The sequence below is a fragment of the Paenibacillus sp. DMB20 genome, assembly GCF_000987955.1.
Lineage (GTDB): Bacteria > Bacillota > Bacilli > Paenibacillales > Paenibacillaceae > Paenibacillus_AQ.
Genome location: NZ_LAZU01000039.1, coordinates 1 through 57,671, shown reverse-complemented (window position 1 = coordinate 57,671; position 57,671 = coordinate 1). Strand labels below are relative to the sequence as shown.

General features: G+C 52.1%; 50 protein-coding genes, 2 tRNA genes, 3 pseudogenes and 1 other annotated feature (1 of these 56 running past the window's edge). Of the genes and pseudogenes, 3 read left to right on the top strand and 52 right to left on the bottom strand.

Going from position 1 to position 57,671, the window contains the following annotated elements; translation table 11 throughout:
* The 48 genes and pseudogenes from pheA to XI25_RS23195 all read right to left on the bottom strand — a co-directional run.
* On the bottom strand, positions 1 to 237 hold the 5' portion of the coding sequence (pheA, locus tag XI25_RS23435) for a prephenate dehydratase (protein ID WP_046680513.1). Its footprint begins 648 nt before the window's first position; the window shows 237 of its 885 coding nt (coding positions 1–237); it begins with the start codon at positions 235 to 237; its stop codon lies off the left edge, out of view.
* Positions 234 to 1,202 (bottom strand): homoserine kinase, encoded by a 969-nt coding sequence (gene thrB / locus XI25_RS23430; RefSeq protein WP_046680512.1) that lies wholly within the window; start codon positions 1,200 to 1,202, stop codon positions 234 to 236. Before thrB ends, pheA begins: the two co-directional genes overlap by 4 nt.
* Positions 1,199 to 2,272 carry a threonine synthase gene (gene thrC / locus XI25_RS23425; RefSeq protein ID WP_046680511.1) on the bottom strand — a complete coding sequence of 358 codons (1,074 nt, stop codon included), beginning with the start codon at positions 2,270 to 2,272 and terminating at the stop codon, positions 1,199 to 1,201. Before thrC ends, thrB begins: the two co-directional genes overlap by 4 nt.
* A 69-nt stretch (positions 2,273 to 2,341) precedes the next feature.
* Positions 2,342 to 3,628, bottom strand: coding sequence for a homoserine dehydrogenase (locus XI25_RS23420; protein WP_046680510.1), 1,287 nt, complete (start codon positions 3,626 to 3,628; stop codon positions 2,342 to 2,344).
* Positions 3,629 to 3,686: 58 nt separating this feature from the next.
* Positions 3,687 to 4,124, bottom strand: a complete 438-nt coding sequence (locus XI25_RS23415) for an ACT domain-containing protein (protein ID WP_046680509.1) — start codon at positions 4,122 to 4,124, stop codon at positions 3,687 to 3,689.
* Positions 4,125 to 4,310: 186 nt separating this feature from the next.
* Positions 4,311 to 5,087 carry a hypothetical protein gene (locus XI25_RS23410; RefSeq protein WP_046680508.1) on the bottom strand — a complete coding sequence of 259 codons (777 nt, stop codon included), beginning with the start codon at positions 5,085 to 5,087 and terminating at the stop codon, positions 4,311 to 4,313.
* A gap of 148 nt (positions 5,088 to 5,235) precedes the next feature.
* Entirely contained in the window at positions 5,236 to 5,889 is a 654-nt protein-coding gene (locus XI25_RS23405) for a hypothetical protein (protein ID WP_046680507.1), read from the bottom strand.
* Between the two features lie 30 nt (positions 5,890 to 5,919).
* Entirely contained in the window at positions 5,920 to 6,672 is a 753-nt protein-coding gene (locus XI25_RS23400; RefSeq protein ID WP_046680506.1) for a hypothetical protein, read from the bottom strand.
* Between the two features lie 14 nt (positions 6,673 to 6,686).
* Positions 6,687 to 7,993 (bottom strand): annotated as a pseudogene (locus XI25_RS23395) (SPFH domain-containing protein).
* A 144-nt stretch (positions 7,994 to 8,137) separates the two neighbouring features.
* Positions 8,138 to 9,448 carry a GTPase ObgE gene (gene obgE / locus XI25_RS23390; RefSeq protein WP_046680505.1) on the bottom strand — a complete coding sequence of 437 codons (1,311 nt, stop codon included), beginning with the start codon at positions 9,446 to 9,448 and terminating at the stop codon, positions 8,138 to 8,140.
* 13 nt (positions 9,449 to 9,461) lie between these two features.
* Positions 9,462 to 10,214 (bottom strand): Spo0B domain-containing protein, encoded by a 753-nt coding sequence (locus tag XI25_RS32440; RefSeq protein ID WP_046680504.1) that lies wholly within the window; start codon positions 10,212 to 10,214, stop codon positions 9,462 to 9,464.
* A gap of 278 nt (positions 10,215 to 10,492) precedes the next feature.
* Entirely contained in the window at positions 10,493 to 10,804 is a 312-nt protein-coding gene (rpmA, locus tag XI25_RS23380; protein WP_046680503.1) for a 50S ribosomal protein L27, read from the bottom strand.
* Positions 10,805 to 10,809: 5 nt separating this feature from the next.
* Complete coding sequence (locus XI25_RS23375; protein ID WP_046680502.1) at positions 10,810 to 11,154, bottom strand: ribosomal-processing cysteine protease Prp; 345 nt, start codon at positions 11,152 to 11,154, stop codon at positions 10,810 to 10,812.
* A gap of 13 nt (positions 11,155 to 11,167) precedes the next feature.
* Positions 11,168 to 11,479 carry a 50S ribosomal protein L21 gene (gene rplU, locus XI25_RS23370; protein ID WP_046680501.1) on the bottom strand — a complete coding sequence of 104 codons (312 nt, stop codon included), beginning with the start codon at positions 11,477 to 11,479 and terminating at the stop codon, positions 11,168 to 11,170.
* Between the two features lie 171 nt (positions 11,480 to 11,650).
* Positions 11,651 to 12,877, bottom strand: coding sequence for an Rne/Rng family ribonuclease (locus XI25_RS23365; RefSeq protein WP_046680500.1), 1,227 nt, complete (start codon positions 12,875 to 12,877; stop codon positions 11,651 to 11,653).
* A 109-nt stretch (positions 12,878 to 12,986) separates the two neighbouring features.
* Positions 12,987 to 13,853: a M50 family metallopeptidase gene (locus XI25_RS23360; RefSeq protein ID WP_046680499.1), complete on the bottom strand. Its 867-nt coding sequence runs from the start codon at positions 13,851 to 13,853 to the stop codon at positions 12,987 to 12,989.
* Positions 13,850 to 14,740 carry a peptidoglycan DD-metalloendopeptidase family protein gene (locus XI25_RS23355; protein WP_046680498.1) on the bottom strand — a complete coding sequence of 297 codons (891 nt, stop codon included), beginning with the start codon at positions 14,738 to 14,740 and terminating at the stop codon, positions 13,850 to 13,852. Before XI25_RS23355 ends, XI25_RS23360 begins: the two co-directional genes overlap by 4 nt.
* A gap of 206 nt (positions 14,741 to 14,946) precedes the next feature.
* A complete protein-coding gene (gene minD, locus XI25_RS23350; RefSeq protein ID WP_046680497.1) occupies positions 14,947 to 15,741 on the bottom strand; it encodes a septum site-determining protein MinD in 795 nt (264 codons plus the stop codon).
* 3 nt (positions 15,742 to 15,744) lie between these two features.
* Positions 15,745 to 16,407, bottom strand: coding sequence for a septum site-determining protein MinC (gene minC, locus XI25_RS23345; RefSeq protein ID WP_046680496.1), 663 nt, complete (start codon positions 16,405 to 16,407; stop codon positions 15,745 to 15,747).
* An 83-nt stretch (positions 16,408 to 16,490) separates the two neighbouring features.
* Positions 16,491 to 17,018 (bottom strand): rod shape-determining protein MreD, encoded by a 528-nt coding sequence (gene mreD, locus XI25_RS23340; protein ID WP_046680495.1) that lies wholly within the window; start codon positions 17,016 to 17,018, stop codon positions 16,491 to 16,493.
* The gene (gene mreC / locus XI25_RS23335) at positions 17,015 to 17,878 is read right to left on the bottom strand and encodes a rod shape-determining protein MreC (RefSeq protein ID WP_268794557.1); all 864 of its coding nucleotides are present in this window, start codon (positions 17,876 to 17,878) and stop codon (positions 17,015 to 17,017) included. Before mreC ends, mreD begins: the two co-directional genes overlap by 4 nt.
* 68 nt (positions 17,879 to 17,946) lie before the next feature.
* Entirely contained in the window at positions 17,947 to 18,981 is a 1,035-nt protein-coding gene (locus XI25_RS23330; RefSeq protein WP_046680493.1) for a rod shape-determining protein, read from the bottom strand.
* Between the two features lie 39 nt (positions 18,982 to 19,020).
* Positions 19,021 to 19,710 carry a RadC family protein gene (gene radC, locus XI25_RS23325; protein WP_046680492.1) on the bottom strand — a complete coding sequence of 230 codons (690 nt, stop codon included), beginning with the start codon at positions 19,708 to 19,710 and terminating at the stop codon, positions 19,021 to 19,023.
* A gap of 60 nt (positions 19,711 to 19,770) precedes the next feature.
* Positions 19,771 to 20,376 carry a Maf family protein gene (locus XI25_RS23320; protein WP_046680491.1) on the bottom strand — a complete coding sequence of 202 codons (606 nt, stop codon included), beginning with the start codon at positions 20,374 to 20,376 and terminating at the stop codon, positions 19,771 to 19,773.
* Positions 20,377 to 20,398: 22 nt separating this feature from the next.
* Positions 20,399 to 20,641, bottom strand: a complete 243-nt coding sequence (locus XI25_RS23315; RefSeq protein ID WP_046680490.1) for a DUF4321 domain-containing protein — start codon at positions 20,639 to 20,641, stop codon at positions 20,399 to 20,401.
* Positions 20,642 to 20,779: 138 nt separating this feature from the next.
* Positions 20,780 to 21,958, bottom strand: a complete 1,179-nt coding sequence (locus XI25_RS23310; protein WP_046680489.1) for an SPOR domain-containing protein — start codon at positions 21,956 to 21,958, stop codon at positions 20,780 to 20,782.
* 217 nt (positions 21,959 to 22,175) lie between these two features.
* A complete protein-coding gene (gene murC, locus XI25_RS23305) occupies positions 22,176 to 23,552 on the bottom strand; it encodes a UDP-N-acetylmuramate--L-alanine ligase (RefSeq protein WP_046680522.1) in 1,377 nt (458 codons plus the stop codon).
* A 7-nt stretch (positions 23,553 to 23,559) separates the two neighbouring features.
* Positions 23,560 to 24,936, bottom strand: coding sequence for a bifunctional folylpolyglutamate synthase/dihydrofolate synthase (locus XI25_RS23300; RefSeq protein WP_046680488.1), 1,377 nt, complete (start codon positions 24,934 to 24,936; stop codon positions 23,560 to 23,562).
* 31 nt (positions 24,937 to 24,967) lie between these two features.
* Positions 24,968 to 27,634: a valine--tRNA ligase gene (locus XI25_RS23295; RefSeq protein ID WP_046680487.1), complete on the bottom strand. Its 2,667-nt coding sequence runs from the start codon at positions 27,632 to 27,634 to the stop codon at positions 24,968 to 24,970.
* An 817-nt stretch (positions 27,635 to 28,451) separates the two neighbouring features.
* Positions 28,452 to 29,900, bottom strand: coding sequence for a LysM peptidoglycan-binding domain-containing protein (locus tag XI25_RS23290; RefSeq protein ID WP_046680521.1), 1,449 nt, complete (start codon positions 29,898 to 29,900; stop codon positions 28,452 to 28,454).
* A 209-nt stretch (positions 29,901 to 30,109) separates the two neighbouring features.
* Entirely contained in the window at positions 30,110 to 31,024 is a 915-nt protein-coding gene (locus tag XI25_RS23285; protein WP_046680486.1) for an RluA family pseudouridine synthase, read from the bottom strand.
* Positions 31,021 to 32,286, bottom strand: a pseudogene (gene hemL / locus XI25_RS23280) (glutamate-1-semialdehyde 2,1-aminomutase); the annotation flags it as partial. The pseudogene hemL and the gene XI25_RS23285, both read right to left, overlap by 4 nt.
* Before the next feature lie 65 nt (positions 32,287 to 32,351).
* Positions 32,352 to 33,353 carry a porphobilinogen synthase gene (gene hemB / locus XI25_RS23275; protein WP_046680484.1) on the bottom strand — a complete coding sequence of 334 codons (1,002 nt, stop codon included), beginning with the start codon at positions 33,351 to 33,353 and terminating at the stop codon, positions 32,352 to 32,354.
* 75 nt (positions 33,354 to 33,428) lie between these two features.
* Positions 33,429 to 34,985, bottom strand: a complete 1,557-nt coding sequence (gene cobA, locus XI25_RS23270) for a uroporphyrinogen-III C-methyltransferase (protein ID WP_046680483.1) — start codon at positions 34,983 to 34,985, stop codon at positions 33,429 to 33,431.
* 4 nt (positions 34,986 to 34,989) lie between these two features.
* Positions 34,990 to 35,946 carry a hydroxymethylbilane synthase gene (gene hemC, locus XI25_RS23265; protein WP_046680482.1) on the bottom strand — a complete coding sequence of 319 codons (957 nt, stop codon included), beginning with the start codon at positions 35,944 to 35,946 and terminating at the stop codon, positions 34,990 to 34,992.
* 2 nt (positions 35,947 to 35,948) lie between these two features.
* Positions 35,949 to 36,596, bottom strand: a complete 648-nt coding sequence (locus XI25_RS23260; protein ID WP_046680481.1) for a precorrin-2 dehydrogenase/sirohydrochlorin ferrochelatase family protein — start codon at positions 36,594 to 36,596, stop codon at positions 35,949 to 35,951.
* A 7-nt stretch (positions 36,597 to 36,603) separates the two neighbouring features.
* Positions 36,604 to 37,428: a cytochrome c biogenesis protein CcsA gene (gene ccsA, locus XI25_RS23255; RefSeq protein WP_046680480.1), complete on the bottom strand. Its 825-nt coding sequence runs from the start codon at positions 37,426 to 37,428 to the stop codon at positions 36,604 to 36,606.
* Between the two features lie 17 nt (positions 37,429 to 37,445).
* Entirely contained in the window at positions 37,446 to 38,852 is a 1,407-nt protein-coding gene (hemA, locus tag XI25_RS23250; RefSeq protein ID WP_046680479.1) for a glutamyl-tRNA reductase, read from the bottom strand.
* Between the two features lie 352 nt (positions 38,853 to 39,204).
* Positions 39,205 to 39,603, bottom strand: a complete 399-nt coding sequence (speD, locus tag XI25_RS23245; protein ID WP_046680478.1) for an adenosylmethionine decarboxylase — start codon at positions 39,601 to 39,603, stop codon at positions 39,205 to 39,207.
* A gap of 444 nt (positions 39,604 to 40,047) precedes the next feature.
* A complete protein-coding gene (locus XI25_RS23240; RefSeq protein ID WP_046680520.1) occupies positions 40,048 to 40,635 on the bottom strand; it encodes a hypothetical protein in 588 nt (195 codons plus the stop codon).
* Between the two features lie 244 nt (positions 40,636 to 40,879).
* A complete protein-coding gene (gene yihA, locus XI25_RS23235; RefSeq protein ID WP_046680477.1) occupies positions 40,880 to 41,521 on the bottom strand; it encodes a ribosome biogenesis GTP-binding protein YihA/YsxC in 642 nt (213 codons plus the stop codon).
* 15 nt (positions 41,522 to 41,536) lie between these two features.
* Positions 41,537 to 43,873 carry an endopeptidase La gene (lon, locus tag XI25_RS23230; RefSeq protein ID WP_046680476.1) on the bottom strand — a complete coding sequence of 779 codons (2,337 nt, stop codon included), beginning with the start codon at positions 43,871 to 43,873 and terminating at the stop codon, positions 41,537 to 41,539.
* Between the two features lie 84 nt (positions 43,874 to 43,957).
* Complete coding sequence (gene lonB, locus XI25_RS23225) at positions 43,958 to 45,685, bottom strand: ATP-dependent protease LonB (protein WP_046680475.1); 1,728 nt, start codon at positions 45,683 to 45,685, stop codon at positions 43,958 to 43,960.
* Positions 45,686 to 45,923: 238 nt separating this feature from the next.
* Positions 45,924 to 47,033 (bottom strand): flavodoxin-dependent (E)-4-hydroxy-3-methylbut-2-enyl-diphosphate synthase, encoded by a 1,110-nt coding sequence (ispG, locus tag XI25_RS23215; RefSeq protein ID WP_046680473.1) that lies wholly within the window; start codon positions 47,031 to 47,033, stop codon positions 45,924 to 45,926.
* A 103-nt stretch (positions 47,034 to 47,136) separates the two neighbouring features.
* A complete protein-coding gene (clpX, locus tag XI25_RS23210; RefSeq protein ID WP_046680472.1) occupies positions 47,137 to 48,399 on the bottom strand; it encodes an ATP-dependent protease ATP-binding subunit ClpX in 1,263 nt (420 codons plus the stop codon).
* A 14-nt stretch (positions 48,400 to 48,413) separates the two neighbouring features.
* Positions 48,414 to 49,004, bottom strand: coding sequence for an ATP-dependent Clp endopeptidase proteolytic subunit ClpP (gene clpP / locus XI25_RS23205; RefSeq protein ID WP_046680471.1), 591 nt, complete (start codon positions 49,002 to 49,004; stop codon positions 48,414 to 48,416).
* 377 nt (positions 49,005 to 49,381) lie between these two features.
* The gene (tig, locus tag XI25_RS23200) at positions 49,382 to 50,704 is read right to left on the bottom strand and encodes a trigger factor (protein WP_046680470.1); all 1,323 of its coding nucleotides are present in this window, start codon (positions 50,702 to 50,704) and stop codon (positions 49,382 to 49,384) included.
* 143 nt (positions 50,705 to 50,847) lie between these two features.
* A complete protein-coding gene (locus XI25_RS23195; protein WP_046680519.1) occupies positions 50,848 to 51,687 on the bottom strand; it encodes a hypothetical protein in 840 nt (279 codons plus the stop codon).
* A 338-nt stretch (positions 51,688 to 52,025) separates the two neighbouring features.
* Between XI25_RS23195 and XI25_RS23190 the strand changes: the two genes are divergently transcribed.
* Positions 52,026 to 52,099: transfer RNA gene (locus XI25_RS23190), tRNA-Arg, on the top strand.
* Positions 52,100 to 52,455: 356 nt separating this feature from the next.
* Here XI25_RS23190 and XI25_RS23185 read toward each other — a convergent pair.
* Complete coding sequence (locus tag XI25_RS23185; RefSeq protein ID WP_046680469.1) at positions 52,456 to 52,986, bottom strand: GNAT family N-acetyltransferase; 531 nt, start codon at positions 52,984 to 52,986, stop codon at positions 52,456 to 52,458.
* A gap of 295 nt (positions 52,987 to 53,281) precedes the next feature.
* Between XI25_RS23185 and XI25_RS23180 the strand changes: the two are divergent.
* Together XI25_RS23180 and XI25_RS23175 are read left to right on the top strand one after the other, a co-directional pair.
* A pseudogene (locus XI25_RS23180) lies at positions 53,282 to 53,712 on the top strand (EamA family transporter).
* A 178-nt stretch (positions 53,713 to 53,890) separates the two neighbouring features.
* Positions 53,891 to 54,114, top strand: a binding site (T-box leader).
* Between the two features lie 147 nt (positions 54,115 to 54,261).
* Positions 54,262 to 56,142, top strand: coding sequence for an arginine--tRNA ligase (locus tag XI25_RS23175; protein WP_046680468.1), 1,881 nt, complete (start codon positions 54,262 to 54,264; stop codon positions 56,140 to 56,142).
* A gap of 174 nt (positions 56,143 to 56,316) precedes the next feature.
* On the opposite strand, the gene XI25_RS23170 is transcribed toward XI25_RS23175, so the two are convergent.
* From XI25_RS23170 to XI25_RS23160, 3 genes are all read right to left on the bottom strand, one after another.
* Positions 56,317 to 56,760, bottom strand: a complete 444-nt coding sequence (locus XI25_RS23170) for a hypothetical protein (protein ID WP_052759722.1) — start codon at positions 56,758 to 56,760, stop codon at positions 56,317 to 56,319.
* 35 nt (positions 56,761 to 56,795) lie between these two features.
* Entirely contained in the window at positions 56,796 to 57,254 is a 459-nt protein-coding gene (locus tag XI25_RS23165) for an SAM-dependent methyltransferase (protein WP_046680518.1), read from the bottom strand.
* Between the two features lie 259 nt (positions 57,255 to 57,513).
* Positions 57,514 to 57,587 (bottom strand) — tRNA-Arg (locus XI25_RS23160).
* Positions 57,588 to 57,671: the final 84 nt, after the last annotated feature.

The following is a 57,671-nucleotide window of genomic DNA, read 5'->3' as shown; positions in this document are numbered from 1 at the left end:
CTCTGCTTGCATAGGGATGTCAACCTCATTCACCAGCCAATCCATATGAAGGCTAACCGAGCCCTCGATCGTGTTTTCGATCGGAATGACGCTGTAATCGCTTTTCCCTTCCACCGTCGACATAAACACATCGGAAATCAGCTTGTGGTGAATAAGCTCCACGGGCTCGTTTTTCATCAAATATAAAACCGCTTCATGAGATACCGACCCTGAGGGCAGTAATGCTATACGCTTCATGTAGTTACTTCTCCCCTAATCATATCCATAAATGAAATGCTCCGGTCGCAGTCCAGCACCGTCACTCCGTCCGAATCCGGTCGAAGCATCAGGGTTGAAGCTGAGAATCCCTTAGCTTTCATGGTCTCGATCAAATAGGACCTTAAACCCTCGATCCTGTTGTCGCCGCGCTCTACAAACGCAATCAGTGTCGGTCCGGCACCGCTTAACGCAATACCGAGCGCGCCCCGGTTAGGGGCTTCTTCCAAAATTTCAGCCATCCCCGGAACGAGTCCGGCTCGGTAAGGCTGATGAATCCTGTCCCGCATGGCGGCATGTATGGAATCGAGCCTTCCCGAGAACAAGGCCGCCGTCAAGAGCGAGGAACGGCTGATATTATATACCGCGTCTTCCAGGGAGACCGCTTTAGGCAATGCTTCTCTAGCCTTGGCTGTCGACAGTTGAAAGTCAGGGATGACAACCAGGGTCTCCAAATTCGCCGGGGGGGCAATTCGGATATAGTCGGCATGCGATCCGTCCCAAACGGCCGCAATGAATCCGCCAAACAGCGAGGCCCCTACGTTGTCAGGGTGTTTCTCCAAACCCGTCGCCATGTCGAACAATTTCGCGTCGGGCAAGGGGGAACCTATCATGGCATTGGCTGCCGAAAGGGCGCCAACAATCGCGGAAGCGCTGCTCCCGAGTCCCCGGGTCAGGGGAATTTCCGAGTACATGGAAATGGCCAGTTCCGGAACGGTTACCCCGGCTTCCTCAAATACCATTTGAGCAACCTTGTAGATCAGATTGCTCTTGTCTTCAGGAACGCCTTTCATTTCTTCCCCGTGCAAATGGAAGGCGGTATGATCATTTTCCCGCATTTCGATCCAGGCGTAAAGAGAGAGTGCCATGCCGAGTGTGTCAAATCCGGGACCAAGGTTGGCCGTGCTCGCAGGAACCTTGATCCGTACGCCTTCGGTCAAACTCATACCCGGGCAGCCCCTTCGAGCTTGGAGATGGCTTCCATAACGGCCGATTCCGTATCGGAAACGACAAGCGGCTCCGCATTAACGGTTTTGATGGCAATATTCGGATCCTTCAAACCATGACCGGTCAGAACGCAAACGACCGTCTCTCCCCCTTTGAAGTAACCTTCGCGTTTCATTTTGTATACCCCGGCTATGGAAGCTGCAGACCCGGGCTCGGCAAAAATCCCTTCTCGGGAAGCAATTGCCTTGTATGCCTCCAGGATTTCTTCGTCAGTAACGTAGTTGATCTGCCCGCCGGACTCTTCCGCTGCAGCAACGGCTGTTTTCCAGCTTGCCGGATTGCCGATACGAATCGCTGTAGCCACCGTCTCCGGATTGGGGATCGGTTCGCCTTTCACGATCGCCATGGCTCCTTCCGCTTCAAAACCGAGCATTTTCGGGAGAGAAGCCGATTTTCCCGCAGCATGATATTCTTTGAATCCTTTCCAGTAAGCTGAAATATTGCCGGCATTGCCTACGGGGATGGCCAGAACGTCCGGAGCTTTGCCGAGCTGGTCCACGACCTCGAAAGCCGCCGTCTTCTGTCCTTCAATGCGGTAAGGGTTCACGGAGTTGACCAACGTGATCGGATGTTTGGCCGTAATTTCGCGCACAATCTCAAGCGCTCGGTCAAAGTTTCCGTCAATGGCGATAACCTTGGCTCCATAGATCATGGCTTGAGCCAGTTTGCCGAGCGCAATGTTATTGTTCGGTATGATGACTATGCAGTTCAGCCCTCCGCGTGCAGCATATGCAGCTGCCGCTGCGGATGTGTTTCCGGTGGATGCGCACATGATGGTTCGGCTTCCTTCCTCCATGGCTTTGGCTACCGCCATCACCATCCCCCGGTCTTTAAATGATCCGGTCGGATTTAATCCCTCGAATTTAAAATGAAGGTCGATGCCAAGATCCTTGGACAAATTTTCGGCGCGAATCAGCGGCGTGTTCCCTTCTTTAAGCGTGAGCAGCGGAGTGTTCTCGTTAACCGGCAGGTACTCTCTGTATGTTCGAAGCAATCCTTCGTATGGCATCTCTCTGATTCTCCTCTTCATTTTAAAAAATTATATAAGGACAGAACTTTCGTTTACGATGAAACTCGCTTAACCTTCAACCCGGTAGACGCTCTTGATCCGGCGTATAACCTCAAGGCCCTCGAAATGATCCAGCACCTTGTCCATGCTTGCCTTGCTTGCATTATGCGTAACGATGATAATTTCGGCGTCGGGGTTTTGTTCGTTCGGCTGCTGTACCACGGATTCCAGGCTAACGCCGTATTCCGCAAACACTTGGGTAATTTGCGCAAGCACCCCGGCTTTATCGTCTACATGCAGCAAAATAAAGTTTTTCGACATAATCTGGTCGTCGGTCTTCAGCTTCTTCACTTTATAAGGAACGATGGCCTTTAAGCCGTTAACACCCAGTTTCAGGTTTTTGATGACCGCCACCAAATCGGCTACCACGGAAGTGGCCGTCGGCATTTCACCGGCGCCCGGACCATAGAACATCGTCTCGCCTACCGCTTCCCCGTATACGTATACCGCGTTGAATACGCCATTGACGGCTGCGATCGGGTGGCTCGTGCGGACCATGGTCGGCTGTACGCTGATGCTTACCTGCTCATCCTGCCGGTCGGCGATGCCAAGCAGCTTCATTTCGTAGCCAAGCCTTTTGGCATACAAAATGTCTTCCTTGGAAACCTGGGAGATCCCCTTCACGCTGACATCTTTGAGCTCAACGTTTGTTCGGAAGCCCAGCGTCCCCAAAATAGCCATTTTGCGGGCGGCGTCCAGTCCCTCCACATCCGAGGTCGGATCCGCTTCGGCGTAGCCAAGCTCCTGGGCTTCAGCCAGGACGTCCCCGTAAGAAGCGCCTTCCTGACTCATTTTAGTCAAAATGAAGTTAGTCGTTCCATTTACGATCCCCATGATTTTCATGATCCGGTCGGACGAGAAACCCTCGATCAGGGTGCGGATAATCGGTATGCCGCCGGCAACGCTCGCCTCGTAAAACACGTCGCACTGCTTCTCCTGGGCCTTCGCCAGAATTTCGGCCCCATGCAGCGCCATCAGATCTTTATTCGCCGTTACGATATGTTTTCCACGGTCCAGCGCTTCCAGAATGTACTCCTTCGTCTGTTCTATGCCGCCCATCACTTCAACGACGACATCAATTTCGGGATCCCGGATCACTTCCCATGGATCATCGGTCATCTTCCCGCCGTCAACGGACACGCTCCGTTCTTTTTCTTTGTTTTTCACGGCAATTTTCTCGATGATGATCGGCGAGCCTACCTGGCTGCTCAAATCCTCCTGATGTCCTTCCACGATACGGACCACGCCCGTTCCCACAGTCCCTAATCCCAACAATCCCACTTTAACCGGCTTCATCTCGTACAACCCCTCCTGTGCTCATCCACTTATCTGTTTTTTGTTCATTATGCTTCTTTCAGCCTTGCCCAATCATTTGGACCCTTCTTACGCCTGTCATCCGCCGCATGCCTACAAGCAGGTCATCAAGTTCTTCGTTCAAACGGGAGACCTCGACGGAAATGACGACATTGGCGATTCCCTGCAGCGGAATGCTCTGGTGGATCGTAAGGACGTTGCCTCCTTCTCCGGCCACAAGCCCCAGTACTTCGGACAGCATTCCGGAACGGTGCTCCATGTCGATGGAAATCGTCACGATCTCATCCCTGTCCAACTGGTTGATCGGATGGATGCCGTCCTTGTATTTGTAAAAAGCGCTTCGGCTTAATCCCACCATTTCCACGGCCTCATGTACGGTCTTTACGTCTCCGGACGCCAGAAGCCTCTTTACCTGCATCGTCTTGACCACGGCTTCAGGTAAAATGTCCTCGCGGACCAAGTAATACCTTTCCTTCACAATCGTCCTCTCCTCAAAGACTCGTGTTTTCGTATAGTGGACATTATACTGGATAACCAGCTTGAGGGCAATACATTGAAGTCTATTTTGCAAACATTATCGAAAAAAGAAAAGGAGGCCATCCCGAAGTAGAAAAAATCTACTTGTGGAAATAGCCCCTTGATAATAACTCCATTTAAAACTGACCTATGTATAATATACGATACTTCCGCAATAGTCGCATTCCTTGGTTTGACGGGGATTGATTCTTATCCTGGCCCCGCATCCGTGACACTCCATGTCTTTTGGAAGCTGAACATTTTCTGCCTCTGCCTTATCCGATTCCCAATCCTCTTCATCCGCGCAATATTCGCAGTACTCATCTTCACCGCAATCGCAGCCTTCATCCGCGCAGTACTCGCAGTACTCATCCTCGCCGCAATCGCAGCCTTCATCCTCTTCGTCATTGTCAAAAATCAGGGAATCCCCGTCTATATAGACTCCATCCAAGGAGCAGGAATCGATCATGTACTGCAAATCGCATTTGACGACTAAGGGGGAATGACCGGTAATACGGGCAATCTCGTTTATATCGGCTATACCGTCTTCCAGCACCATTTTCTTATAATGTGCTTTAAGATCCAAAAACTTCTTATGTTCATAAACGCTGATCGTTAACAAAACAATAAACGGTACAACAAAAAACAAGCCATAATTATTGACTAGAAATTGGAAGGTTGGGCCGATTTCTACTTCGTTTCCCGCCTTAAATACCAAAATTACTATAAAGATGATGACGATTTGCCAAGCAAGTCGTCTGTAGTTTTTGCTTTTACGATAATTAAGCGGATAACTCTTCACGGCATGAATCAAACTTATAACAACGAATAAAGGAAAAAACAAAAACATACCCACAAAGATACAATCATCCCTATAAGCCATGGCTTTCATATACCTGCGATGATCAATGACTGTTTCATTCATTTACTTATCCCGCCTCAGAGTATTCAATTGTTTGGAACTCCCGCTCACGGTTAAGCATAATTCAAAACCACGCCGCAGTACTCGCATTCCTTGGATTCGCCGGGCCTCACCGTCATTTTGGCGCCGCAGCCGGTACATTCCACCGACTTTAGTTGGCTTGAAGTTGCCGCTTCATCATCGGCGAAGCAGCTTGAGTGCCCCTATATGCCACGTTCACATCGTCGTCCACAGTGGTTATTACGTTGTTATCCGCCTCTTCCACCAGAGCCTGTTCGAACCACACGCTGCCCTCCCCAACGTCACCGTCAGGCAGAAGCTGGTGCTCCATCATATACGTCAAATCCTCATGAACACGCTGGGTCGGCTGTCCGACCGTGCCTGCAATTCGATCGATTTTCCTCAAATTGTAGATACACAAAGCTTCATGGTATATCCTCATGAGTTTTCTAAAACGATCGCGAGCCCTCCATTCCAATAATTGGATTACAAGCATTGGTATAATGAAGAAAATGCCAAGGACAACGATAACCAGAATAAAGTCTTCTTTCACTTCCGGATTCTCAATAACTCCCCACCACAAAAGAAGGGTAAGCGCAAAAAAAATCGCCACTAGCTGGTAATTGATAAATCTGAAATTAATTGCCTTCCGGCTGTTTCGTCTATGCGTAAATATAACTCGGAGGATGCCCAGCGGAAAAAATACCGGACAGAATATAAAATTCCCAAATATGATTAGGGCATCCAGTTTATTAAGTGAAGGTTTATGATTTTCGATTTTTAACATTGCTGCTCTTTGATCCATGCTTATTCCTCCGTTAGAAAACAATTGCGATTAGTTCCCACCGGCCTTCAAATGCTTGAGCTGCATATTGCGTTCCATCAACGTCTCCTGAATGTCCAAAACGATGGAAACCGCTTCTTCGGCCAACGCGTCTTTTTCCTTTTCCCCTGCCGCCGCGGCAAGCCTTAACTGGTCTTCCAGCAGGCTTATTTTCTGCCGGATCAGGTCCTCCACGGCAGATAAGGAAGAATGCGTGATCGGGTCGCTGTAACGGATCCCCTCCTCAAGCTCCAGGATCAGTCTGTCCAATCTGTCATTCATGGGGTATGTATGGCGAAGGGAAGAAACCCAGGACAACGTTTCCTTCCGATCGGCGAGCAAAGCGCTTTCCTTAGACTCGTGCGCTCCCGCGTATTTCCCGGCCAGCGCGATCAGGCCCAGAATGCAGACGGCAATCAGGAACGTGGCCAACTGCATCACAAGATAAGCCGTAAACGTGATTTTCATCAGATAACCGAACAATACGATCTCTGCTCCTGCCGTGATGGCATAGATCCCGATCACCGTCGCTGTCGCAATCCGGAATGGAACCGGCGCGGAATTTCCGTTTCTAAGATTCAGCGTTTTGAAAATATACAGAACAACCATGATTTCGGCCGAAGCCGCAGCCATTCCCGAAACCCATACATGGGGAAGCCTGTGGCCTCCTCCACTCCCAAGCAATACAAACGATAACAAGGTAATGATGGCGAGCGGCATACCCGCAAACAAAACCCCTAACTGGATTGTTCTTTTACCGTTCAAGGCATTCCCCCGCTTTATAACAATTTTTGTCCGCATTCCATGCAAAATTTTTGTCCGGGATCGATTTCATGGCCGCAATGGCTGCAGGAAAGAACCGTGCTGCATCCGCAGCTTGGGCAAAATTTGGCCCCTTCCTTGAGCAACTCGCCGCATTCCCGACATATTGCTAAAGCTTTCCCGCACCCCGCGCAAGTTTTGGCACCGTCATCGTTGTCATGTCCGCAGGACGGGCAGGCATGGTAGGGATCCCCGCAATGAAGACAGAACTTCGCGTTTGGAGGAAGCGGTTGTCCGCAGTCGCTGCATTTGGTTGCAGAGGCATCTTGCAGGCTTTGCTCCTCCAGGCTATGACCGCATTGATAACAGAACCGCCCTTTCTCATCGTTCAACGTGCCGCATTTCAGGCAGGTTTTATGGCGAGTCTCCTTGCCCGCGGCTGCCGGAATGGTCATTTCCCCGGATATGCGGTTCATGGATTCGTACATGGGGTTGACCATGCCGAGTCCCATGCCCACCCCAAGGCCTGCTCCCACGAGCGAGGAATTTCCTCCGGGGTTTTTAGCGGCTCCTTCCAGCGTATCGAACGAACGCTCCTGGTGGTATGTATAACCGATGATGTCCATCTCCGCTTTTTTGGCTAACGCCTCTTTGATGCGCTTGACGGCCGGATCGTTATCCGGAACGTTGATGGAATCCACATAAAAGTTCAGCAGCTGAAGCCCGAATTCTTCGAATGCCGGGGCAATCGCCTCAAAAATGTGTTTGGAAATTTCAACCACGTAGGCATTGATCTCAACCACGCTGATTTTTTTATGAACGACATAGGATGATAATATATCGTGAATGTTGGACATCAGCACGCCGCGAAAATATTTGACCAGCGTGTCCTGGTCGAAGGTTTGCAGCGCCCCCACCATTTTGAGCAAAAACTTGCGGGAATCCTGGATTTGAACGCCGAATTGGCCGAACGCCCTTAACGAAACGATGATGTTATATTTCGGGTCCTGCAGCTGGAGCGGCGAGCTCGTTCCCCATTTGACATCCAGGGACTGAAGTTTATTAACGAACCATACCTCTGCGGTAAAAGGCGATTTGCCTCCAAATGGAAGGTTCACCACATTCGATAATATCGGTATATTTGCCGTGCTTAAGGTATGCGCCCCGCCGTAAATGAATCCAGCGCCTGGCCACCCTTAAACAGCACTGCCTCCTGTGTCTCGTTCACAATCAATTGGGTCCAGGTGCCCAGCTCCTGATTCGGATAACGCCAGGCGAATACGCCCGGAGGACCGTCATATTTCACAACCTCAATAATTGCCATGTCTACGCACTCCCTTTTACGCTTTCAAACACAGGTAATATTTACTATATCATTGTATACGAAAACTGGGAGATTTGGCGTAATAAAGTTGGAAAATATTAAAAAAACCGCCGGCCCCTTATCACAGGGGCGGCGGTTTCGACCTTAATAGTAGCTGCTGCCTTCCACAAACTCAAATTCAAAATCCCCGATACGCACGATCGTTCCATCGGTGGCCCCGCGTTTGCGAAGCTCGTCGTCTATGCCCATATGCCGCATCGTCCGGGCAAGCTTCAGGATGGCATCGTGCGAGTTCATTTGCATCCGCTTCAGCATGCGCTCGATCCGTTCGCTATGCACAACGTAAGCTTCATTGTCTCTGCTGATGGTGAACGCATTGTCATCTTTCTTATCAAACTTATACACTTTGCGCTCGGCCACTTCCGGCACATCTTCCACGGCGATCTCTTCCGGAATTTCATCCAATATTGCCGCGGCACGGTACAGCAGTTCCTGGATGCCTTGACGCGTCAGCGACGAGATCGGCATGATTTCAAGGTCCGGCCTCACTGCCTTCACTTTTTCGCGGAACGCCTGCAGATTCTCCTCGGATTCGGGCATGTCCATTTTGTTCGCCGCTACGATTTGAGGACGCTCTGCCAATACAGGATTGTACAATCGTAGCTCTTCGTTGATCTTTTGCCAATCGTTAAACGGATCCCTTCCTTCCGATCCGGCCATATCCACAACGTGAATGATAACGCGGGTCCTTTCCACATGCCGCAAGAATTCGTGACCAAGGCCTACACCCTCATGCGCTCCTTCAATCAGGCCCGGCAGATCGGCCATCACGAAACTTCGGTCGTCTCCTACTTCAACCATTCCCAGATTCGGGGTGATCGTCGTGAAATGGTAAGCCCCAATCTTCGGTTGGGCTGCGGAAACAACGGAAAGAAGCGTCGATTTTCCTACGCTCGGGAATCCGACAAGTCCGACATCCGCCATGACCTTAAGCTCCATCGTCACATAACGCTCTTCGCCTTCTTCTCCGTTTTCCGCTAACTCCGGTGCCGGATTGTTCGGCGTCGCAAAGCGGATGTTTCCGCGCCCGCCGCGTCCCCCGCGGGCAACGATAACCTGCTGCCCGTGTCTCGTCAGGTCTGCAATCACTTCTCCGGTGTCATCGTCGATGAGCACCGTACCGGGGGGAATCCGGACAATCATATTCTCGGCGTTTGCCCCGTGCTGGCTTTTGTTCCGGCCCTTTTCCCCGCGCTTGGCTTTGAAATGGCGCTGATACCGAAAATCCATCAGGGTACGGAGTCCCTCGTCCACGCGGAATATCACGTCTCCGCCTTTACCTCCGTCACCCCCGGCAGGTCCGCCGTTAGGCACATATTTCTCCCGCCGGAACGCAATCAGGCCGTCTCCGCCGTCTCCGCCTTTTACATACACTTTCGCCTTATCTACAAACATGGGTTCACCTTCCTCAAGTCACATACGGTACGCGCAGACGGTACGTCGTATGGCCCGTATCCACCTGCTCCACCCGAATCTCTTTATTATTGACAGCCATTTCAATGCGCTGCTTCATGCTGTCGGCATCACCGAAGGCCCCTTCTCCCTCAAATTCAACAATCAATTCTTCATCTTGTTCCATAAAGGTAAGAATGAGCTGCCTGTCTTCCTCCCAAGATGAACTTCCTCCGTCCTGGTAAGCCCTCAAAACCGCCATGACGGTATCCGTTAACGTTTCCTGAATATCGGGGGACAGCTTGCCTTCGAGCTGTACGTGATCCACCACTTCCACTTCCAACTGTAAACCGGTATTGTACGTCCGGTAGGAATGCAGGTAAAAAACGAGGGAAGGAATGCCCAGTTTTGAAATTTTGCTGTCCTGAAGCATCCGTTCCTTTATTCTTTCCACACAATGCACCGATTTATCATGCTTTCCCAATTGAATATAGCCATACAAAATCTGAAGTTCATTCATCCAATCATGCCGATGGTGGTTCAGCATCTGAATGGCGCGCTGTTCCAGGCTGTTTTCCAGGTATAGCCGGATCGCATGCTGTTTCCGCATTTCCCCGTGCCGTACAAGCCAGGCCGAACAGAGCGCAGCTGCAACAGACCAGACAACCACCGCAACCGCAGCTCCAAGCGTGGGATTCCATAACATCCATGCCGCAGGCATTAGAACCGTCAAACCTATGCCGGCCGCTATCCATCTCCAGGAATTCATCGTTTCTCCCCGTTCCTCAATACCGATTGGTTACATTCGCCAAACCCAAGTATACCATAGTCTTCATCAGGGATTCATCACCGGACTCTCGGATCTCTAAAGAAAAACGTCTATCGACGTACTTTCTCAGAAGACAGACCGCATTTAGCAGAAGTTTTTCTTGCGAGATAAGGAAGCCGCGTCTCCGAAGCTTATCCTTTCTTATCTCTTAAAAAAAGAAGCCCCCGGCAACTAATAATGCCGGAGACTTCTTATCTGTAAGCCCCTATAAGAAGCAATTAAGCTTCCACTGCAGCCGCTACCGGAGCAGCCTCAACCGGGTAGACGCTCACTTTCTTGCGATCACGACCCCAACGTTCGAATTTCACGACGCCATCGACTTTCGCAAACAAAGTATCGTCTTTACCGATGCCTACGTTTGTGCCTGGGTGAATTTTCGTTCCGCGTTGGCGAACAAGGATGCTGCCGCCGGTCACTACCTGACCGTCCGCACGTTTCACGCCCAAACGTTTCGCTTCACTGTCGCGACCGTTCTTTGTGGAACCCACACCTTTTTTCGATGCGAATAACTGAAGATCCAACTTCAACATGTTGTCTACCTCCTTCTTTTAGTAGTCATTTCTTTTATTTGAATATACTCACGGTATGAATCTGCAATTCCTTGCAACATCAGCACCATGGACTCGAGAAGCAGCTGAACTTGACCGGAATTCGTCGACTCCTCTTCAGACGGAAGCACCGCACTGAGAAAGCCGCCCTTCATTCGGGTCTCCATGATTGTACCGGTTAACGCTTCAATGGAGTTCACCGTACCTACGGTAACGCTGGAAACTCCGGCGCATACGATATCTTGTCCAGGGTCGGCATAACCCGCATGCCCCTTGACTTCAAAACCATGGATTCGTCCGTCTTCCTTGCGTGAAATTTGTACAGTAATCAATTACCGCACCTTCTTACGCTTGGATTTTCTCGATGGTTACTTTTGTATAAGGCTGACGATGGCCTTGCTTCTTGTGGTAGTTTTTCTTCGGCTTGTATTTGTATACAACGACCTTGCGGCCTTTGCCGTGTTTCTCTACCTTCGCGGTTACGGATGCACCGGAAACAACCGGCGTACCTGCTACCAGTCCGTCCCCTTTGGAAACAGCCAGTACACGGTCGAAAGTCACACTTTCCCCGTCACCTGCGTTCAGCTTCTCGATGAACAATACATCGCCCTCTTGAACTTTGTATTGTTTGCCACCAGTTTCGATAATAGCGTACATTTGCTTGCACCTCCTCATGTCTCAGACTCGCCTGATTCAGGTGTCCGTTCAATGGTTTGACCGTCCTTGTCAACCCGATCGGAGCGGTTACAGCATGTGCAGCAATTGCTCGCTATACACATACCTGATGATAATACCACAATCCGTTCATAGCGTCAATAGAATTACCGTTTAAACCATGCCTGTCCCGCCGCAAGCCTTACATATTCGGGAAAACGGGGCCAGGAAGCTTTCCCGGGCTTTTTTGCGCGTCATCTCCAAAAGCCCCAGCTTGGTCCAGCCGACCACAAAGCTCTTCGTCCGGTCTTTGCGCATGCCTTCTTCCATTACGGCGATGACCTCGCGCCGGTGTTCCTCTTCCTCCATGTCGATAAAATCAACGATAATCATGCCGCCGATGTCCCGTAGACGAATGATGCGCGCTATTTCCCGGGCGGCCAGCAGATTCGTTTTGGTAACCGTGTCTTCAAAGCTGTCCCCGCCTGTATACTTTGCGGTATTCACATCGATAACCGTAAGGGCCTCCGTCTGATCGACCACGATGGTTCCCCCGCCAGGCAGGATAATTTGTCTGGAAAAACCCGCTTTCAGCTGATCCTCGATCCCGTATGACTGAAAAATATGCCCCTTGCCCTCATAAACCCGGACCTTGGGATTGCTTCCCGGCATCAGATCAGCCAGATAGCTTTTCGCTTCACGGGCGTCACGCTCGCAGTCGATAATCATCTCGTCCCGATCGGGATCGAAAGCATCCCGGATAAACCGCTGCAAAATCCCCAGATCCCGATGCAATAAAGCGGGAGAAGAGGCTTCGGCGGCACGTTCCTGAATCCGCCCCCACTCCAGCCTCAACCATTCCAGGTCGCCTAAAACGGCTTCGACCGGCTCCTCTTCGGACACCGTACGCATGATAATGCCTTCTTCCCCGTGCCTCAGACGCTCCCCGATCATCTTAAGCCGCAAACGTTCCGCTTCCTTGGCTATCTTCTTGGATACCGCAACGTAATCGGAGTTCGGCATAAACACGATAAACCTTCCCGGCAGCGAAAAATGCGTTGTAACCCTGGCGCCTTTTCCGCCCCTCGCTTCCTTCATGACCTGTACCACCAGCTCCTGACCGACGGACAACAGTTCGGTTATGGAAGGTTTTTGCTTGGGCTGTTTTTCAAGGTGGGGATGCAGAACATCGTCCACATACAAGAAAGCATTCTTTTTCAGACCAATATCGACGAAAGCGGCCTGCATCCCCGGAAGCACGTTTACAACTTTCCCTTTATAAAAACTGCCGACGATGCTTTGCTCCCGGCTTCGCTCAGCCGCATATTCCACAAGCCTGTCATCTTCAATGAGGGCCATCTGGATGGTTTCCGGTTCACAGTGTACGATTAATTGTTTCATGGCTTCACCTCTCCATGGAAGACTACTCCATTGTACCATCCTATCACGAAGTCGCCCTTAAGGGGGCACTAAAACGCCATTTTTTTCCACATTGTTTCCTTCACGCTATTTACGGATACCACGGGGTCCCGCCGGATGCAAAGTACGAAGCTATCACATGCTGCTCCGGTACGACGGCCATCAGGCCTCCCTGGCGATTCATGACATAGATCAAATGATATTTCTCTCTTTTAAATAAACGCAAAATCTCATGCAAAGGTTTCGAGGAATCCGCAACAATCGGCTGCGCCCCAGCTGTCCTAAGCTCATGATCCTCAAACATCCGGCTTCGGGTCACCAAAAATCTCAAAAAGCGGTAAGGAACGTTGCGGTGATCCTCAAAATTCGAATAAGCCAAAAACAATCCGATCATAAGCAGGTTGAGCCTAAGCCCTTCCCCGCTCAGCAAGGGCCACAGTCCATATCCGAGCAGAAGAAGGCTGCATGCCAGACCGGCTCTGGCGGTCCACAGCAAAGTTGCATGATACGGAACAAACAGGCTGACTAAAGCCTGCAGTACCTTCCCCCCATCCAAAGGCAGAATCGGCAGCAAGTTGAACAAGGCGATGATCAGGTTGCCCTGAATAATGTACGACAAAAACGGCCCGTCCCCCAAGCCGGCGCTCTGGCACGTTAAGGCAGCGCCGATCATGATCGCGTTTTGCAGCGGCCCGGCCAAGGCAATCACGATTTCCCTAACCGCATTCAAACGTCCTTCAACATCCTCGATGACGGCCACTCCGCCAAACGGCAGCATCTGGATGGATCTTACCTTGAAGCCCATAGCCAGAGCCGCCCCCGCATGACCCAGCTCGTGGATGAACACGATCCCAAACAAAGTGAGCAGTTCCAAGAAACGGCCGGTAATTACGGACGCCAGCATGACGATGACAAAAAGAGGGTGCAGCGAAAGAACCGTGCCCCGGACGCTGATCAAAACGAGATCACATCCGCAGGATCCACCGTGCGATCGCCTTCTTTTAACATAAAGTAAAGCGCCGGTTGCTCCCCGCCGGATTCCGCGGGCAAGGTTCCGACGACATCCCCTCCCTGCACCCAATCATTCACCTTCAGAGCCGAAGCGGCAAGTCCGCTGTACAGCGCGGTTCGCCTGCCCGTATGCTGGATCAGTACCGAAAACGTGGAATCCTGTAGTTTTTTTACTTCCAGAACCCGGCCTGTTTCAACGCTCTTGACCTCCGGCGAGGACTGCGAATCCTCTTTAGGCACGATCAGAATGCCTTTCATATCCATGGCAAAGGATTGCACGATGCGGCCGTTCAACGGCGGCGTCAATGATACCGAACCGTTGACCTTGGTCGTGTCCTGCTCGCTTTGTCCAAAAATCGGGATAAAAGACGGGGCCCCGCCGAAATGCTCCTCATACCAGGTTTGGGCCGCCTGAAAATCCATTTCCCGGCTCAAGCTGTCCATGATATAGAGCTGAGCCCGAACCGCCCAAGGCTCCTGTATCGAAAAAATTCCCCATACCGCCCCGAATAGCAGCGCACTAACGGTAATCCTTCGCAGCATGCTGCCGACAAAAGAAAATTTCTTCCGAGGAGGCGGCGCATCCGGCGATGCGTCATACCAGCCGCGGTAACCCTGCTTCCACAACTTTTCCGGGTCGGGCTCCATTTCCGGTGGAAGCGTGTCGGTATCCGGCTTAGAAAGTCGCGGTTGCTGTATATCATCGAATACCTTTCCATTCTTGACTGCCGGTTTATGAGTTTGAAATTCAAGGTTCTCTCCAGGTGCTCTTTTCTCCAAAATTTCCTTGATTCGAACTTGTCTCCTATGTTTAACCGAGGATTTGATGTCCAATGCTTTCTCCCCTTGGGGCTTGTTTTACTCTATCCTATGAGAAGAGCAAACCGGTTTAGAACAAGCCCCTTTTGCTCACGGGAGCAGACGTTATCCTCGGATTCGGGCCGGATTGAAGTATCCGACAACTCGGATAATGCTGTTAATGGAACAAAAAAACCGATGCGGGACAAGCGCATCGGCAAAGTAAACGAAGGATGATTGCATTAACCCATTCCGAAAAATTTCTTAAAGCGCGTAAACATTCCTTTTTTCTGATGAATCTGCATCAAAGGAACCGTGTCTCCAAGAATGCGGCGAGCGATATTCCGATAAGCGATGGCGGCCGAAGAATCGGGGTTCATGACCGTCGGCTCCCCGACATTCGCGGCTTTAATGACCAACTCGTCGTCCGGAACGATTCCGATAAGATCAATGTTCAGCACTTGGAGCACATCCTCGATTTCGAGCATATCGCCCGATTTCACCATGTTCGGTCGGATCCGATTGACCACAAGCTTGGGCGATTCCACATGGGAGCTTTCCAAAAGCCCGATAATGCGGTCGGCATCGCGCACGGCCGCGTTTTCCGGAGTGGTTACGACAATGGCCTTATCGGCTCCGGCAATAGCGTTTTTGAATCCCTGCTCGATCCCTGCCGGGCAATCGATGATGATGTACTCGTATTCCTTCTTCAATTCCAGGATGATGTCCTTCACCTGATCCGGTGAAACGGCGTTTTTGTCCTTCGTCTGGGCTGCAGGCAGCATATACAGCTCGTCAAAGCGCTTATCCTTGATCAGCGCCTGATTGAGACGGCAGCGCCCTTCCGCGACATCGCACAAATCGTATATGATCCGATTTTCGAGACCCATGACGACGTCGAGATTTCGAAGACCGATATCGGTGTCCACCAGACACACTTTTTTGCCCAGCAGTGCCAGGGCCGTGCCGATGTTCGCGGAGGTAGTCGTTTTTCCGACTCCGCCTTTGCCTGATGTTACGACGATTGCCTCTCCCATGTTCTACACCCCTTTAAACACATTAAAATCCCGGCCCAAACGAACGATGTTGCTGATCTTGTCTATTTTCATGCTTCCGTCCTGCAAATAAGCAAATTCCATGATCGTCTCGCGCGTTTCCCACTCATCCGGCGGTCTGCTGATCATATCGGAGATGCGCAGCTGGGTGGGAGCCAGGTAGGATGCCGCTATAATAGCGTTCTCGTTGCCTTCTACGCCTGCATGAGCCGTTCCCCGGAGGGCACCCAGTATGTAGATGTCGCCGGTCGCCGTAATGGTGCCGCCCGGATTGACATCTCCCAGGAACAATAAATCGCCCGCATGATGCAACACCTGCCCGGAACGAACCATTCCTGTCTTCACGGCAGGTCCGTACTCCGGCTCGGGCTCCGGCTCCAGCGGAGGCGATTCCACCGTACGAATAAGCAGATTCCCCTTTTGCTTCAAAATATCAAGGATGGATTGCTTTTGCTCTTCCGTGATGCGGCGGTTCCCCAACTTTATATCCACATGGATGATGGGACCGGTCAAAATATTTTGATGGCTATGCTCAAGCTTGTACCGAAGTTCGGTCAGCAATTCTTCCAATTCGCATTGATCGTCAAGCAGGAATACCAGGCCATCTTTGATGCCCTTAATCGTTACATGATTGGATTTTACAGCCATAAGCCTGTCCCTCCCATCTTCATACATTTCGCGCCCTAACCCTATAGTTCCTGCTGGTCTTCCTAAAATGTCAGATTTACGGATCAGGCTGCCTTGCTTCTCTTCGGCCCTTTGGCGATGAAATCGAATTGCTTTCGAAGAGGGACATAAATAATCAAGGCAAACGCAAAATGAATAAGGAGATCGGGCAGCATATGATTCAGCAGGGCCCAGTTATACGAATCCGGGTTTATCCGGAACAGCTTGTATATTCCGAACAGCATGCTGTCAAGCAGCAGGCTGCCCAGAATCACCGCCGTCATCATGATCGGCAGCGGCGCTCTCGGCGTCTTGAACAAGAGTCCGATAATATAAGCCGATACTCCCATCGTAAATGAATAAGTTCCGATCATCTCTCCATAATATACCACGTCGTGAAGCATTCCGAATACGAGCCCCAGAACCAGCCCCGTATGGCGGTGATGATAAATCGTCGCAAACAAAATGGCCACGTACATGAAGTTGGGATTGATTTTTCCCTGCAGCGAGCTTGGCGTCAGCCAAAAGCCGACGGTCCCCTGCAAAATGAACACCAAAAACAACAGCAGAATCAATACCTGATGACGTTTCATCCCTTGGGCTCCTCCGGCGTGAACACGACCAGAAGCGTTTTCCAATCCTGAAAGCTGGCCGACGGTTTGATCGTAGCCGTTTTGGTGAGTCCGAATTCGCCGGTTTCGACCTTTTCGACCGTTCCTATGATCATGCCGCGCGGAATGACGCCTCCGTTGCCCGAGGAAATGATGAGGTCTCCCTCTTTAATCTTATCATCCTGCGGAATACGGGTCATTTTCAGCATCTTTGTCTTCTTGTCATAACTTTCGATGATGCCGAAGGTATCCTTGTTCGAGGCCGTGGCGGCGATCTGCTGGCGTTTCGCGTCCTGCGGGTCAAGCGTCGTCAGCAATTTGACGGTCGAGGTAAAATTGCCGACATGGCTGATGACGCCGACCATCCCCTCCACAGAGGTTACGGACATGTTCATGCGAACACCTTCCTCGGCTCCCAGATCGATCACCAGCGTATGATTGTTCGGATCCTGGTTCACACTTAGCACGTTGGCCGGGCGATAATCATAGTCGAATCTCTTCTTCTGGGCTTCCGTAAATCTCAGCATGTTCATGTAATCGATGTTCTCGTTCTTGATGCGATGGTACTCCGCGCTTTCGCGGACGTACTGGGCTACCGTTTTTTTCAGGCGCTCGTTCTCCGCGTAAACTTCCTTCATGTCGCGTACATCTTCAAAGAAGCCCGCTATATAAGCAGCGGGCTTGTAAAATACGCCTTGCACAAAACCTACCGTATCCCTCACGAACTTCTCGGGCCAAGTCAACCCCATCCTTGGCCCTAGCGTGAAGCCCATAAGAGCAATGAACGTGACAAGCCCGATCAGCATAATAAACAGACGCTTGTTGCCTAGCAGCTTAAACAGTTTTCAACACCCTCTAACGTTACTGTTTTCTCTCCCACTTACCAGGGGTTGACACACATAAGTTCACACTACCGTTTGGAACGGACGGCAGAGCTGCTGCGGGATTTAAACAGGTGAATATTATCGAGCGCTTTTCCCGTACCGATCGCTACGCAATCCAGCGGATTCTCCGCCACGATGACAGGCATGCCGGTTTCCTCGGCGAGCAGCTTGTCCAGATTGCGGAGCAGCGCGCCTCCGCCCGTAAGCACGATACCGCGGTCCATAATGTCTGCGGCCAGCTCCGGCGGGCACTTCTCAAGCGTAACTTTCACGGCATCCACGATCGCGTTAATCGTATCGGCCAGAGCTTCGCTGATTTCATCCGATGTAATCGAGATGGTCTTCGGCAGCCCCGTTACGAGGTCACGTCCGCGAATTTCCATCGTTTCCACCGTTTCCAGAGGCATGGCCGAACCGACCTCCATCTTAAGCTGCTCCGCGGTACGCTCCCCGATCATGAGGTTATACTGGCGCTTGATGTAAGAAATAATGGAATCGTCCATCTCGTCGCCCGCAACGCGCACGGAACGGCTGGTAACAATGCCGCCTAGCGAAATAACGGCAACTTCCGTCGTGCCGCCGCCGATATCGACGACCATGCTGCCTGTCGGCTCCCATACCGGAAGGTCCGCACCGATCGCTGCGGCAAAAGGCTCTTCAATCGTATAAGCTTCGCGGGCACCCGCTTGCTTCGTAGCGTCTTCTACCGCGCGCTGCTCAACCGCCGTAATGCCGGAAGGCACGCATACCATCACGTTGGGATGGCGCGGAAACAGCGAGCGCTGCTTTTGCGCCTGGCGGAGAAAATACTTGATCATGGTTGCCGTCGTATCAAAATCGGCGATAACGCCGTCTTTCATCGGACGGATAGCGCGGATATTGCCCGGTGTGCGCCCAATCATCTTCTTGGCGGATTCGCCAACCGCCTCAATCGTTTTGGTATCCGTACGCAAAGCTACCACGGAAGGCTCTCTGACCACGATTCCTTTTCCACGGACATAAACAAGTGTATTCGCCGTCCCCAAATCAATTCCCAAATCTTTCGTGAAACCACCTAACATGCTGCAATCTCCCTTTCTTCCTCAATCTGAACTATTATATTACATCAGGCCCCGTTCCTTCAAACTTACAAACGTTCCGTCTCCAATGATCAAATGGTCCAAAACATCAATTCCGATAATACTCCCGGCTTCTACCAATCGTGAGGTCAGGGATATGTCTTCGGGACTTGGTGTAGGATCGCCGCTCGGATGGTTATGTGCACATACCAATGACGCACTGCTGCATTTGATAGCGGCTCTAAACACCTCGCGGGGATGAACGATGGAGGCGTTTAAGCTTCCCATGGAAAGCGTTTCTTGGGCTATGACGTGATTTTTAGTGTTTAAAAACAAGCAAACAAAGTGCTCCTTCTGGAGATAACGCAGCTGTTCGCTCAGCAACTCGGCCGCGTCGTGAGGGCTGCGTATGATGACCGGCTCCATATGCCTCGAACTGGCGAGCCGCCGTCCAAGTTCGATTCCCGCCTTAAGCTGAACGGCCTTGGCGGTTCCTATTCCCTTGATTTGCGTCAATTCCTCAATGCTGAGATCGACCAGATGGCGGATGCTCCCGATCTGTTTCAGAATTCGCTGTGCCACATGGACCGCAGACTCCTGACGGGTTCCCGTCCTAAGCAGTATCGCCAGAAGCTCAGCGTGGCTCAAAGCGCTCGCCCCATATGACATCATGCGCTCTCTAGGTCGTTCTTCATGGGGGATGTCGCGCAGCAAAAATGCGGGCGACTCCATAGTTTCCCCTCTTTCCTTAGACTTAAATCATACTCTGCCAATCCTGCCGAACAACTGAAATTAACCCAACACCGTTATTCCCATCTCTTCCAGCATATCGCTTAGAAGGGACAGGGGAAGGCCTACAACGTTAAAATAATCACCCTCGATGCTGTCCACAATGGTGGCTCCAAGGCCCTGAATAGCATACGCGCCGGCTTTGTCGGCGGGCTCCCCGCTGCGCACGTAGGAAACGATCTCTTCTTCGCTTAACGGCTTCATGCGAACGGAAGTTACCCGGTGGCGGACGATGCTGCGTCCCGTCTCCGCATCCACGCAGGCTACCCCGGTGTACACTTTATGGGTGCGTCCCTGCAAACCCGATAGCATTCTTACGGCATCTTGTTCGTCCGCCGGTTTGCCAAGTATATCACCCTCGAGAACGACAATCGTGTCACTCCCTACAATGACCGCGCTCCCGCTTGCTTCGGAAAGCTTGCGGTAGACAGCATCCGCCTTTCTTAGCGACAGGGTTTCGACAATCATATCGGGACTCCACCCGAAAGGCGTGTCCTCATCGGCATCGCTTCCCATGATCTCGAACGGGATCCGCAGCGATGCTATCAGCTCTTGGCGCCGCGGGGATGTAGACGCCAGTATAATGTATCGCGATGCCTTTTCTTTCACGAGGGTATGTCTCCTTTTGTAGTCAGAGCCTGCGGTACAGCCAGACCGCTGTGATCATGCCGATCAAACCCAGCAGGCAAAGCTTGATTTCAATGTTAATGTCATAGTTTATGATGTCCAATTGTGCTTCGGGCGACCACTTGATTATTGTCGAAGCGGTCAGAAAAGACAGAGCTTTGACAGGCAGCAGCAGTTTTGCGATCCACGTTCCGGTCAGCCACCCCAGCAGTATAAACAAAAAAAGCACTCCTGCGTTTTTCTTCATCCGTCCTCTTCCCTCGCCATTTTTTGACACCCTCATTATTATACGGTGTATCGGTAAGCAATACAAACAGAAATCCGGCAGGGGGAACTATTTCCAGTTCGCCTGCCGGATTTTGCAAATCGTAATCGGTTGCAGCATTTATAAAGCTTCTACAAGCTTTCTTTGACTCATGATATAGTTCATCATGCCCGCTTGAATTTCCCACAAATGCCCCTTGGCCCGATTTTTGTTGTATTCCGAAAGGGCCGTCACGGAACTGTTCATGCTCTGCTCCATGTTTTTAAGTTCAGTCCCTGCCTCGGGACCCAGTCCCAAAGAGACCAGCTTGATTGCCTCTATCCACTGCAAATGAAGACCGGTGATAGCTTTCATCGATTCCCCGTTCACGGGGCCCGGACTTTCCATGCTGAGCAAAGACGAGGATAACAAGCTGAGCTGTGATGCCAGTCCGCCGCTCACCTCGAAAAAAATGTCCAGTGCTGCCGCATCCCCTGCAAAAATGGCCGATTGCGCTCCAGGCATCGTCACTTCCCGTACATACAGCTCAACGCCCTCGTCCTTGAGCTGGCTGCTGAGGAGCTTAGCCTGCTCCCTGTCGGGCGAAACACCTGCATATACCCGGTTATCCATGGATGTATCGCCGTAAGCCGCAAGACCTGATTGCGTCAACTCTCCCTTGGCCTGTTCGGCGCGCTCCCCAGTGCTGAACACTCCGTATTGTAGCAGGTAAAAGGTCTTTTCGGGAATCGACACCGCGATCGAGGCCCCGCCCGCAGCCGGAGCAGCTCCGTCCGTTCCGCTATCGTTTTCGCCAGCCAAAGCGGCCGTTTGATCCGGACCGCTTTTTTCCGGCAAGACTTCCTTGTTTGAAGTTCCTCCGTTAAACATGTTGAGCACAATCGTTCCAAACAGCAGTCCGGTTAAAACGGCAGCCGTGATCGAACCGGCCAGCTTCCATACCGAGGTCGGACGGCGCGACCGGTAGTACCCGTAATCCTCCCGGACAGCGTAACCCCCGCCTTCCATATTACTGGGTTCAAGGTAATCTATTCTATCCTCCGATTCAGGAGAAGGCTCGTACCAAACATCCGTTTTCGCGTAAATTCCCCTATCCATTTTTTCCGGATCGACGATGAGAGGACCCCTGACTATCTCTCCTTCCGCTTGGCCGTCATCCGGCTCCTCGGTATGAAGCAGCCGCCTGTGCTCCTCTGCCAAACTTCCTCCGCCTCTGCGGTCATGCCGATATGGCCTGAACTCTTCATTCAAGCGGTCGTCCTCTTGATCAAACCTGATCGTCATTCGTGCCTTGTTCATCCGTCCGTCCACCTCGCTCGTTCCTCTTCTACAACTACCTATATGTAGGACGCAGACAAGTTATGAACGGAAGCTGACAAACAAGCAAAAACTCCTCCGTCCTATAAGAAGATGAAGGCGTTTTTCGCAAAAAAACCACCCGGCTCCCTGAAGAGTTCAAGGATCGCGGGTGGTTCGATTATAACGAATATTCAAGCAGGATCAACATCGGCGTAAATTATTTGCCGCCTTTGAGGGAGTCGGCCAGAGACGCTCCGACCTTCCAAATATCTCCGGCTCCCATGGTCAAGACCAGATCGCCCGGTTGAACCCGTCCTCTGAGATCGTTCAAGACGTCCTCTTTGGTCGGCAGGTAACGGGCCCCCGCATTGCTGTTGCGGATAATCAGTTCGACCAGCTTGGCGGAGCTGACGCCTTCGATCTGTTTTTCGCCGGCAGGGGAATAAATATCGGTAATGATCACCTCGTCGGCTCCGCCGAAAGCACGGCTGAACGCGTCCAGCAGGAAAAACGTTCTGGAATAGCGCTGAGGCTGGAACACGGCAATGATCCGCTTCCCTGTTGCTTTAGCGGCACTGACCGTAGCCTCGATCTCGGTAGGATGATGGGCGTAGTCATCGATGACGAGTATATCATCAATCTCTCCAAGCACTTGAAATCGGCGCTTGGCTCCATTGAATTTAAAGATGGCCTTGGTTATATCCTCGAATGGCACTCCTGCCTTCATACAGGCGATTACCGTAGCCATGGCATTATACACATTATGCTTCCCGGGCACGGACAGCTCGACCTTTCCGAGTGCCTGCCCGTCGCGCGACATCGTAAAGGAAACATGCCGGTCTCCAAGCACCAGCTCACTGGCGGTATACTCCGCATCTCCATGAATGCCGTACGTGGTGACTTTGTTTTTCAACTCCGGCAGGATGGCACGGATGTTCTCGTCATCGGCACAAACAACGGCGGTTCCGTCTTCCCGAATCTGGCTTAAAAATTGCACGTATGCGGATTTAAGCCGGTTGAAATCACCGTCATAATTCTCAAGATGGTCAGCTTCAATGTTTAAGACGATCCCAAGCCAAGGGTGGTACTGAAGGAACGAGCCGTCGCTCTCATCCGCTTCGGCCACCACGTAATCCCCCTGCCCTGCCTTGGCATTCGTGCCCACATTCATGATTTCTCCGCCGATAATAAAGGTAGGGTCGACGCCGCATTCTTCCATAACCAAAGCGATCATGGACGATGTCGTCGTTTTTCCGTGGGCGCCCGCTACCGCGACGCCTTTCCTTTCATTCAGCAGTCTTGCAAGCATTTGGGCACGGTGGAGGACCGGGATGTTCAGTTCCTCGGCGGCCAGCCGTTCCACATTATCCCTGGACAATGCGGTAGAATAAACGACCAGGTCCGCTCCCTTCACCTGTTCCGCCGTATGGCCAATATATATTTTGGCGCCTTTGGCTGCCAGCTTTTCCGTTAACTCCTGGGAAGCCACGTCAGAACCCGTGACCTTATACCCCATTTCCAGCATAACCCGCGCAATGGCGCTCATTCCATAGCCGCCAATTCCGATAAAATGAACATGTTCTGAAGTATTCAACAGATTTTCACCAACCTTTTTCAGCATCGGAAAGTCCCAGGAGGCTGGAACGCACGTCGGCTATCAGATATAACGTGCCCGACACCACCCCAAGATCCTCCGCTTCCGTCCGTGACTTCAACAATTCAAGTGCGTTTTTCCAATCCGGTTCTATGATGATTTGCAGCGTTTGTTTGGCGTATTTCTCCCTTATCTGCTCTACGATGTTCCGTAACGCGTTGGCGTCCATTTTTCTCCGGAAATCCGGTTCGGTCAGGATAAGCGTATCCACTATAGGCAGTATATGCTTCAAATACGGTTCATGATGCTTATTTGCCAGCATTCCCATCATCAAGTTAAGCTTCCGGTATTCATAAATTTGCGGGAGGCTTTTGGCCAAGGATTCCGCTCCCTCGGGATTATGGGCCCCGTCCAGGACGATTCGGGGGGAGGAGCCTACCTGCTCCAGCCTGCCGGCCCAGCGCGTTTCCAAAAAGCCCTTATTCAAATCCTCTTTCTCGATAACAAACGCCATGTAATGCCGAAGCACCTCAAGCGTCATCATGGCGCAGGCGGCATTCGCGCACTGGTGCTCCCCCTGCAGCCCTATGCGTATTTCCGCCTCGCGGAACGGACCCGAAAAAGAGAACGTCTGCCCCTCTTCGTCCCCTCCGAGCCGCCGATAGGAAAACTGCTCCCCGGCCAGGTACAGCGTCGACCGGTTCCGGGCTGCGGCCTCCTTGATAACCTTCACCGCTTCCGGCTGGGTTACCGCACTGACGACAGGCACGCCCGGCTTGATGATGCCAGCCTTCTCCCCGGCGATTTCGGCAACCGTCTCGCCCAAAATGTCCGTATGGTCCATGCCGACATTGGTAATGACGGAAACGACCGGATGAACGATATTCGTCACGTCCATTCTGCCGCCGAGGCCGGTCTCCCATACGACGACATCCGGTACGCTTTCCTGGGCGTAATACAAAATCGCCAAGGCCGTCGATACTTCGAACATCGTCGGCGAACCGAGCTCGCCGCCGGCTATCTCCTGCACCAGCGGATACAAGCGATTGGCAAGCCTCAGCAAGGTCTCCTCCGGAATATCCTCACCGTTATATTGAAACCGATTCGTGAATTTCGTGATATACGGCGATGTGAAGGTTCCGACAGAATAACCGCTTTGTATAAGAACCCGGGTCAGAAAAGCACAGGTCGAGCCCTTGCCGTTCGTTCCGGCCACGTGAATAAACTTCAGCCGGCGTTCCGGATTGCCCAGCATCTCCATAAGTGCCTTGATCCGGTCAAGCCCGGGACGGATACCGAATGGGATCAGGCCGTTAATCCATTCCACGGCCTCTTCGTAACTTTGAAGAGGGGCCGACTGGCCGGCCCCGTTGTGGTAACTCATGCTTCTCACCTTCAGGTCAATATTCTAGGGTTTATCCTTTTAACTCTTCAATCCGGGCAATGACTTTGTTCCGTTTATCCGTATAATCGGCCTGCTTGGCTTTCTCTTCCTCGATGACCTTGGCAGGGGCTTTGGCAACAAACCCTTGGTTGCTCAGCTTTTTCTCTACACGTTCAACTTCGCTGTTCAGGTGCTGTAACTCTTTTTCCAGTCGGGCAATCTCCTGGTCAATGTCAATCAGCCCGGCCAGAGGCAGATAAAGCTCGGCTCCCGTCACGATGGCGGTCATCGCTTTCTCCGGCGTTTCCAGTTCAAGCCCTGCCGTATACTCGGAGGTATTGCAGAACCGGCGGATGTAATCCGCGTTCCGTTCCACGATTTTGAGTACCTGCTCGTCGGATGCTTTAAGTTTAAGCTCGATTTTTTTGCTCATCGGCACATTCACTTCCGCCCGGATATTACGGACTGCACGGATAACGTCCATAAGCATTTCCATTTCGGCTACGGCCTCTTTGTTTTCCAAAGAAGGATCGTAAGCCGGCCAGGAAGCCAGCATGACCGTTTCGCCTTCATGAGGCAAGTGCTGCCAAATTTCCTCGGAGATAAACGGCATGAACGGATGAATCAGGCGCATCGTGCGATCCAGGACGTAGACGAGGACCGACTGGGTATTTTTCTTGGCTGCCTCATCTTCCCCGTAAAGCGCAAGTTTGGCGAACTCGATGTACCAGTCGCACAGGTCATCCCAGATGAAATTGTAGAGCAATCGACCCGTTTCGCCAAATTCATACGCATCAATTAGACGCGTAATATCCCGTGAAGTTTCGTTCAGGCGATGCAGAATCCAGCGATCGGCGGTACCGAGATCACCGGTGATATCGATATCGCTATGTTTAAAGCCCTCCAGATTCATTAACGCAAATCGCGATGCGTTCCAGATTTTATTCGCAAAGTTCCGCGCCTGCTCCACCTTTTCCCAACGGAAACGGAGGTCTTGGCCCGGCGTGCTGCCTGTGGAGATCATATAACGCATGGCGTCCGTACCGTACTTCTCGATAACTTCCAGAGGATCCACGCCGTTCCCGAGCGATTTTGACATTTTCTTGCCGTCGGCATCGCGAACAAGCCCGTGCATGAGCACATCCTTAAACGGTTTTTCGCCCGTAAATTCGAGTGCCGTAAAGATCATCCGCGCTACCCAGAAATAAATAATGTCATATCCCGTAACCAGAACATTCGTCGGGTAGTAGCGTTTAAGATCTTCGGTCTGGTCCGGCCAGCCCAGCGTGGAGAACGGCCACAGCCCCGAGCTGAACCAGGTGTCCAAAACATCCTCGTCCTGCTTGAGGTTCGTGCTTCCGCACTTGGAGCATGCATTCACTTCATTATGGGACACGTGCATTTCTCCGCACTCGCCGCAGTACCAGGCCGGAATGCGATGTCCCCACCAAAGCTGGCGGGAAATGCACCAGTCGCGTACGTTTTCGATCCATTGAAGATACGTTTTCTCGAAACGCTCCGGTACGAAATTGACGCCTTCGCCGGATTTTTGCGCTTCGATCGCTCTTTCCGCGAGGGGCTTCATTTTTACGAACCACTGGGTGGACAAATACGGCTCAACAACGGCGCCGCTCCGTTCGCTGTGACCCACCTGGTGGACATGGTCCTCGATTTTAATCAACACGCCGGATTCTTTCAGATCGTTCACGATCTGCTTCCGGCACTCGCTGCGGTCCAGTCCCTCGTATTTCCCGGCATAGCCGTTCATCGTACCGGTTTCATCCATCACGGTAATTTGCGGCAGGTTATGGCGCAGGCCCATTTCAAAATCGTTAGGGTCATGGGCCGGGGTAATTTTTACGGCGCCGCTGCCGAAGTCCTTCTCGACGTACTCGTCGGCAATAACCGGTATTTCGCGGCCGACGATCGGGAGAACCAGCGTTTTGCCGATCATGTCCTTATACCGTTCATCCTCCGGGTGAACGGCCACGGCCGTATCGCCGAGCATCGTTTCCGGACGGGTGGTGGCTACGGTAATGCTGCCGCTTCCATCCTTAAGCGGATAGCTTAAATGATAAAGGTGGCCCTGGATTTCCTTGTATTCGACTTCGATGTCGGATAATGCCGTGCGGGCGGCCGGATCCCAGTTAATAATATATTTTCCGCGGTAGATCAGGCCCTTTTCGTAAAGCTTGACGAAAACCTCGCGAACCGCCTTGGACAACCCCTCATCCAGCGTAAACCGCTCACGGGAGTAATCCAGGGAAAGTCCCATTTTGGCCCACTGATCCCGGATCGTATTCGCGTATTGTTCTTTCCACTCCCACACTTTCTCCAGGAATTTTTCTCTTCCGAGATCGTAGCGGGTGATGCCCTGCTCGCGCAGTTTCTGCTCCACCTTCGTCTGCGTGGCAATTCCCGCATGGTCGGAGCCCGGCAGCCACAGCGCGTCATAACCCTGCATCCGTTTTACGCGAATCAGGATATCCTGAAGGGTGAAGTCCAGCGTATGTCCGATATGAAGCATGCCGGTGACATTCGGCGGCGGAATGACAATGGTGAAGGGCTCGGCATCGGGACGCTGTCCCGCTTTGAAAAAGCCTCCCTCTTTCCAGTACGAGTACCATTTCTGCTCCGCCGCTTTGGGGTCGTACGTTGTCGGCATTTGAGCCGGGGTCTGGTTTTCCTTGTGTTCCATAATCTCTTACCTCCGTTACTTAGTAAGCATTGCCATACAGAATGGTTTTAGCCGTTTTTAACCGTAAGAACTTTCGTTTGTGGCCGGCAACAAGAAAAACGTCTATCGACGTACTTTCTCAGAAGACAGACCGCATTTAGCGGGAGTTTTTCTTGCGGTATCAGGAAGGTCCATGCTTCGAAGTTTATGCTTTCTGATATCTAAAGAAAAACGTCTATCGTCGTACCCCAAAGAGGACGGACCGCATGCAGCAGAATAAGTTTCTCTTGCGATACAGGGAAGCAGTCGGAAGATGTTATGCATCCCTATATCATCAAAAAAAGCCCTTCGTCCTCAAAGGACGAAAGGCTTTAGTTCTCTCGCGGTACCACCTTTGTTTCGCAGCGTTTGATCTTTCTCGCCGTTCCGGCTGAACGCCCATCTCAAATCGATCAAGCGATGCGACACTTTATACAGGTAACGGCTGCAGCCGGCATGCTCTAACTTACACCCTAAAAGTACGTGCAAAGCTCAAGCAGGCAACTCCGGGGCGACTTTTCGCAAGCTGGTTCCTGCGGAATCTCTCAGCGCTGCAATTCCGCTCTCTGAAGGCCATCTCTTCCTACTCTTCCCGTTCTTCGTTGTTGGTTGGTAATTTCCTTTATTGTATTCCGCTTTTTCTGTGATGACTATAGACAACTATAACCTTCTTGCTGACCATAGTCAATATTTCGAGCCATAACGCGAAGGAATTGTTGTATTTCCAAAGCAAAAACCGCACATCCTTGATGTGCGGTCATGGATCAACCCTTTAGATGCGCCATGATGAGGGCAATGGTCAGGGGATGTACAATATCTGGCCTTCCTCCACGCTTTGGTCCGACAAACGGTTATAAAGAAGCAGTTCCCGCGGACTAAGCTGGTACCTCTCCGCGATGGCCTCCAGCGTCTCTTCCCGTTGGACAATGCACAGCCTCACCTTGCGGAAAGGGGTATCCTCCTGGCGGCCGCCAAGAAACAGCGATTTCCACTGCACGTCTTCCGCAGCGGCTGGCTCAGCCGTTTCTTCTTTAGGCTCCTCCTCCTCGCGGATGGCGGCTTCCTGCTCTTGAACTGTCCGGCTGGACTGTAAAAGGGAGGAGAATCCCACGCCTCCGGTATTGTTGACGGTGCTGTTTTTGCTCGAAAAAGCAACCTTTAGCTCCGGTTTTGCCAAAGGCTCCTCTTGCAAGGCAGTCTCTTCCGCGGAAACCTCCTCCTGAAGGGCCTCCGCCTCGGCATAGGTCTCTAGCGGTTCGATAACCGATGTCTCCGGTACGGAGGAATGCGCCGGTGCCTCCTCATCCTGACGCTCGGTAGCAATCCCTGGGAAAATGCCGGATTCATGGACAGGCTCTTCATTCTGCGTCTCCGGTGCACGCTCGAAGTTCCATACATTCGGGTTCGACGGTTCCGAACCGCTTTGAGCCTGAACCGTAAAGGGCTCTTCGACCGCATCGGTATCGGCGGGCTGTCCTGCTTGCGCAAACGGGTCCCTATGTAACTCCGTCACGGATTCATATGCGCCGTATGGGGCGGCAGCTTCGACATTATTCCCGTATGCAGCGTTGAATCCGTCTGCAGGCACCGGCTTTTCATCCGGGTATGCCGGATCGGCAGGAGGCTGGAACACGTAACCGGCTGCCTGGACCGTCGCGGAGCCGCTATCGAATGCCTCCTGGTGACCAAAGGCCTGCCCCGTTTCAGCCTGAGGTTCTGCCGTCTGTCGGTCCGCTTCCCGAAAATCGGCATGGTCTTCCGAAGGCATGTCGGGAGCATGTACCACCGTGATTTCCTCATCATTCCATGCTCCGTCCGACGCTTCCTGAACGGCTGCCTGAATTCCTTTTAGGGATAGCACGCCGGTAATGTTCAGGCTTCGCTTTGAGAGAAGATCCACATCAAAGTTTTCGATTTCCACCGCAATGTCCTCAAGCGATGTCACCCGGTTCAGCGGAACGGTGATTTCCACAGGTATCCAATGCTCCAGAGGCTCGGATTCTCCCTCTTCGGTATCGCCTTTATACAGGCCCGCCAAAAGCAGATGACCCCGAAGCGTCGCCTGCTCTTCCTGACTGATAACCTGGATATGCGGGATCAATTCGGCCTCTTCCAGCTCTTCAATTCCCGGCAGATCTTCCGCTAAAATTATTCGTTCGTAAATATCAAACCGCAATCCGTAGGACTGGTCGAACACGGGAATGTCCTCCTTTTTGGCATATACTATCCGCGGCGGGTCCCGCGGCATGAGCCCGTTGTCGTCACTCATTTTATCTATATGCCGAAAATAGGTGAGCATGCCTCTTTTGAGGAACAAGGACCGGATAGCCGATGCGGTTCTTGCCGTTTCGTTCTTCATACATAAAAATATCCCCTTCAAGTTCCACTCGATCCTCATGGGTAACATAAGGTTTTCTCGAGTGTCTGCTTGAAGGGGATAATACCATGGACAACGCCTTATCGAGGAAAAGGCTTGCTTGCCATTTGCTCTTTCAGCCGGATCAGGTCATCCGGCCACGGCGCTTCAATCTCCACCTCTTCCCCCGTAAACGGATGGGCGAAGCAAAGACGCGCTCCGTGCAGCGCCTGGCGGTCAAAGCTAACGGAATACCCTCCATAGAGCGAATCACCCAGAATCGCATGCCCCATGTGGCTCAGATGGACGCGGATCTGATGTGTCCGTCCCGTCTCCAAACTTAGGTACAGAAGACTTGCCTCCCGGTAAACCTCCGCATCGAGTATCCGGGTAACCGCATGCTGGCCGGTCAGGGAAACCCTGCGCCGTTGGGCGTGGTGCCGATCCCTGCCAATCGGCAGATCGATAACCTTCAGGTCGGGCGATACCCGGCCCTGAACCAGCGCCGCGTAGATCCGGACGATCTCTTTTTTTCTCATCGCCTCGTCCAGCTTGAGCTGGGCATACTCGTTCTTGGCGTAGAGCACGGGCCCTGTCGTATCTTTGTCCAGCCTATGGATATGCCGTACGGCGGCCTCCGTTCCGGATGCCTCATAATACGCAGCGACCGCATGGTTCAGCGTCGTTTCATTACCGCGGTCGTCCGGATGAACCGCCATCCCCGCCGGCTTGTTCACCACCAGGCAGAAGTCATCCTCGTACAGAACATCCAATTCGGCCCATATCGGCTCGATTCCCGCTTCTCTGGAAGGAAAGAGGGACAGCCGCAGCCGATCCCCCCTCCACTGGATTCCTCCGTTATGACGAAGCTTTTTCGCCAGCTTTTCCGGCATGAAAACGGTATCCGTCAGCCACTTGTCCGTGGCTTCGTCCCGATCCGTCAAGCCGGTGAGTGCTTTTCCTGGCGTCAATTCCAGCCATTCGCCCCGCCGGGCCCAGCTTCCCCGGTAGCTCACAGGCTTTTCAAGGCACGGCGGTTGGCTTCGATGGTCGCCTCGATATCCGCCTCAGCATGAGCCGCGGATATGAACATGCCTTCGAACTGGGACGGCGGAACGCTGACGCCTTCCTGAACCATGGCTGCAAAATAGCGGCGGAATAAATCCAGATCGCTCGTCTTCGCCGTGTCAAAATTAACAACCTGCTGATCCGTAAAGAACGGGCAAACCATCGAGCCGACCCGGTTGATGGTTAGCGGAATGCCGAATTCGCGGGCGTTCTGCTCAAGCCCGGCCTGAAGCTGGGCTCCCCGCTCCTCAAGCTGATCGTATATTTCCGGTGTCAGCAGCTTCAATGTAGTATATCCGGCAGCCATAGCCAGAGGGTTGCCGCTGAGCGTGCCCGCCTGATAAATCGGACCGGCAGGGGCAATCTGGTTCATGATTTCCTTCTTTCCGCCGTAGGCGCCCACAGGCAGTCCGCCGCCGATGACTTTTCCGAGGCATGTCAGGTCCGGTTCGATCCCGAAACGTCCCTGGGCACAGTGAAGATCGACCCGGAAACCGGTCATCACCTCATCAAAAATAAGCAGGCTGCCGTAATCGGACGTCACCTTGCGCAGTCCCTCGAGGAAACCCTCCCGGGGCGGAACCACGCCCATATTGCCGGCCACCGGCTCAACAATGACGGCTGCGATCTCTTCGCCAAAGCGCTCGAATGCCAGCTGTACCGATTCAAGGTCATTATATGGAACGGCAATCGTGGTCGTGGCCACCGCTTCGGGAACGCCTGGGCTATCTGGTAGGCCGAGCGTCGCGATGCCCGAACCCGCTTTGATCAGCAAACTGTCCGCATGGCCGTGATAAGACCCTTCGAATTTAATGATTTTGGAACGTCCCGTATAACCGCGGGCGAGCCGGATCGCGCTCATGGTCGCTTCCGTGCCGGAGTTGACCATCCGTACGATTTCCACCGACGGCACCCGTTCGCAAACGAGCTTGGCCATTTCCGTCTCCAAAAGCGTCGGCGCGCCAAAGCTTGTTCCCTTCATCGCCGTCTCGCGAAGCGCCTCCACCACCTCGGGATGCGCATGACCCATAATCAGCGGCCCCCAAGATCCCACGTAGTCGATAAAAGAATTCCCGTCAATATCGTACACGCGGCAGCCTTCTCCCCGATCCATGTAAATCGGGGTCAGGCCTACCGATTTGAACGCCCGGACCGGGCTGTTCACGCCACCCGGGATATACTGCTTCGCCTCTTCAAAGGCCGTACGCGAAGCTTCCTCTTTTCGTTTACCTTGCTCATTCTCGCCACTCCTATCTGTCCGATGACATAACTATCTTAACGGTTCCGTATCCAGCCCGCCGCATCCTTGGAAAAATACGTGATGATGATATCGGCTCCGGCACGTTTCATGCCCGTGAGCATTTCCATAACGATCGCTTTCTCGTCAATCCATCCGCGCTCGGCCGCAGCCTTGATCATGGAATATTCGCCGCTGACGTTATAAGCGACCAACGGCAGATCAAATTGGTCGCGAAGCAGCCGGACGATGTCGAGATAGGCAAGAGCCGGCTTCACCATCAGCATATCGGCTCCCTCAAGCACGTCGCTCTCGGCTTCGCGGAGCGCCTCCCGCATATTGGCCGGGTCCATCTGATAGGTCTTGCGGTCCCCGAACTGGGGAGCGGAGTCGGCCGCATCGCGGAAGGGCCCGTAAAATGCGGAGGCATATTTGACCGAGTAGGACATGATCGGAATATGCTGGAAGCCGGCTTCATCCAGAGCCTTGCGTATCGCCTGTACAAAACCGTCCATCATGTTGGAAGGAGCGATAATGTCGGCTCCCGCTCTCGCTTGCGATACCGCCGTCCGGGCAAGCAGTTCCAGGGACTCATCGTTGATGACGTCCCCATGGACGTGTCCGTCCCGCTCGAAGGTATGTACCATGCCGCAATGGCCGTGGTCCGTAAACTCGCAAAGGCATGTATCCGCGATGACGAGCAGGTCCGGATGCCACTCTTTAATCAGGCGCGTTGCTTCCTGAACGATTCCGTCATCGGCAAAGCCCGATGTCCCGACGCTGTCCTTCGTTTCCGGAATACCGAACAGCAGCACGGCCGGAATGCCCAGCGCAGCGATTTCGTCCACTTCCGCCTTCAGCGTATCCAATGAGAAATGATACACGCCGGGCATCGAAGTAATTTCATTCTTTATTCCGCTTCCATACGTTACGAATATCGGTTGTACCAAATCCTCCACGTTCAACACGGTTTCGCGAACCATGCTGCGGATGCCCGCGCTTTGGCGCAGACGCCGGTGGCGCACAATCGGAAAGCCCATTTTATTCCCTCCAAGTTTAAATAATTGTCGTTCATTCCCTAGATGCATATCTATGAATGCTCAAAATATATTCAATCAGTCGCGGTGCCGCCTCGGCTCATCCTTATTCCACTCGCACAGAGCCTCCACCAGACTGTCGATCGTCGCTTCCTTGGCCATCATGGAAACGTGAAGGCCGGCTTTTCTGGCCGTGTCGGCAGTCAGCGGTCCGATACAGGCAACCGCGGAATCCCGCAGAAGTTCTGCCGGCGGGGTCTTTCCCATCTTTTCCAATATGCGAAGAAGGTTAGTAACCGTGGACGAGCTCGTGAACGTAACCGCATGGATTCCGCCTTCCTCGAAGAGCTTCATTAATTCGTCGTCGTCTTCTCCGGCCAGTACCGTTTCATAAGTTTTGATATCGGTTACCCCAAGACCCATTTCTTTCAACTGCCGAGGCAGCCAATCCCTTGCGAGATCCCCCCGCGGCAGAAGAACCTGCTGGCCTGGCTTCATCTGTTCGCCGTACGCGTCGACAAGCCCCTCAGCCTGGTATCGTTCCTTCAGAACTTCCGCGGCGATACCGCGTTCGCGCAAAGCAGCCCCCGTCGCCGGTCCGACCGCCGCGATTCTTGCACGTGCCAGTGACCGGATATCTTTGCCTGCCTCGCTCAAGTGACGGAAGAAATACTCCACTCCGTTCACGCTCGTAAAAAAGACCCAATCATAAGAGACCAGCCGATCCAACGCTTGTCGGATATCCGACAAAGCCTTTTCCGACGTTGGCATCACCGTTTCGATGACCGGAAATTCATAAGGCTCGCCGCCCAACTCCTCGATGCGGCCGACAAGCTCGCTGGCCTGGCTCCGGGACCGTGTCACAAGAATTCTTTTGCCGAAAAGCGGCAACTGCTCAGCCCACTTCAAGTGCTCCCGCTGCAGGACAACCTCCCCGACAACGATCACGGCGGGAGGCTGAAAATTGGCGGTTTTCACTTTTTGCTCGATGTTCTCGAGCGTGCCGGTAATCGTATCCTGTTCCGCGCGCGTGCCCCAGCGTACAAGGGCTACGGGCGTTTCCGGCGGTCTTCCGTGAGCCATCAGCTGGCGGCTGATATACCCGATTTTGGCAACTCCCATCATAAAAATAAGGGTCCCTGTCGCGTTGGTCACTTTGTCCCACTGGATCATGCGGTCCAGCTTGTCGGGGCTCTCGTGCCCTGTAATGATCGACAGTGAAGAGGCAAGATCCCGGTGTGTCACCGGTATCCCGGCATACGCGGGAACGCTGATCGAAGATGTGATTCCCGGGACAATCTCAAAAGGTATCCCGTTTCGGTACAGCAGTTCCGCTTCTTCCCCCACCCTTCCGAAAATGGTGGGATCGCCGCCCTTCAGCCGGACGACCTTTTTTCCTTCGAGCGCCAGATCGACCAGCAGCTGATTGATCTCCTCCTGCTTCATCGTGTGCCTGTCCGGAAGCTTGCCGACATAAATCTTCTCGGCTCCCGGCTTCAGCCACTTCAGAAAACGGGGAGACGCCAGCCGGTCATAAACCACGGCATCGGCTTTTTCCAGGCATTCCTTCCCTTTTATCGTGATCAGCCGCGCGTCCCCGGGACCCGCTCCGACCAAATAAACCTTGCCTGCCATCCGATCATCCCCTAACTTGTGCCAAAATCTCTTCTGCTCCCATAGCTTTCAGCTGTTCGGCAACCTGGATGCCGAGCCTGTCGGGATCCATTCCCTCCGCTGATTTTTTCAGTATCCGATCTCCATCGGGGGAACCTACCATTCCCGTCAATCGTATAATTTTTTGCCCTTCATGGGAATGACCTGTCGGCGCTTCCGCAAGGACGGCATAAGCTCCGATCGGAACCTGGCAGCCGCCGTTCAGCTCGTTCAGATACTTGCGTTCTGCGGCGACCGTCCGTGCCGTATCTTCATCATTGTATAAGGAGAGAAGGCGAAGAAGCTCCGCATCGTTCTCGCGGCATTCAATGCCGAGAGCCCCTTGTCCGACGGCAGGAAGGCATGTCTCTACGGGCAAATACGAAGTAATGCGATCTTCCCATCCCATCCGCTGCAGTCCGGCTGCCGCCAGAATAATCGCTTGATATTCCCCGCTCTCCAACTTGCGGAGCCGCGAATCGATGTTTCCCCGAATCCACTCCACCGTAAGATCCGGCCGGTAAGCCTTCAACTGGCTGGAACGGCGCAGGCTGCTGGTGCCTACCTTGGCGCCTTGAGGCAGCTTGTCCAGGCTGTCCGCTTCCATGGAAATCAAACAGTCGCGGGGATCCTTGCGGCGCGGAACCGCGCCGGTTGTCAGCCCTTCAGGCAAGAACGAGGGCATGTCCTTCATGCTGTGAACGGCCATATCGATTTCGCCGTCGATCATCGCCTGCTCGATTTCCTTGACGAACAAGCCTTTACCGCCCACTTTGGACAAGGTCACGTCAAGAATGCGGTCGCCTTTCGTTACTATTTTTTTAACCTCAAACCGATAGTCGAACCCGTTCTCTTTTGCAAGCCGCGTCAAATCATCGATGACCTGCCCGGTCTGGGTAAGCGCCAGCGCGCTTTGTCTGCTGCCAACTACAATGGTACGCATCGTTACTCCTCCTGATTGTGAGTGATCCACTGATCGATCTGTTCCGGACTCCACGGGATAAAGTCCCCCCGCCGTATGTCCTGTAGTATATCGATTTCAACTATTTTTCGCAAAAGCTTCCGCCGGGCGGTCTGGGACCGGACTTTCTCTTTAACGGCAACGCGCAGTTCATGCAAAAAATCCAGGTACATTTCAAATTCGTCGCCCAATTCTTCCTCCAGCCTGCGGCAAAGGTTTACGGCGGCAGCCGGCCCCGCCCCCGCCGTCGATACGGCGACGGTAAGCCGGCCCCGTCTCAGGACGGCAGGACTGATGAAATCGCCGGATTCCCCGTCGCTCGCCACATTAACCATAATGCCCAGCCTTCGGGCTTCAGCCGCCACCTTCCCGTTCACTTCGGGAGGAAAGGAAGCCGCGTACACCAAAAAAGCCCCTTCGAGGTCTCCCTCTCTATATTCCCTGCAAGTCCAGCGCACAACCCCTTCTTCCGCCAAGGATATCAGTCTCCCGCTCAGATTCGGACTAATGATATGTACAGCGGCCCCGGCTTCAATCAGCGTCTCCGCTTTACGCTCCGCTACCGGGCCTCCGCCGATGATCAGGCAGCTCTTCCCCTCGCAGTTCAGCATGACCGGAACATATTGAACCATAAGCGTTTCACACCCCCGACCAGCTGTGAAACTCGGACCAAGCGTTCAAGAAGAAATTCAGCACGATGAACGCCAGGCCGATCAGCGCCCATCTTGCGGTTTCCAGGCCGGAACGGCGCTGAATCCGTCGTCTCACAAAATAATTGACATATATGCCCAGAGCAACGCTCGTGGACAGCACTTTCAGATCCGCCAGCAGCGTCCACCGGCCTTCCGTAGCCACCGAAAATATGGCCAACCCGAGGGACAATACGAGGACCGGCGTTCCGATCAAAAGAGCATTGTACGAATATTTATCGAGTATTTCCAAACTCGGCAGCCTGCGGATCACGTCATTCCATTTTTTGTGTTTCAGTTTGCTGTGCAAAAACAAGTACATTCCTGCAAAAACCGCCCCCACGGTCAAGGCCGTTAAGCTTACGCTGGCAAGCGCGATATGGAAAACGAGCAGCCCTTTTACGGGATCCCAAGCTTCAAGCGGGTTATAACCCGTCGTCAGCAGCAGGCGGTTCAGCACGGTGACGCAAAAACCGACCACGCTTAAGAGCAGGGCGGCAAATTCCGCACGCTTCACGAAGGTGATGGCTATGGAAGTTAACGTCACGCCGAACGAACACAACAGAAGGAAATCGAATGAGGTAAACACCGGCAGCATGCCCGTTTCGATGACGCGCTGCAGGACGGCCACGAGCTGAAACAGGGCAGCAACGACAAGAAGCCCTGTGCCTATCCGCTTTGCTGCCCGATTGCGGGATACGCAATCCGAGATATAAAACAGAAGGCTCAGGGCATAAATACAAATGCCGATATCATAGATTAGGTTTAGCGACATGGTTTCGTCACCCGCCCTTAGAGAGCGGCTGGGGCAAGGGACATCTGAACCGTTTTCCGCTCGGCCGGTTGTTCCGCGGATTTAACGGGAGTTTCAACCTCCATTGTGGAAACGTTGTTCAGAGCCTTGCTTTCCGCTCCTTGCTCATTCTCTTCGATCAAGCTTTCCAGGGCAAAAATCTGGGTGAAATAGTCCAGCGCCTCCGCAGCCTGCTTGCCCCCCGTCATCTCCTTGATCCGGTTGATCGGATCATGCATCATCTGGTTGACGATGCTTTTCGTCAAACGGCGGATCACTTTGCGCTGCCGCTCATCCAGTTCAGGCAGCTTGTTGAACAGACTCTCCAGCGTTTCCTCATGAATGCTGTTCGATTTGTCCTGAAGCGCCCGGATGGCCGGTCTGACCCCCAACGTCTTCAACCACTGGTGGAAAGCCTCCATTTCCTCCTGAATCATCGTTTCGATCTTTGCCGCTTCCGCACGGCGCATTTCGAGATTGCTTTCCACGATGCCTTCCAGGTCATCGATATCATACAGGAAGACGTTCTGCACGTCGCCGACGTCAGGATCAATATCCCGCGGAACGGCAATGTCGATCATAAAGAGCGGACGGGCTTGCCGCTTCTTCATGGTTTCGTTCACCAACATCGGTCGGATCACATAGTCATTCGCTCCCGTCGAGCTGATGACGATGTCGACCTCGTGCAGGCGTTCCGTTGCCTCCTCCATGCCGAGCGGCGTACCTTTAAACTTCAGGGCAAGCTCTTCAGCGCGGGCCAGCGTCCGGTTAGCCACAAACACCTCGGCTGCCCCGTTTGCGTACAAATGCTTCACGGTCAGCTCGCTCATTTTTCCCGCGCCCAGGATAAGCACCTTTTTATCGTGGAACGTCCCGAAAATGCGTTTGCCCAGCTCAACCGCCGCATAGCTGACCGAAACGGCGCTTTCTCCGATGGAAGTTTCGGAGTGCGCACGTTTCCCCAGCGTCACTGCTTGCTTGAAAAGCATGTTAAACCAGGTTCCCGTCGCCTTTTCCTTCTGTGATTTCAAGAAGGCATTGCGCACCTGGCCCAAGATCTGGGTTTCCCCGATGACCATGGAATCCAGCCCGCAGCTCACCTTAAACAGATGGGAAATCGCCTGCTCGTCTTCATATATATATAGATGCTTCGTAAATTCTTCACGTTTAATGCCAAACCACTGCTCCATAAAGCTGCGGATAAAATAGCCGCACATGGAAAGACGGTCGACCACGACATATATCTCGGTACGGTTGCAGGTAGCAACAATGACGCCCTCCAATACGCTCTTGGTCGACTTCAGCTGTTTCAACGCCTCGGGCAAATCTTGCTCCGCGAATGTAAAGCGTTCTCTGACTTCCACAGGCGCCGTGCGATAGTTCAACCCAACAACGACGATGTGCATTGCATGTTCACCTGCCTAATGGTTATTAAAGCATTGCTCTATCTGCATTTAAGGTCCCAAAAATTGTCCTTTATGATATACGCTTTCTTTTGACCATGATAATTATATCACAGGATGTCGAAAACCCTTGTCTATTTTATGAAATGTTTATGAAATCCCCATCTTTTTAATCTTTCCATCACTTAAAAACCCTTGTCTGGCCGCTCTTATTATTGTGGTATGTTTTAGGTGCAGATATACGCCGACGTCAAGTTAGCAGCCTGATCAAAAGCGATTGGTTCGAACAGCCCTTAAAAACAAATAACCATGGAAAAGGTCCATGGTTATCAATATACACTTTTTAGATGCTTGGTTACACCAGTTCAGCCTGCTTCATCTCAGGCGTTTCGACAGTCAGTTCGCCCAAACCTCGCACGAGCTTTTTCGCATAGCATTTTTCAGGTTTCAAAACGGATACCAGGTAATCAATAGCCAATTGCGGATCCACCGTCTCCCCGCAGGTATAACAGTCAATCGCAGCAAAACCTCTCTCAGGGTAAGTATGAATAGAGAGATGGCTTTCCGACAGCAGTACAAGAACCGTAGCGCCTTGCGGCTCAAATTGCTTGGACTGGACGGACATTACCGTTGCTCCGCAGGCTTCAGCGGCTTCCACCATCTGAGCTTGCAAATATTCAGCATTGTTCAGTAGTTCAAAGTCGACTCCCCAAGTATCAACAGCAACGTGTCTTCCGAAAGTTGAGTATTCCATCTTTCGGTTTCCCCCTTCCTAGGAATAAAATGTTTGAAAAATTTCATCCGCTAGGACCTACGTCATTCACTTCCCGAGGGAATAATCTCTCGCAACATTACATGTCCTGAGTGAATCCTGGTTCCTATATTCTTTTCAACGAGATTAAAAATAACATCTATGAGGGCGAAATGCAATACATTTTTGAAAATTGTGGCGATAAATATTTTACAGATCAGCATATGAGGCAAATCAACCGATGGATCATGGAAGACAAGCCGCATTTACCCGCTCTTTATCATTTATTTCCAATGTCGGATTTACTAAACCGAAAATGCTCCGCATCTAAAAAAACGACGGCGTTTCTGCAAGGCATGAAGCCAACCATGAATGAAATTTATGCTTGGCTTATGATGAAAAAAAGCCTTCCGGCATACCGGAAGGCTTTCGTTAATTTCGAGCTTCTCAGGCTTCTAAAACGAACAGGCGCTGATTGTAGTGCCGCAACCGTTCGTCAATACGCTCAATGCTTAAGGCCGATGATGCCGCCAAGCGTTGATCCAGGAGATCGTTAATGTTCCGCTGAATCGCCTCGATCTCTTTCTCTGTCACATTGCTTTCGAATAGACGCTGCAGTTCTCCGACCGTATTCTTGTACTCATAGATCAGACTGCTGGCATCGTCCGTCAACTGGGCAATCCGCTGTACCGTGCCGTCTTGATAGTCATAGCTCATGGTGAAACCGCGATAGATCCGGTTGACCCTGCCCGACCCTTTGCTTGCGGCAAAAAGATTCCGCACCGCATTGGTCAAAGAAGGGGTTACCAGCCGGCACGACAACTCACAGACATACAGGCCATCTTTGCGTTCGAAGGGCAAATGAACTTCTTCCCCGCTTTCGCCTTCGAGCACGATCTCCTGCCCTCCGCCATCCATTACCTTCACACGGAAATTGATCGGGGAGGCAATGCTGCTCTGAAGAAATTGATTCATTTGAACGTCCGTCATTTGCATGGTGGCTTTAATATACTCTGTGGCTATCCGATGAGCCATAAAAATCTCCTCAATTCTTTTAACAATCCTTACGTTAATTATAACGCAGGCATCAAAGGTTTTTCTTGTCATCGGATTGAGATTATTCAGCAAATTTCATAAAAAAACGGATTAAGACGGATTCTCCGTGAAAAATCCTCTGGGATTCTCGCTTTCATACGGAAAATACACCGTATCCCTACGGTATCGGATAAAAAGTTTAAGGCACGGGAAAAATCGAGGTCTAGGCTAACCGCCAGTCCATTTAGTCGGATAAAGAGCCGCCATCCCCATTGATTTCGCCTTCATCCTCATCGGGGGCACGATCTGCGTAAGACTGAATAATGCTCCATAATTCATCTTTACCCAGACCGCTTTCCGACGAAAACATGACCATGGAATGCTGCGGCTGAAAACCCAGGGTTTCCTTGACCATTTTGATGTGTTTTTGCCAGCGGCTCCGGGGGATTTTGTCCGCTTTCGTAGCCACTACGCAGACAGGCCGGTTATAATACTGCAGCCAGTCGTACATATTGACGTCGTCTTTCGACGGCGGATGCCGCAAATCAACGACCAGCAGGACCAGCTTTAGGGCATCCCGTTCAAGCAAGTATTTTTCGATCATGGTTCCCCAGGCTGCCCGCTGGGTTTTGGATACCTTTGCATAACCATATCCGGGGAAATCCACGAAATAAAGCCCGTCATTGATACGGTAATAGTTCAAATGCTGCGTTTTGCCCGGCGTCGAGCTTGTCCTCGCCAGGTTTTTTCGGGAAATCATGCGGTTGATCAGCGACGATTTGCCCACATTGGAACGCCCTGCCAGAGCAATCTCCGGCAAGGCGTCATCAGGATATTGAGCGGGACCTACGGCACTGATCACAAATTCAGCTTTGGTTACTTTCATGGTTGCAATTCCTCTCTAGTGCAATCCCGCCGGCTCCACAAGAGCATGCTGGAGCACCTGATCCATATGGGATACCGGTATAAATTCAACATCGTTCTTTACGCTGTCGGGGATGTCGCGCAAATCCCGTTCGTTGTCTTTCGGGAGCAGAATTTTTTTGTAGCCTGCCCGGTGAGCGGCCAGGGACTTCTCTTTCAGGCCGCCGATCGGCAGCACCCGTCCCCGAAGCGTAATTTCGCCGGTCATCGCGACGTCGCGGGCAACATGCCGTTTGGTCAGGGCGGATATAAGGGCTGTGGCCATCGTAATGCCGGCGGAAGGCCCGTCTTTCGGGATCGCCCCCTCCGGTATGTGAATGTGGACGTCAAGCTTCTCATGGAAGTCCGGTTCAATCCCAAACTCCGCCGCTTTGGATCGCGTATAACTAAACGCAGCCTGAGCGGACTCCTTCATGACATCGCCAAGTTTGCCCGTGAGCGTCAGTTTGCCTTTTCCCGGTACAACGGTGACCTCGATGGTAAGCGTATCTCCGCCGACCTCGGTCCACGCCAAGCCGGTGACGCTTCCCACCTGATCCTCCAGCTCGGCCATGCCGTAACGGAACTTCGGCGCGCCCAAATATTCCTTAATATCGTCTTCGCCGATCGCGATGACTTCGGATGCGTCGGTAACGATTTTCTTCGCCGTTTTCCGGCAAAGGGCGGCAATCTGCTGCTCCAGATTACGAACCCCGGATTCCCGGGTATATTCCCGGATCACTTTCAAAAGAGCCTTCTCATCCAGCTGAAGCTGTTCAGACTCAAGGCCGTGCTCTCGCTTCTGCTTCGGCAGCAGATAGCGCGAAGCGATCTGAAGCTTCTCAAGCTCGGTATAGCCCGGGATATTCAGAACTTCCATCCGGTCGAGCAACGGACGCGGAATGTTATGCAGCACATTGGCCGTCGTTACGAACATGACTTTGGACAGATCAAACGGAATTTCGATAAAGTGATCGCTAAAGGTGTTGTTTTGTTCCGGATCGAGCACTTCCAGCAGCGCCGATGCCGGGTCACCCCGGAAGTCCGCTGCCATTTTGTCGATTTCGTCCAGAAGGAACACCGGGTTTTTGGATCCGGCGGTTTTCATCCCCTGGATGATCCGGCCCGGCATTGCGCCGACATAGGTCCGGCGGTGGCCGCGGATTTCGGCCTCGTCGCGAACGCCGCCCAAAGATATACGGACAAACTTGCGTTCCAGCGAACGGGCAATGGAACGGGCAAGGGAGGTTTTACCGACACCGGGAGGACCGACAAGACACAGGATCGGCCCTTTCAGCTTCTTGACGAGCTTCTGAACGGCCAGATATTCAAGCACCCGCTCCTTCGGCTTCTCAAGGCCGTAGTGATCCTCATCCAGAATCTGCTCCGCCTTCTTGATATCCAGATCATCCTCGGTCAGCGTATTCCATGGCAGCGCAAGCAGCCAGTCGACGTAGTTCCGGATGACACCGCCTTCGGCGGAACTGGACGGCATTTTTTCAAGACGGTCGATTTCTTTCTCGATTTTCTCCTGCACGCGTTCCGGAAGCTCCAGTTCCTTCAGCTGGCTTCGCAGCTCTTCCACTTCGCCCGCGCGGCCTTCCTTCTCTCCAAGCTCTTTCTGGATCGCCTTCATCTGCTCGCGAAGATAGTATTCCTTCTGGGTTTTCTCCATCTGCTTCTTGACGCGCTGATTGATTTTGCGTTCCAATTCAAGCACTTCACGCTCATTGTTCAGGATGTCCAGCAGCTTCTCCAGACGCTTGCGCACGTCGATCGTTTCGAGAATTTCCTGCTTATCCTTTATTTTAAGCGACAGATGGCTGGTAATAACGTCCGCAAGACGGCCCGGCTCTTCGATATCGGAAACCGCGGCCAGAGTTTCGGGCGTCACTTTTTTGGACAAATTGATGTAATTCTCAAATTGCCCCAGCACCGTCCTCATCAGGGCGGCCACTTCGGAATCGTTATTCTCCTCCTCGGGAAGCTCACAAGCAAGGACTTCGTAATAGTCCTCGTTATCGGTATATTGAATAATCTCCGCCCGTTCCATACCTTCCACTAACACGCGTATGGTACCGTTCGGAAGCTTGAGCATTTGTCTTACATTCGCTACCGTACCGATCCGAAAAATATCCTCTTGCGTCGGCTCTTCAATGTTCACTTCCGATTGAGAACAAAGGAGAATCAAATTGTCTTCAACCATAGCTTTTTCTAATGCCTTAACCGATTTCTCCCGCCCCACGTCCAGATGCAGCACCATGCTTGGGTAGACGAGAAGTCCTCTTAAAGGCAGCAAAGGAAAACGACGACCTTTGTTTTTATTGGGTCCCATCGCTTTCACACCTCCAATGGCTCTCAATGTTGACACTATTCCTATTTTATCAAATGTTCGTATAAAAAACCAACAAAGCGGTTGTTAACAGCTGCCCGCATCGGTCATTCCCCCCGCGTGGGGAGGGTTAGCCTGGAGCAGCGAGCCGGAAGCGGCCGGAAATGTCTCGCTGGCCGGCATTTGAACAATATCCGGAGTTACGGCTCCGCCGAACACCTGAGCGAATACTTCCTTCACGGATTCAACGGGAATAACCCGCAGTCCGTTTAAATCCTGGAACAAGGTCTGCCAGTTATCCTTCGGAATGATCACCGTGGTTGCACCTGCTTGGAAAGCCGCCTCCACCTTGGCAATCACGCCGCCGATCGGCTTCACTTTGCCGTGAATGCTGATTTCCCCGGTCATGGCGATTTTGTTGTCCACCTCAAGCCCCCGAATGGCAGACACGATCGCCGTAGCCATCGCGATACCCGCGGAAGGCCCATCGATCGGCGTTCCGCCGGGGAAATTGATATGCAGATCGTAATCCTTCGGACAAAAGCCCATGGATCCCAGAACGGTGAGCACATTTTCGACGGAACCTTTGGCCATGCTTTTACGCCGCAGCTTGCGCGCTCCTCCGCCAAGCTCCTCCTCGTCCACTACGCCCGTGATGTTGTAAGTGCCCCTGCCTTTGTCGGCAGCAACGGCGGACACCTCGATTTCCAGCAGCGCCCCCATATTCGGGCCGTAAACCGCCAAACCGTTGACAAGACCGACCTGGGGACGTTCCGGCACCTTCCGGTCCGGCCGCGGCTGCAGCTGGCTGCTGCTCGCCACCCATTCCACATCGGCTGCACGAAGCGTCTCCCTCTTTTCAGTAAGAGCCAGCCCCGCTGCCAGCTGAATCATATTCACGGCTTCACGGCCGTTCGTGCAATACCGTTTGACGACCTCCACCGATTCGGGGCAAGGCTTTAAGCCGATCTTCTGGATAGCGTCCTCCGCGATCCGTCCGATTTCCTCCGGCAGAAGCGGACGGAAGAAAATCTCCATGCAGCGCGAACGCAAGGCAGGCGCGATTTCTTCCGGCGAACGCGTCGTTGCTCCGACCAGCCGAAAGTCAGCCGGAAGGCCATTTTGAAAGATATCGTGAATGTACGCCGGGGTATTGGCGTCTTCGGAATTATAATACGCGCTTTCGAGCAGCACTTTCCTGTCTTCGAGCACCTTTAACAGCTTATTCATTTGAATCGGATGCAATTCACCGATTTCATCCACGAACAAAATTCCTCCGTGGGCTTTGGTTACGGCACCGGGCTTTGGCTGCGGTATGCCTGCCACGCCCATGGCCCCGGCTCCCTGGTAAATCGGGTCGTGTACGGAACCGATCAGCGGATCGGCAATGCCACGTTCGTCAAAGCGTGCGGTGGTCGCATCGATTTCCGTAAACTTGGCGTCATATTTAAAAGGCGATTGCGGATTTTTTTTGGCTTCTTCGAGGACGACGCGTGCCGCCGCCGTTTTTCCGACTCCGGGCGGGCCGTAAACGATGACGTGCTGCGGATTGCTGCTGCAAAGCGCGGCTTTCAGGGCACGGAGCCCGTCCTTCTGGCCGACGATGTCATCCATCGTCTGAGGCCGGGTTTTCTCCGCCAGCGGTTTCGTCAGCGTGATGGAACGGAGCTTCCGAAGCTTGTCGAGCTCTTTGCGCGACTCCCGGTCAACGGCCGTTTTGCTCGTCTTTTGCCCCCGAAGCAGATTCCAAAAATAAACGCCGATGATTACGGCAAAGAACAGCTGTACCAGCATAATGATCACATTGAGATTCACAAGTCATTCCTCCCGTTTCTCCGTAATTTCATTCTGAAACACGTTAATACATGATAGTATTGCCTGTTTCAGTTGAAGGTAAAAGTATTCTTTCAAATGAATTACAGAGAAACCAAGGGCCGGGAACGGCGAAATGGTCCCCGCCAGGTTGTTTCTGCGGTAACTGCGCATGCAAAAAAGCCGTGCCGGAAACATCCGGCTGACGGCTTTCTTGCGAACGTATGGAAATATCCGGCGTTTATACGCCAGTTTTATGCTTGCGGCCCGGAATTTCACCGGTTTCTTCATACACCTTGACGATATGGTCGATCTCCTTCTTCAGCTCTTCGACCATCGTTTCCTCCGGCACTTTGCGGATCATTTCCCCATAGCGGAACAAGAGCCCTTCTCCGCGCGCGCCGGCGATGCCGATATCGGCTTCCCTGGCTTCGCCCGGGCCGTTAACGGCACAGCCGAGCACGGAAACTTTAATCGGGACTTTGAGATTTGAAATGTATTCTTCTACTTCGTTGGCGATGGAAAACAAATCGATATCCAGACGGCCGCAGGTCGGACAGGACACGAGTGTCGGCGCGTCCGAAATCAGACCGAACGTTTTCAAAAGCTCCCGTCCCACCTTGATTTCTTCCACAGGGTCCGCACTGAGGGAGATCCTCATCGTATTCCCGATTCCCATGGACAGAAGCGCGCCGAGTCCGGCTGCGCTCTTAACCGTTCCGGAGAACAGCGTGCCCGCCTCGGTAATGCCCAGGTGCAGCGGATACGGAATGACCTCCGCGGCTTTGGTGTAGGCGGCGATAGCCATCGGTACGTCCGAGGCCTTCAGCGAAACGATAATATCGCGGAAATCCAGCTCTTCCAAAATGCCGATATGATACAAGGCGCTTTCGACCATGGCCTCCGGCGTCGGGTAGCCGTATTTTTCGAGCAGGTGGTTTTCCAGGGAACCGGCATTGACGCCGATCCGGATCGGAATGCCTTTTGCCTTACACGCCTTGACAACCTCCTCGACCTTCGCCCGCTTGCCGATGTTGCCGGGGTTGATCCGGACCTTGTCGATTCCGTTCTCGATCGCGGCAAGGGCCAGCTTGTAGTTGAAATGGATATCCGCCACGAGCGGGATATGAATCCTTTTTTTTATTTCCTTGATGGCTGCAGCAGCCTCGTCATTGTTAACCGTGACCCTCACAAGCTGGCACCCGGCTTCTTCCAAACGCAGAATTTCGGCAACCGTCGCCTCCACGTCTGCGGTTTTGGTCGTGCACATGCTTTGAATGATGACTTCGTTGCTTCCGCCGATGGTGAGGTTACCCACTTTAACGGGCCGTGTGTCCTGTCTCAAAAACATGGATCAATCTCTCCCATAGAACGCCAAAGCTCCACCCCGGCAAAACGGATATGCCGCAAGCGGGAGTGGAGAGTTGACGTTGTTTTATTTAAAAGCGCCGGAATCAGGCGCTTTCTTCTTGTTTCTTGTCATTGGTTCCGTTTCCTTGAAGCTCGGGAATAACCTTATCCCGTACAACCTTCTCTGTAATGACGCAGTCCGTAATATCGTCACGGGACGGCACTTCGTACATCACCTCAAGCATGATGCCCTCAATGATGGAGCGAAGACCGCGCGCACCGGTATTGCGCTTGATGGCTTCACGGGCGATCGCTTCCAGCGCCTCTTTCTCGAATCTGAGGTTGACGTTATCCAGCTCAAGCATCTTCTGATACTGCTTGGTCAAAGCGTTCTTCGGTTCGGACAGAATCCGGACAAGCGCTTGCTCGTCAAGCGGCTCAAGGGTCGAGATGATCGGCAGACGTCCTACAAACTCCGGAATCAGGCCGAATTTAAGCAGGTCTTCCGGCAGAACCATCGTCAGGTATTCCCCAGGCTTCAGATCCTTCTGCCCCTCACCTGTGGCGTTAAAGCCGATGACCTTTTTGCCGATCCGGCGTTTAATGTACTGTTCCAGTCCGTCAAACGCGCCGCCGCAAATAAACAGGATGTTGGTCGTGTCGATCTGGATAAACTCCTGATGAGGATGCTTGCGTCCGCCTTGCGGAGGTACCGAAGCGACCGTGCCTTCGAGAATTTTCAGAAGGGCCTGCTGCACGCCCTCGCCCGATACGTCGCGGGTAATGGACGGATTTTCGGATTTACGGGCCACTTTATCGATTTCGTCGATATAAATGATGCCGCGTTCGGCTTTTTCAACGTCGTAGTCCGCAGCCTGAATCAGCTTCAGCAAGATATTCTCAACGTCTTCGCCCACATAGCCTGCTTCTGTCAGGGAAGTCGCGTCCGCGATGGCAAAAGGAACGTTTAGGATTTTGGCCATAGTCTGCGCCAGCAGCGTTTTACCGGAACCGGTAGGACCGAGCAGCAAAATGTTGCTCTTTTGCAATTCGACGTCCTCGATTTTGTTTTGCGTGTTAATGCGCTTGTAGTGATTGTATACGGCTACCGACAAGGATTTTTTTGCTTGATCCTGGCCGATGACGTATTGATCCAAAATACCGCGGATTTCCCGCGGTTTCGGAATATCCTTCAGATCGACCTCTTCCTCGTGGCCGAGTTCCTCCTCTACGATTTCCGAGCACAGATCGATGCACTCGTCACATATATAAACGCCGGGACCAGCAACCAGCTTGCGGACCTGCTCCTGGGATTTGCCGCAGAAGGAGCATTTCAGCTGCCCTTTGTCGTCGTTAAATTTAAACATGCTATAACCACCTCTTAAGATTTGATCGGTGAAGACAGGACATCGTCGATAATCCCGTATGACTTCGCTTCTTCCGCGCTCATGAAGAAGTCGCGGTCCGTATCGCGTTCGATTTTTTCAAGGGGCTGACCTGTGCGTTCCACATAGATACGGTTAAGCTTCTGTCTTGTCTTGATGATCCAATCTGCGTGGATTTGAATATCGGATGCCTGGCCTTGAATTCCTCCCAGCGGCTGGTGAATCATGACCTCGCTGTTCTCCAGCGCATACCGTTTGCCCGGTGCCCCGGCGGTCAGGAGCAGCGACCCCATGCTGGCGGCCATGCCAACGCAAATCGTGGACACATCAGGCTTGATGTACTGCATCGTATCATATATACCCATCCCGGCCGTTACGGAACCACCGGGTGAATTGATGTACATGTGGATGTCCTTCTCCGGATCTTCCGCAGCCAAAAACAACAGCTGGGCAATAACAAGATTGGCGACATCGTCATCGATCGCACTGCTGAGGAAGATGATGCGATCTTTCAGTAATCGGGAATATATATCGTAGGATCTCTCTCCCCGATTGGTTTGTTCCACAACCATAGGTACAAGACTCATGCGACCAACCTCTTTTCCTTGAAAATTATACTTTAGCGTTACAAAAGATATTCTAACATGTTCAAAGCGCCATGTCATTTTTTAACCATGTTTACATTCTATGAACTGGCCAAAAAATATATCCTGCCAACTTATCTCAGTATGTATGCAAGTAGAAACGACGCCATCGTCCTCTGGGGATGGGGCAAAATTGACGTTTCTACCAGGAAATATAAGCCAAGTATAAATGAACTACATACTTTGCTTATATCTGCGCAAAAACACCCATTTCATGTCATTTTTAGTAACCAATTGGGTGTTTTTAGGTAAAAATAAGGCACGCCATCAAAGAACGTGCCTTATCCAATCTAACGGCCGCTTATGCTGCGGCCTTATTATTATTCTTCCGTTGCTTCTTCTTTTGGAGCAGGTGCGCCTTCAACGCTGTTCTCGAGCAGGAAATCGATCGTTTTGCGAAGCAGAAGTTCTTCGCTAAGGCTGTCCAAGGAACCGTTGGAAGACAGAATGCTGCGGATTTCATCAGCGGAACGCTTGTACGTTTCAGCCATGTTGTTCAGCTCTTCATTGATCTCCTCTTCGGATACTTCGAGCTTCTCTTCCTTCGCAATCTGCTCAAGCACCAGATTGTTGCGAACGCGTTTTTCGGCATCGTCCTTCATTTGACCTTCAAGATCGGATTTGGACTGGCCGGAGAAGCTGAGGAACATGTCAAGGTTCATGCCTTGCTGACGAAGACGATTGTCGAAATCGCGCATCATGTTTTGAACTTCGGATTGTACCATGGCTTCAGGAATTTCAATCTCGGCGTTTGCTGCCGCTTTTTCGACAACTTCGTTTTCACGCACGCCTTGGGCTTCCTGTTCCTTACGGGAAAGAAGCTGTTGCTTCAAGTCTTCCTTGTACTCGTCAAGCGTATCGAATTCGCTTACGTCTTTGGCGAACTCGTCATCCAGCTCAGGAAGCTGCTTGCGCTTGATTTCGTGCACTTTCACTTTGAAGACCGCTTTTTTGCCGGCCAGCTCTTCCGCATGGTAAGTTTCCGGGAAGGTTACTTCAACGTCCTTGAAGTCGCCAGTTGCCATTCCGATGACCTGGTCTTCAAAGCCGGGAATAAAGCTGTTGCTGCCAAGCTCCAGGGAATAACGCTCGGCTTGTCCGCCTTCAAACGGAACGCCGTCAATGGAACCGTCAAAGTCGATGACCGTGATGTCGCCGGAAGCTGCCGCGCCTTCGTCAATCACGACGAGTTCGGCATGACGCTCCTGCATGCGCTCCAGCTCTTGCGCCAGTTCTTCGTCGGTTACTTCAGCTTTCACCGCCGCGACCTCAATGCCTTTGTAGTCGCCCAGTTTCACTTCAGGTTTCACCGTTACTCTCGCTTTGAATTTGAACGCTTGGCCTTTACCGAACTGCTCAATGTCGATTTCGGGACGATCTACGGGAAAGATTTCCGCTTGATCCACAGCCTCGCCGTATGCTTCAGGAAGCAGGATGTCGATCGCGTCCTGATAGAGGCTTTCCACTCCATAACGAGCTTCAAAAATCGGCCGAGGCACTTTTCCTTTACGGAAGCCCGGTACGCTTGCTTTTTTTACTACTTTATTAAAAGCCTTGTCGAGGGCAGCCGCTACGCGGTCCGCTTCAACCTCAACGTCGAGAACGCCAAGGTTCTTCTCTATTTTTTCCCAAGTTGCTTTCATTTATGCTTTCCCCTCCAAAAATTCACGTGGTCGGCGTAGATAATATAACCCGTACCGAATAACCACTATAGTATAAACAACATTAATTTCTTTTTCAAGGGCGAACCCTTGCCGCTCTGTGCGGGAAACGTTTCCCCGCCGATTCAGTCATGCGCGCCCGCGGATACGAATTGTTTAATAGAGCGGTAGGCCTGTTCATAGCGAAAACGCATCGTGTCGGTAATGCCGTAGGAGGAACGAATTTCTTCTTCTTCCCGGATTCCTTTCAGACTCTCGGAGACGGTATCATGCAGTGCGGCAGCCCAAATGTCCTGCGTAGCTTCGTCGTTATCGAGCATGGACCGATAATCGGCCGTGCCATAAACCGCCATAATGAACTGGGACCACAGCTCCTGTGCAAAATAATATAGAGTCGGCTCATGCACTTCCGTCTTCTCCGCCACGCGTTCGAGTATGCGTTGCACGGCTTCCGGAAAATCACCGGGGCTCAGCGGGATTTGGTCGACCTCCACTTCCGTTGTTTCCGAGCCCCGCGGCAGGACGACCGTCCCCGACATTCCTCTTCGCCGCAGGGTCTGCAGCACCCGGAACTGCAGGAGCGGATGAAGAGGCTTCTCTTTAAGCCAATCGGTCAGCGCCTCGTCCACCTCCGGCCGATCCAGGTACGCCAGCTGTTCCAACGCAAGCACGGTCTGCTCGGTAAGCGGACCGTTCATGACGGTATCCAGCAGTTTATCCGCATAGCCGGCATCCTGCGAAAGCTTCTCCCGGACCATTCGCCGGGTCATCTCCGCTTCGTCTTCTTCATCTTCTTCATCCAAATGCCCTTCGCCGGCTGCTCCCGATGAAGCAGATGGAAAAGCGGCCTCAAGCCACTCCAGCAGTGCCTGCCATTCCTCGTAATGCCGTTCATCCTGGCCTTGACACCGGAGCAGAAAGCGGAGAACCTCCTTGGCCTCCCCGTAACGTTCGTTTTCGAGCATGACGGTAAGCTGGATCTGATAGAAATCCAACGTCTTCGGAAACAGGATGATGTTTTTGTCGTCTTGGTCTGGGGAGTTGGAGTCCTTTATAAGGACACCTCCTTTCTTATCCGTTTTTTATATTTGTTGATTATAGCATAACCCCTTCAAAGTTAAAAAAGAGAGCCTGTCCGGATATGGCCGTCTCCAACCGCACTTTAGGGTTATCGAACAAACCGTTGGCAGCATATCTTATCTTTATAACACAATACGGGGGCGATTAATCGTTCTTCCAGAAAAAAGTCTGTTGAATTTATTTTTTTATTATGGTATGATATTTTCTGCTTGAAAAATGACATGTCCCAGTAGCTCAGCTGGATAGAGCAACGGCCTTCTAAGCCGTCGGTCAGGGGTTCGAATCCCTTCTGGGACGTATATCTCCCTTCTGGGACGTATATCAAAAAAAAAACGCCTTAGGGCGTTTTTTTTTGCGTTCCAGGGATGAGAACCCCTGAATAGGGGGGCGTCGGAGCATAAGCATCGATAGCATCCGCTTCGCAGTCCGCCGAAGGCGGTATCCCTTCTGGGACGTAAAGCAAAACCGCCTTTTAGGCGGTTTTTTGCGTACAGGGATGAGAACCCCTAAATAGGGGGCGTCGGAGCAACTGCAAGTATTTCGAATTCTGCCCACTTTGGCCTTCGATGCTATTTTCCTCGTCGGCATGCATCGTAGTGGCCGGGTCAATACGTCCCGAAAATCGTTACAGGTAATACGTCGTACTCCCATGTTTAGCTTGCCACTCTTCTTGAAGAAGCCCCATGATCACCTGATCGCGGAAGCCGTTCATTGTCCACATGGCTTTTCGCCGCATGCCCTTCTACAGTAAAGCCGACTTTTTCATAACAACGAATCGCCCGTTTGTTATCAGCAAAAGTGTCCATGTCGATACGGTTCAGGTTGTAGCGCGTGAAGAGAATTTTTACAAATTCAGATAATGCAGTTGTCCCGTACCCTTTCCCCCAGTAACGCCGGTCACCGATCAACATGCCGATCGTGGCCCTGCGCGCCACCCGGTCCATATCGCGAAAGGAAATCTGGCCAATTACCACCGGCTCATCTTGAACATCCTCTTGCGCCTCAATCACGAAAAAGCGTTGCGTATCCAAGGGCGATTGTCTCCGAAATTCGTCAATTAGATGCTCTCGTGCGGGAATCGCGTTGCCAAACCCGCCTGCCGCCCAGAACATTACTTCTTCATCCAACCGGAAACGGTAGATCTCATCTACATCGCGGAGTTCTACGGGCCTAATCTTGACCATCAAGCTCACTCCTCCCAACAATTTATCTTCTCGTGTTAGCTAAAATCATAATTTATCATACGTTATCCACGTTCAGCAAAAAATCATCAATTCCTTAACAAAAAAAGAGGACGTTTTTCCGTCTCAGGACGGAGAAACGCTGAGGGAGGATGCCGGAACCAACAAAATTTTTATCCGGCTCTCCTTCATCTATGTTGCATTCCTGAGCTTCATCACGGTCAGAGTCTGGTTTAAATTTCAGGCCTGCCATATACTACTTAAGCATGGATTCCCAAAATTTAAAGGAGGTTAAGACATGCCTTTATGGCTTACATACGCGCTGCTCTCGGCTGTGGCCGCAGCACTCGTTGCGATCTTCGGGAAGATCGGGCTTCAAAACATTGACGCTAACTCTGCTACGGCCATCCGTTCCGTCATTATGGCTCTGTTTCTGCTCGGTGTGGTGGCTGTTCAAGGTAAATTTTCGCAAATCGGCGAAATATTGGCTCAGCGAAAAGCCCTCGGCTTTATTGTGCTCAGCGGGGTGGCCGGAGCTTTATCATGGCTTTTTTTATTTTTTGGCCCTGAAGTACGGAAAGGTTTCACAGGTCGGTCCCATCGATAAGCTGAGCGTTGTCATTGCCGTCATCTTGGCTTTAGTGTTTCTCGGCGAAAAAAATATCATGGATCAACGCGGCCGGCGTCGCATTGATTGCCGTCGGAGCTCTTTTGGTGGCTGTAAAATAGGCCTTGCGGCGGCGGTAGGATTCGTTCTGCGCTGCCTGCAATGATGATAGGACAATTTCAATTCCACTTAGCGAGATCGTATAGTATAACCATCAAACATATGCATTTCAATATTTTCAATAAAGATCGCGGTTGCTTTTTCGGAAGGATTGGTTATAATATGAAAAAAATCAATACAGCAAGTTCGATGATCGGGAGAGTAATGAACGGACGTCTATGTCCAAGCGAGCCGGGAGAGTGGGAGCCGGTACAGACGCGTTCACGAAACGGACCCGGGAGATGGACTTCCGAAGCGCAACTAGGGAGCCCCGGTTTACGCCGTTAAAGTATACGAAAGTGGTCGACCCAAACAAGGTTGGCAACGAGAGTGGTACCGCGAGAACTATAGTCCTCGTCTCTTATGGAGACGGGGACTTTTTGTTTACCCGAAAGTCTGCATTAAGATGCCCGTGTAACACTTTATATTGCAAACATTCGCTCTTGTCCCGGTCCGCATGCTCTGACTTGCTGCAATACTTCGTTTTTTCATTTTAAAGGAGGATAACATTCATGTTAAAACCGCTCATAAGCTCAGCCGTAGAACAAGCTGTGCAGCAGGTCTTGACGTTGTCGGACGCCATCCTGCCGGATGATGTCCTAATTCAAATCGAGCAGCCTGCCAATATGGATCATGGCGACTATTCCACAAACATCGCCATGCAGCTGGCAAAAATCCTGCGAAAGGCGCCCCTGGCCATTGCAGGCCTGATTAAAGACCAGCTTCAGCTTAATTCGAAATTTACCAATCTTATACCGTGGATCGAGGTCGTCCCTCCCGGCTTTATCAACTTCAAGCTGGATTGGGCCTCCTGGGCGGCCATGGAATTGGAACCAGCTCCCGCGCCGGTTGAAAAAGTGGTGGTTGAACATACCTCCATTAACCCGAACAAATCCGCCCATATCGGCCATCTGAGAAACTCGTGCATCGGCGACACGCTCGTTCGCTTGCTTAGAAAAAACGGATACCGCGTCGAGGTCCATAATTATATTGACGATCTGGGGAACCAGCTGGCGGATACCGTCGTCGGCATGCTCCATTTTCCGCTATCCAAAGAGCATCACAGGTTCGGCGATTACTGCTGGGATATTTATTCATCCATTAACAAGGCCTACGAACACGATTCGGAGCTTGCGAAGAAAAGAACCGAGGTTCTTCATGCCCTGGAGGAGGGGAATCAGAACCTTTCCTGGGTCGGTCTCCTGGTCGCGGAGCGGATCGTAAGGGAGCACTTGGAAGAAATGAAGCAATTCGGCATTGAGTATGACCTGCTTGTGTGGGAGAGCAGCATCGTGAAGGAAGGCTTCTGGGCGTCCGCTTTCGAGCTCCTGAAGGGAACGTCATTGTTTCATCTGGAAACGGAAGGGAAGCTGGCTGGCTGCTGGGTACTCAAGCAAAGCGATAATGCCCCTTCCCTTTCCGCAAACCAAGCAGACGGCGCTCATCCCGACCACAGCGCCGATAAGGTTCTCGTTCGCTCCAGCGGGATATTAACCTATACCGCCAAGGATATCGCTTATCATCTTTGGAAATACGGACTCCTTCAAAATGATTTCGAATATAAAAGATTTTCGGACGGCGTATGGACCACCGGTTCCCACGGCGAGCGCATGCCGTTCGGTAATGGCGACATGGTCGTGAACGTCATCGATTACAGGCAGCAGTATCCGCAGGCTATGGTCAAACAAGCCCTTGAGGTCCTAGGATTTGATAATGAAGCGCAAAAGCTCCGCCATGTCAGCTACGGCGTCGTTTCCTTAAGTCCTTCGGCCGCCGCCGAACTTGGCATCGACACCACTGACGGAAAAGCATCCTATGCCATGTCCGGGCGTCAAGGGATCGGGATTAAAATTACGGAGCTGATTGACCGTGTAGAGCAGGTGATCGAGCAGTCCCGTTCGGACAAAAACGGTTTGTCCAGCCGGGAGATCGCTGCCGCTTCCATCCGTTATTACCTGCTGCGTTTTGCCCTGCAAACGGAAGTGGTGTTTGATCTGAAGCAGGCGACCGAAATCTCCGGAAATACCGGAGTCTATCTACTCTACTCTTATGCCCGCTCGCTCAGCGTGCTGAATAAGGCACAGGAAGCGGGAGTATTTCCGGCCGTTCCTCACCGGATCGATCATCCGGAACAGGCGGAGCATGCGCTTCTGAGACATATCAGCGCGTGGCCGGATGTCCTGGACGCGGCGGCGCAAGAGCTTTCTCCAAGCATGCTTTGCAATTACGCCTATGAGTTGGCATCGCTGTTCAACAATTTTTATGGAGCTTGCCCGATCCTTAAGGCTGAGGGCGATTCCAGGAAAAAACGCGTTTGGCTTACCTCCCTCTTTAAGGATACGCTCGGCGAGGTACTGGAAGTATTGGGCCTGCCGACACCGTCCAGAATGTAATAAACCTCAACATAACGCCTATCGGCGTATCAGTAAGCAAATCTGTCCTATTCAGCCGGAAGATTTTCATGGGGATTTCGGTAACGGATTTCCTATTAAATCGGGTTATCCTTATTGAATAAGCCCCTGCTTCTTCTTTAATAAAGAGATGCAGGGGCTTATTCATCTAATGGATTACTGCAAACCGCGGACGGTCAGTTTAACGATAAACCCATCCTTTGTTTCGGTCTCTTCCGAAATCGTCCAGTTGACGGCAAGCGCTTGTTTCAGCCGGGCCAGCTCCGCCGCATTCAGCGTCACTCCTTCAATGAAACCTTCCCCGACAGTGAAATCGGTCTCCGAGCTTAAGCCGAACGTTTCCTCCAGCCATATTTTCAGACCGTTCCGGGTGTTGAATGTGATTCGGTAGCCTTCGAGCACGGCTTTCTCCAGGTCTTCCCCATGGTCGCTTGCATAGCTGAACAGCTCCTCATACTCAAAATGCCCGTTTTGCGCTTTTGCAAAGGCTTCAACTTTCCCCGAACGGATGGCATGCTGAAGCTCCTCGGATGATAATCCGCACTTCTGTGCATGTTCCAAAAGAATCGCGGTGTGCTGCGAAATTTTATTTTCTGACACGATGAAATCTCTCCCCTTCTATGTATGACAACAATTTACCAATATTCAGACATGAGGTCCGTAGCCCAAGAAGGCTGTGAAACGTCTTCTCTCGGCAAAAACTCCTTCATGACGGGCTTAATGTCCAGAACCGGCGTGCCGTCAATCGCGTCCAGACCTTGCACCGTCAAGGTACGCCCATCATGGCCCAGCAGCCGAACGGTAGTCAAGCCGATTTTGTTCGGGCGGTTTTTGCCTCTCTGCGCAAAGATCCCGACCTTTGGATAAGCCGTTTGGTTTCTGGGGTGCCGCGCTTCCGTTTGGATCTTATGTTCCTCCACCTGATCAAAATAAAAAACGATATCCAGGTGCGAAAATTGGTCGATCCCCTCCAGCGACTGCTCGCTCAAATTTGGGGCCAGCTCAATGGTCGAGATCACCTCTCCCCAATGGTCGTCTTTAACGACTTTACGGGAACTCCTGACGCAGGCTACTGGCTTTACGGTGATTTCCATGATCAGCATCCCTCCTGACGTTTAGCCGCTCATTACAGTATAAATCTTTTTCAAGCTGATGGGGAAGGGGTTCTCATCCCCTGGAACGAAAAAAAAACGCCCTTAAGGCATTTTTTTGACATACGTCCCAGAAGGGATACCGCCTTCGGCGGACTGCGTAGCGTATGCTATCGATGCTTATGCTCCGACGCCCCCCCTATTCAGGGGTTCTCATCCCCTGGAACGAAAAAAAAACGCCCTAAGGCGTTTTTTTGACATACGTCCCAGAAGGGATTCGAACCCCTGACCGACGGCTTAGAAGGCCGTTGCTCTATCCAGCTGAGCTACTGGGACATGAGTATGTATTTGAAACAGTGACAAGGAATATTATATCGCATCTTCACCGATTTTCAAAGAACAATTTTTTTCAATTACAAG

Bases quoted from the DNA above. Each gene is read 5' to 3' on its own strand.
- XI25_RS23175 (WP_046680468.1), top strand. From the start codon at position 54,262: ATGTTAAAACCGCTCATAAGCTCAGCCGTAGAACAAGCTGTGCAGCAG.
- speD (WP_046680478.1), bottom strand. From the start codon at position 39,603: ATGGAATACTCAACTTTCGGAAGACACGTTGCTGTTGATACTTGGGGA.
- lon (WP_046680476.1), bottom strand. From the start codon at position 43,873: ATGGGACCCAATAAAAACAAAGGTCGTCGTTTTCCTTTGCTGCCTTTA.
- cobA (WP_046680483.1), bottom strand. From the start codon at position 34,985: ATGGCAGGCAAGGTTTATTTGGTCGGAGCGGGTCCCGGGGACGCGCGG.
- XI25_RS23315 (WP_046680490.1), bottom strand. From the start codon at position 20,641: ATGAAGAAAAACGCAGGAGTGCTTTTTTTGTTTATACTGCTGGGGTGG.
- XI25_RS32440 (WP_046680504.1), bottom strand. From the start codon at position 10,214: ATGAATTCCTGGAGATGGATAGCGGCCGGCATAGGTTTGACGGTTCTA.
- clpP (WP_046680471.1), bottom strand. From the start codon at position 49,004: ATGAGTCTTGTACCTATGGTTGTGGAACAAACCAATCGGGGAGAGAGA.
- XI25_RS23410 (WP_046680508.1), bottom strand. From the start codon at position 5,087: ATGAATGAAACAGTCATTGATCATCGCAGGTATATGAAAGCCATGGCT.
- XI25_RS23290 (WP_046680521.1), bottom strand. From the start codon at position 29,900: ATGCCGCGGGACCCGCCGCGGATAGTATATGCCAAAAAGGAGGACATT.
- clpX (WP_046680472.1), bottom strand. From the start codon at position 48,399: ATGTTTAAATTTAACGACGACAAAGGGCAGCTGAAATGCTCCTTCTGC.
- XI25_RS23260 (WP_046680481.1), bottom strand. From the start codon at position 36,596: ATGGTTCAATATGTTCCGGTCATGCTGAACTGCGAGGGGAAGAGCTGC.
- XI25_RS23300 (WP_046680488.1), bottom strand. From the start codon at position 24,936: ATGAGTTACCACAACGGGGCCGGCCAGTCGGCCCCTCTTCAAAGTTAC.
- XI25_RS23310 (WP_046680489.1), bottom strand. From the start codon at position 21,958: ATGAACAAGGCACGAATGACGATCAGGTTTGATCAAGAGGACGACCGC.
- XI25_RS23295 (WP_046680487.1), bottom strand. From the start codon at position 27,634: ATGGAACACAAGGAAAACCAGACCCCGGCTCAAATGCCGACAACGTAC.
- radC (WP_046680492.1), bottom strand. From the start codon at position 19,710: ATGGAGTCGCCCGCATTTTTGCTGCGCGACATCCCCCATGAAGAACGA.
- rpmA (WP_046680503.1), bottom strand. From the start codon at position 10,804: ATGTTGAAGTTGGATCTTCAGTTATTCGCATCGAAAAAAGGTGTGGGT.
- XI25_RS23405 (WP_046680507.1), bottom strand. From the start codon at position 5,889: ATGGATCAAAGAGCAGCAATGTTAAAAATCGAAAATCATAAACCTTCA.
- tig (WP_046680470.1), bottom strand. From the start codon at position 50,704: ATGAAAGCAACTTGGGAAAAAATAGAGAAGAACCTTGGCGTTCTCGAC.
- minD (WP_046680497.1), bottom strand. From the start codon at position 15,741: ATGGGAGAGGCAATCGTCGTAACATCAGGCAAAGGCGGAGTCGGAAAA.
- minC (WP_046680496.1), bottom strand. From the start codon at position 16,407: ATGGCTGTAAAATCCAATCATGTAACGATTAAGGGCATCAAAGATGGC.
- yihA (WP_046680477.1), bottom strand. From the start codon at position 41,521: ATGAAAGTAACCAAAGCTGAATTTGTGATCAGTGCCGTAGGTCCCGCT.
- XI25_RS23195 (WP_046680519.1), bottom strand. From the start codon at position 51,687: ATGCTCGAAAACGAACGTTACGGGGAGGCCAAGGAGGTTCTCCGCTTT.
- XI25_RS23240 (WP_046680520.1), bottom strand. From the start codon at position 40,635: ATGGCTCATCGGATAGCCACAGAGTATATTAAAGCCACCATGCAAATG.
- rplU (WP_046680501.1), bottom strand. From the start codon at position 11,479: ATGTACGCTATTATCGAAACTGGTGGCAAACAATACAAAGTTCAAGAG.
- hemA (WP_046680479.1), bottom strand. From the start codon at position 38,852: ATGCACATCGTCGTTGTTGGGTTGAACTATCGCACGGCGCCTGTGGAA.
- hemC (WP_046680482.1), bottom strand. From the start codon at position 35,946: ATGCGTACCATTGTAGTTGGCAGCAGACAAAGCGCGCTGGCGCTTACC.
- hemB (WP_046680484.1), bottom strand. From the start codon at position 33,353: ATGGGCTTTCCGATTGTGCGCCACCGGCGTCTGCGCCAAAGCGCGGGC.
- mreD (WP_046680495.1), bottom strand. From the start codon at position 17,018: ATGAAACGTCATCAGGTATTGATTCTGCTGTTGTTTTTGGTGTTCATT.
- thrB (WP_046680512.1), bottom strand. From the start codon at position 1,202: ATGAGTTTGACCGAAGGCGTACGGATCAAGGTTCCTGCGAGCACGGCC.
- obgE (WP_046680505.1), bottom strand. From the start codon at position 9,448: ATGTTTGTAGATAAGGCGAAAGTGTATGTAAAAGGCGGAGACGGCGGA.
- thrC (WP_046680511.1), bottom strand. From the start codon at position 2,272: ATGCCATACGAAGGATTGCTTCGAACATACAGAGAGTACCTGCCGGTT.
- ccsA (WP_046680480.1), bottom strand. From the start codon at position 37,428: ATGTCGCTAAACCTAATCTATGATATCGGCATTTGTATTTATGCCCTG.
- XI25_RS23330 (WP_046680493.1), bottom strand. From the start codon at position 18,981: ATGTTAGGTGGTTTCACGAAAGATTTGGGAATTGATTTGGGGACGGCG.
- XI25_RS23420 (WP_046680510.1), bottom strand. From the start codon at position 3,628: ATGAAGCCGGTTAAAGTGGGATTGTTGGGATTAGGGACTGTGGGAACG.
- XI25_RS23365 (WP_046680500.1), bottom strand. From the start codon at position 12,877: ATGAAACAATTAATCGTACACTGTGAACCGGAAACCATCCAGATGGCC.
- ispG (WP_046680473.1), bottom strand. From the start codon at position 47,033: ATGTTTTTGAGACAGGACACACGGCCCGTTAAAGTGGGTAACCTCACC.
- XI25_RS23185 (WP_046680469.1), bottom strand. From the start codon at position 52,986: ATGGTCAAGATTAGGCCCGTAGAACTCCGCGATGTAGATGAGATCTAC.
- XI25_RS23165 (WP_046680518.1), bottom strand. From the start codon at position 57,254: ATGGAAATCACCGTAAAGCCAGTAGCCTGCGTCAGGAGTTCCCGTAAA.